Genomic DNA, 50,596 nt, shown 5'->3' with positions numbered 1-50,596 from the left:
GACGGCGGTGTTTGGCACCTCGATGTCGGCTCATCACATCCTGGGGCTGAAGCCGGTCCCAAGGGTATGGCTGTTCGCCATTTAAAGTGGTACGCGAGCTGGGTTTAGAACGTCGTGAGACAGTTCGGTCCCTATCTGCCGTGGACGTTTGAGATTTGAGAGGGGCTGCTCCTAGTACGAGAGGACCGGAGTGGACGAACCTCTGGTGTTCCGGTTGTCACGCCAGTGGCATTGCCGGGTAGCTATGTTCGGAAGAGATAACCGCTGAAAGCATCTAAGCGGGAAACTTGCCTCAAGATGAGATCTCACTGGAGCCTTGAGCTCCCTGAAGGGCCGTCGAAGACTACGACGTTGATAGGTTGGGTGTGTAAGCGCTGTGAGGCGTTGAGCTAACCAATACTAATTGCCCGTGAGGCTTGACCATATAACACCCAAGCAATCTGCGCGGAAGCCGGATTGTGGTGGTGAAGACGAATGAACCGAAGATTCGTGAACCCACAAAGATCACATACCCGATTTGCCGAAGCGTCGAAAGACGAGTTGGCACACAGAATTTCTTGACGACCATAGAGCATTGGAACCACCTGATCCCATCCCGAACTCAGTAGTGAAACGATGCATCGCCGATGGTAGTGTGGAGCTTCTCCATGTGAGAGTAGGTCATCGTCAAGATTAAATTCCGAAACCCCTATCTGCGTACGCAGGTAGGGGTTTTGTCTTTGTGGTCTTGAAACACCACGTCCAATATCTCCTGCGCGCTGCTGTCTCTGAAACTGCCGTTGGTGATTCTCTGATTTCTATGCAAGCTCTTTGGGCATGGCTATCATGCCTGCCTCATTGTGTATCGAGATTGCCATGCTGAAGCTGTTAACACTCCTCAAGGATGGTCGTTTTCATTCTGGTGAGGCCTTGGGTGCCGCGCTGGGAGTGAGTCGCAGCGCTGTCTGGAAACAGTTGCAATCCCTTGAGTCGGAACTGGGCCTGGCCGTGTACAAGGTCCGTGGTCGTGGTTATCGCTTGGCTGCACCGTTGTTGTTGCTGGATGCCGGAGAAATTTCGCGCAGATCTGCCCAGGCATATTGGCCTGTGCAGGTTTACGGCGAGATCGACTCCACGAATGCCGAGGCGCTACGTCTGGTTGCCGAAGGGCGTCCAGCACCTTTTCTCGTGCTTGCCGAGCGGCAGAGTGCGGGGCGCGGGCGCCGTGGTCGAGCCTGGTCTAGTCCCTTTGCCCAGAATCTTTATTACAGCCTGGTTTTACGGGTCGACGGCGGTATGCGTCAGCTTGAAGGCTTGAGCCTGGTTGTCGGCTTGGCGGTAAGGCGGGCGCTCCAGGAGATGGGGGTGCGCGCTGGGCTCAAGTGGCCTAACGACGTTTTAGTCGAGAATCGCAAGATTGCCGGGATTCTTCTGGAGCTGGTAGGGGATCCTGCGGACGTTTGTCACGTTGTCCTGGGCGTTGGCATCAACGTGAATATGCAGCACGCCGAAATAGACCAGGCGTGGACCTCCCTTTGTCTCGAGCTTGGGCGCGAAATAAACCGTAATGCGCTCGCTGCGTCACTTGGTGATAGCCTGCAGGACTATCTTGCAAGGCACCGTGCCGAGGGCTTTGGCGCTTTGCAGGCTGAATGGGAATCCGCGCATCTTTGGCAGGGGCGAGCTGTATCGCTGGTTGCGGGCTCCAGCAGTATCAATGGTGTAGTGCTTGGCATTGATCACCAGGGCGCTTTGCGGCTCAGTGTTGATGGTATTGAGAAGAGCTTCAGCGGTGGTGAGCTCAGTTTGAGGTTGCGAGATGATTCTTGAGCTCGATTGCGGGAACAGTTTTATCAAATGGCGAGTCATTCGTGACGCAGGCGCCGCGGTTTTGGCGGGCGGGGTCGTCGACTCGACCCCGGCGCTTCTGGAGGCAGTAGTGGCGACCGGCCTTCTGCCTGATCGAGCTCGATTGGTGAGCGTTCGTAGCGAGGAGGAGACAGCGTTACTGGTTGATGCACTCTCCGCGAGATTCGCGATCGATGCCGAAAAGGCGGTTCCCGCCCAGGAGCTGGCTGGGGTTCGCAATGGCTATGACGAGTATGCTCGCTTGGGGCTGGACCGTTGGCTGGCCGTGGTCGGTGGATACCACATCGCGAAGAAGGCGTGCGTCGTGATTGATCTGGGGACTGCGGTCACCTCTGATTTCGTCACGGCGACAGGAGAGCATCTTGGCGGTTTTATCTGTCCTGGTATGCCGTTGATGCGGAATCAGCTCAGAACTCATACCCGTCGGATCCGCTATGACGACGCCTCCGCAGAGCAGGCGCTCGCCAGTCTGAAGCCTGGTTGTTCGACTGTTGAGGCGGTGGAGCGAGGGTGCATGCTGATGTTGCAAGGATTTGTGCTGACGCAGCTTGAGCAGGCAAGGCGGCTATGGGGGGAGGAGTTCGCGTTTTTCATCACCGGTGGTGATGCCTCCCTGGTGCAGCCAGTAGTGCCGGCGGCTCGCGTGATCCCTGACTTGGTTTTCGTCGGGCTGGCCATCGCTTGCCCCCTGGATTGAGGTGCCTATGCGCTGGTTGTTTCTGTTGCTGCTGGTCCTGAACATTTTTTACTACGTCTGGCATCAGCAAGAGGCGCCATTGAGGGTGAAAGAGGTTCAGTCGCTCTCTCTCTACAAGGGGAGTCAGCAAGGCATTCAGTTGCTGAGCGAAGCTTCACAGGGTAAGGGTGAGAACGAGTGCCTTTATCTGGGTGGGTTAGCGACGCCGGAGCTTTTGGAGGCGCTGCGTCAGCGCCTGATCAGTCTGGATGTTTCGTCGAGGAAGGTGGTTGGCAAAGTGGTGGATAACCCGGGTTGGTGGCTGCAAATCAGGCCTGAAAGCCGGCATTTGCTAGACCAAACCCTCCTGGCTTCTCTTTCCAATGATTTCAATGACTTAAAAAGTAAAATAATGCGGTGCGAGGGTATTGCAACCGTCGAATAGTTTGCATAGAATGGCGCCCGCTTCACAGGGATAACCACTAAGTGGCTGAACTGCGAAGTAGCTGTCAAATAGCTAAGCTCAAGATTTTAAAGAGAAAAAGCTTGACAGTAGATAGGCAAAGAGACAAAATGCCGACCACGCTTAGGAGGGGTTCCCGAGCGGCCAAAGGGATCAGACTGTAAATCTGACGTCTACGACTTCGAAGGTTCGAATCCTTCCCCCTCCACCAGTTTAGCGAGAGCTGCAAGCTCCGCGGGTATAGTTTAGTGGTAGAACCTCAGCCTTCCAAGCTGATGATGCGGGTTCGATTCCCGCTACCCGCTCCAGGTTTGCTGTTTTTGCAAGGTGTTTCGCTCTTGTAGCTCAGTTGGTAGAGCACACCCTTGGTAAGGGTGAGGTCAGCGGTTCAAATCCGCTCAAGAGCTCCATATAACAAGGCAGATATGAAAATATCTGCCTTTGTTTTAATGGTTGGTGTCGCAGCTTAATTCTTCTGTTGAGGATGGTATCGATGGCTAAGGAAAAGTTTGAGCGTAACAAGCCGCATGTCAACGTTGGTACCATTGGTCACGTTGACCACGGTAAAACCACTCTGACTGCAGCTCTGACTCGCGTCTGCTCCGAAGTTTTCGGTTCGGCTCGTGTTGACTTCGACAAGATCGACTCGGCTCCAGAAGAGAAGGCTCGTGGTATCACCATCAACACCGCTCACGTAGAGTACGACTCGAACGTCCGTCACTACGCGCACGTTGACTGCCCAGGCCACGCCGACTACGTCAAGAACATGATCACCGGTGCTGCCCAGATGGACGGCGCGATCCTGGTTTGCTCGGCCGCCGATGGTCCGATGCCGCAAACCCGTGAGCACATCCTGCTGTCCCGTCAGGTAGGCGTACCGTACATCGTTGTCTTCCTGAACAAGGCTGACATGGTTGACGACGCAGAGCTGCTGGAGCTCGTCGAGATGGAAGTTCGCGACCTGCTGAGCACCTACGACTTCCCAGGTGACGACACTCCGATCATCGTTGGTTCGGCTCTGATGGCCCTGAACGGCGAAGACGACAACGAGCTGGGTACTTCGGCTGTGAAGAAGCTGGTTGAAACTCTGGACAGCTACATCCCAGAGCCAGAGCGTGCTATCGACAAGCCGTTCCTGATGCCGATCGAAGACGTGTTCTCGATCTCTGGCCGCGGTACCGTAGTTACCGGTCGTGTTGAGCGTGGCATCGTCCGCATCCAGGAAGAAGTCGAGATCGTTGGTCTGCGTGACACCACCAAGACCACCTGCACCGGCGTTGAAATGTTCCGCAAGCTGCTGGACGAAGGTCGTGCTGGCGAGAACTGCGGCGTTCTGCTGCGTGGCACCAAGCGTGACGACGTTGAGCGTGGTCAGGTTCTGGCCAAGCCAGGTTCGGTCAAGCCGCACACCAAGTTCACCGCAGAAGTTTACGTTCTGAGCAAGGAAGAAGGCGGTCGTCACACTCCGTTCTTCAAAGGCTACCGTCCACAGTTCTACTTCCGTACTACTGACGTGACTGGTAACTGCGAACTGCCGGAAGGCGTAGAAATGGTAATGCCAGGCGATAACATTCAGATGACTGTTACCCTGATCAAGACCATCGCGATGGAAGATGGTCTGCGCTTCGCTATCCGTGAGGGCGGTCGTACCGTCGGCGCCGGCGTCGTAGCCAAAATCATCGAATAAGTAGTTGATTTAACTCTATCAGGCCGGTATAGTGGCCGGCCTGATTAAGCTTTTAGGTCAGTAGCTCAATTGGCAGAGCGACGGTCTCCAAAACCGTAGGTTGGGGGTTCGATTCCCTCCTGACCTGCCAGATTCACCTCGTGTGTCTGGCTTTCTTTTCACAGGATCCCTCCGTATGACTTCCAAGTCCGAAGCCCAAGAATCTCGTTTTGATTTGCTCAAGTGGCTTGCTGTTGTTGCTTTGGTGGTCGTTGGTGTTGTTGGTAATCAATATTACTCCGCCTCTCCGATCCTGTATCGCGTAATCGCCTTGCTCGTCCTGGCTGCTGTCGCTGCTTTTGTTGCGTTGCAGACAGTGAAGGGGAAGTCGTTTTTTGCGCTCGCTAAGGAAGCTCGCACCGAGATTCGTAAGGTCGTATGGCCAACCCGCCAGGAGACTACCCAAACCACGCTGATCGTTGTGGCTGTGGTGCTGGTCATGGCGCTGCTGTTGTGGGGGCTCGACTCTCTGCTCGGCTGGTTGATTTCCTTGATTGTCGGCTAAGGGTGTCCTGTGGCTAAGCGTTGGTACGTTGTGCATGCCTACTCGGGTTACGAGAAGCATGTGATGCGCTCTCTCATAGAGCGCGTAAAGCTGGCAGGTATGGAAGACGGCTTCGGCGAGATTCTGGTTCCCACTGAGGAAGTGGTTGAGATGCGCAACGGCCAGAAGCGCAAAAGCGAGCGTAAGTTCTTCCCTGGTTACGTGCTGGTTCAGATGGAAATGAACGAAGGGACTTGGCACTTGGTCAAGGACACCCCTCGTGTCATGGGCTTCATCGGTGGCACGGCTGACAAGCCTGCTCCTATCACTGATAAAGAAGCTGAAGCAATTCTGCGGCGCGTTGCTGATGGTAGCGACAAACCGAAACCGAAGACTCTGTTTGAGCCAGGTGAAGTGGTTCGGGTCATCGATGGTCCGTTTGCTGATTTCAATGGCACGGTCGAAGAGGTTAACTACGAGAAGAGCCGCCTGCAGGTTGCGGTGCTCATTTTCGGTCGCTCTACTCCGGTAGAGCTTGAGTTCAGTCAGGTCGAAAAGGTCTAGCTGAGCGATGCATCCCACACCCCGCAGCCGCGAGCTGCGGGGTTTTTTCGTCACTGGGATAAAACGTAAGTAACCCGGGGAGCCTTTTGGCGCTCGTACCCGATATTGGAGTAGCTCATGGCTAAGAAGATTCAGGCTTACATCAAGCTGCAAGTTAAGGCCGGCCAGGCCAACCCAAGTCCGCCCGTTGGTCCAGCACTGGGTCAGCACGGCGTGAACATCATGGAGTTCTGCAAGGCCTTCAACGCCCGTACTCAGGGTCAAGAGCCAGGTCTGCCGACGCCTGTGATCATCACTGTTTACAGTGACCGCAGCTTCACTTTCGAAACCAAAAGCACCCCTGCTTCGGTTCTGCTGAAAAAGGCCGCTGGCCTGACCAGCGGTTCCGCGCGTCCGAACACCGTTAAAGTCGGTACTGTGACCCGTGCTCAGCTGGAAGAGATCGCCAAGACCAAGTCTGCCGATCTGACCGCTGCTGACCTGGATGCAGCCGTGCGTACCATCGCCGGTTCTGCTCGCAGCATGGGCCTCAACGTGGAGGGTGTGTAATGGCTAAGCTGACCAAGCGCCAAAAGGCTATCGCTTCTAAAGTAGAAGCGGGCAAAGTCTACAACTTCGAAGACGCAGCGGCCCTGTTGGCTGAGCTGTCCGCGGTGAAGTTCACCGAGTCCTTCGACGTTGCTGTCAACCTCGGTGTTGACCCGCGTAAATCCGACCAGGTCGTTCGTAGCGCTACTGTGCTGCCACACGGCACTGGCAAGACCGTGCGCGTAGCCGTCTTCACCCAGGGTCCAGCTGCTGAGGCCGCTCTGGCTGCCGGCGCTGACCGTGTAGGTATGGACGATCTGGCTGCCGAAATGAAAGGCGGCGACCTGAACTATGACGTCGTTATCGCTTCCCCGGACGCGATGCGTGTTGTAGGTCAGCTGGGTCAGGTTCTGGGTCCTCGCGGCCTGATGCCTAACCCGAAAGTGGGTACCGTGACTCCAGACGTCGCCACTGCGGTTAAAAACGCCAAGGCTGGTCAGGTTCGTTATCGCACCGACAAAAACGGCATCATCCATACCTCCGTTGGCAAAGTCGGCTTTGAAGCCGTCAAGCTGAAGGAAAACGTTGAAGCCCTGATCGCTGATCTGAAGCGTATCAAGCCAGCTTCCTCGAAAGGTATCTACGTCAAGCGCGTTACCCTGAGCACCACCATGGGCCCAGGTCTGGTCATCGATCAGAGCTCGCTGAACGCTTAAGAGCGAAGGGGTGAGTGATCGCCCCGTCGTTGAAAAATTGGGGTCCCTGCCTGGCGGGGGCTGTCCAAGACCGTAGGCGGCGCAAGCCTTAAACCTCAAGCCTACGCAGATGGTGCTCCCGATTCGTTATCGAATCAGACACCAAAACGACATCTGACCTCGGTCGGATGAAACGGTAGAAACCAGGAGTAAACCCGTGGCAATTAAACTCGAAGACAAGAAGGCCATCGTCGCTGAAGTCAACGAGGCTGCCAAAGTCGCTCTGTCCGCTGTTGTGGCTGATGCCCGTGGCGTGACTGTAGGCGCAATGACCGGACTCCGTAAAGAGGCTCGTGAAGCTGGCGTTTACGTACGTGTCGTACGTAACACCCTGCTCAAGCGCGCTGTTGCAGACACTGAGTTCAGTGTCCTCAACGACGCCTTCACCGGCCCGACCCTGATTGCATTCTCGAACGAGCACCCGGGCGCTGCTGCCCGTCTGTTCAAAGAGTTCGCCAAGGGTCAGGACAAGTTCGAGATCAAGGCAGCTGCGTTTGACGGCAAGTTCATTGCAGCGAACCAGATCGACGTGTTGGCTACCCTGCCGACCCGCGACGAGGCTATCGCGAAGCTGATGAGCGTTATCCAAGGCGCCACCAGCAAGCTGGCTCGCACCCTGGCAGCCATTCGCGACCAGAAAGAAGCTTCCGCAGCCTAAGGCGCGAAAACCTCTTTCCACTCATATGTTTAATTTGATGGCTGCGTAGGCTGTCACCCCAATACAGGATTTAAGTCATGTCTCTGACTAACGAGCAAATCATCGAAGCAATCGGCCAGAAAACCGTTCTGGAAATTGTTGAGCTGATCAAAGCGATGGAAGAAACCTTCGGCGTTACCGCTGCTGTTGCCGCTGCTGGCCCAGCTGCTGCCGCTGCCGTCGTTGAAGAACAAACCGAGTTCAACGTTGTTCTGGCCGAAGCTGGCGAGAAGAAAGTCAACGTGATCAAGGCTGTTCGTGAGCTGACCGGTCTGGGCCTGAAAGAAGCCAAAGAGAAAGTCGATGGCGCTCCTCAGGTTATCGCTGAAGGCGTTTCGAAAGAAGCCGCTGAAGACGCGAAGAAGAAGCTGGAAGAAGCAGGCGCTAAAGTCGAGATCAAGTAATTTCGACCTTGCGACTCCAGCCCGAGCGTTAAGCAAACGGCTGATGGCTGGTGGCTCTTGCCACCGGCCTTTTTCCGTTATTGGCAGTCGATCAGGTCGATGTCGATAACGAGCTGCAACCACCGCAGAGAGGTGGCGCAAACCATGGGGTTTGCACGATTTTCTGGCTGCTCCCGCCGGGAGGAGCCAAACAAGCAGGTGACCAAGCTGGGGAACGCTGATGGCTTACTCATACACTGAGAAAAAACGTATCCGCAAGGACTTTAGCAAGTTGCCGGACGTCATGGATGTGCCTTATCTCCTGGCCATCCAGCTGGATTCGTATCGCGAATTCTTGCAAGCGGGAGCGACCAAGGATCAGTTCCGCGACGTGGGCCTGCATGCGGCCTTCAAGTCGGTTTTCCCGATCATCAGCTACTCCGGCAATGCTGCCCTGGAGTACGTTGGCTATCGTCTGGGCGAGCCGGCATTTGATGTCAAAGAGTGCGTACTGCGTGGCGTGACCTACGCCGTCCCGCTGCGGGTGAAAGTGCGCCTGATCATTTTCGACAAAGAATCGTCGAACAAAGCGATCAAGGACATCAAAGAGCAAGAAGTCTACATGGGTGAAATCCCCCTGATGACTGAAAACGGTACCTTCGTTATCAACGGTACCGAGCGTGTTATCGTTTCCCAGCTGCACCGTTCGCCAGGCGTGTTCTTCGACCACGACCGCGGCAAGACTCACAGCTCCGGCAAACTGCTGTACTCCGCTCGTATCATTCCTTACCGCGGCTCCTGGCTGGACTTCGAGTTCGACCCGAAAGACTGCGTATTCGTCCGTATCGACCGCCGCCGCAAGCTGCCGGCTTCGGTTCTGCTGCGTGCGCTGGGCTACAGCACCGAAGAAGTGCTCGACGCCTTCTACACCACCAACGTATTCCATGTGTCCGGCGAGAAGCTGAGCCTGGAGCTGGTGCCTCAGCGCCTGCGTGGTGAAGTTGCGGTCATGGACATCCAGGACGAGACCGGCAAGGTTATCGTCGAGCAGGGCCGTCGTATTACCGCCCGCCACATCAACCAGATCGAGAAAGCTGGCGTCAAGCAACTGGACGTTCCGCTCGAATACGTACTGGGTCGCACCACTGCCAAGGCGATCGTGCACCCGGCTACCGGCGAAATTCTGGCTGAGTGCAACACCGAGTTGACCACCGAGCTGCTGATCAAGATCGCCAAGGCTCAGGTCGTTCGCATCGAGACGCTGTACACCAACGACATCGACTGCGGTCCGTTCATCTCGGACACCCTGAAGATCGACTCCACCAGCAACCAACTGGAAGCGCTGGTCGAGATCTATCGCATGATGCGTCCAGGCGAGCCGCCAACCAAGGACGCCGCCGAGACCCTGTTCAACAACCTGTTCTTCAGTGCCGAGCGCTACGACCTGTCCGCAGTGGGCCGCATGAAGTTCAACCGCCGTATCGGTCGTACCGAGATCGAAGGTTCGGGTGTGCTGAGCAAGGAAGACATCGTCGAAGTCCTGAAGACTCTCGTCGACATCCGTAACGGCAAAGGCATCGTCGACGACATCGACCACCTGGGTAACCGTCGTGTCCGCTGCGTAGGCGAGATGGCCGAGAACCAGTTCCGCGTGGGCCTCGTCCGCGTCGAGCGTGCGGTCAAAGAACGTCTGTCGATGGCTGAAAGCGAAGGCCTGATGCCTCAGGACCTGATCAACGCCAAGCCAGTGGCTGCTGCGGTCAAGGAGTTCTTCGGTTCCAGCCAGCTTTCGCAGTTCATGGACCAGAACAACCCGCTCTCCGAGATTACTCACAAGCGCCGTGTATCTGCACTCGGCCCGGGTGGTCTGACCCGTGAGCGCGCCGGCTTCGAAGTCCGTGACGTACACCCGACCCATTACGGTCGCGTGTGCCCGATCGAGACCCCTGAAGGTCCGAACATCGGTCTGATCAACTCCCTGGCGGCCTATGCCCGCACCAACCAGTACGGTTTCCTGGAAAGCCCGTATCGCGTGGTGAAAGAGGGTGTTGTCACCGACGATATCGTGTTCCTGTCGGCGATCGAAGAAGCGGATCACGTCATTGCACAGGCTTCGGCCGCAATGAACGAGAAGAAGCAACTGATCGACGAGCTGGTAGCTGTTCGTCACCTGAACGAATTCACCGTCAAGGCACCTGAAGATGTGACCCTGATGGACGTCTCGCCGAAGCAGGTAGTTTCGGTTGCAGCGTCGCTGATTCCGTTCCTCGAGCACGACGACGCCAACCGTGCGTTGATGGGTTCGAACATGCAGCGTCAGGCTGTACCGACCCTGCGCGCCGACAAGCCGCTGGTAGGTACCGGCATGGAGCGCAACGTTGCCCGTGACTCCGGCGTCTGTGTCGTTGCTCGTCGCGGTGGCGTAATCGACTCCGTCGATGCCAGCCGTATCGTTGTTCGCGTTGCCGATGACGAAGTTGAAACCGGTGAAGCCGGTGTCGACATCTACAACCTGACCAAATACACCCGCTCGAACCAGAACACCTGCATCAACCAGCGTCCGCTGGTGAACAAGGGTGATGTGGTCCAGCGTGGCGATATCATGGCCGACGGTCCGTCCACCGACATGGGTGAACTGGCTCTGGGTCAGAACATGCGTATCGCGTTCATGGCGTGGAACGGCTTCAACTTCGAAGACTCCATCTGCCTGTCCGAGCGTGTGGTTCAGGAAGACCGTTTCACCACGATCCACATCCAGGAACTGACCTGTGTGGCTCGTGACACCAAGCTTGGCCCAGAAGAAATCACCGCGGACATCCCGAACGTGGGTGAGGCAGCGCTGAACAAGCTGGACGAGGCTGGTATCGTCTACGTGGGTGCCGAAGTTGGCGCCGGCGACATCCTGGTCGGCAAGGTCACGCCAAAAGGCGAGACCCAACTGACTCCGGAAGAGAAACTGCTGCGTGCGATCTTCGGTGAGAAGGCCAGCGACGTTAAGGACACCTCCCTGCGTGTGCCAACCGGCACCAAGGGTACTGTCATCGACGTACAGGTCTTCACCCGTGATGGCGTCGAGCGCGACAGCCGTGCGCTGTCCATCGAGAAGATGCAGCTGGACGAAATCCGCAAGGATCTGAACGAAGAGTTCCGCATCGTTGAAGGCGCAACCTTCGAGCGTCTGCGTTCTGCCCTGAACGGCCAGGTAGTCGATGGTGGTGCGGGCCTGAAGAAAGGCACCGTGATCACCAACGAAGTGCTGGACGGTCTGGAGCACGGCCAGTGGTTCAAACTGCGTATGGCCGAAGACGCGCTGAACGAACAGCTCGAGAAGGCTCAGGCCTACATCGTTGATCGTCGCCGTCTGCTGGACGACAAGTTCGAAGACAAGAAGCGCAAGCTGCAGCAAGGTGATGACCTGGCGCCAGGCGTTCTGAAGATCGTCAAGGTTTACCTGGCAATCCGCCGTCGCATCCAGCCGGGTGACAAGATGGCCGGTCGTCACGGTAACAAAGGTGTGGTCTCGGTGATCATGCCGGTCGAAGACATGCCGCACGATGCCAACGGTACTCCGGTCGACGTGGTTCTCAACCCGTTGGGCGTACCTTCGCGTATGAACGTCGGTCAGATCCTTGAAACCCACCTGGGCCTGGCGGCCAAGGGGTTGGGCGAGAAGATCAACCGCATGCTCGAAGAGCAGCGCAAGGCCGCGGAACTGCGTGGCTTCCTGACCGAGATCTACAACGAGATCGGTGGCCGTCAGGAGAACCTGGAAGAATTCACCGACCAGGAAATCCTTGAGCTGGCCGGCAACCTGAAGAAGGGCGTGCCTATGGCAACTCCAGTCTTCGACGGTGCCAAGGAGCGTGAAATCAAGGCCATGCTGAAACTGGCAGACATGCCGGAAAGCGGCCAGATGGTGCTGTTCGACGGTCGTACCGGTAACAAGTTCGAGCGTCCAGTGACCGTAGGTTACATGTACATGCTCAAGCTGAACCACTTGGTGGACGACAAGATGCACGCGCGTTCCACTGGTTCTTACAGCCTGGTTACCCAGCAGCCGCTGGGTGGTAAGGCGCAGTTCGGTGGTCAGCGTTTCGGGGAGATGGAAGTGTGGGCGCTGGAAGCATACGGCGCGGCATACACTCTGCAAGAAATGCTCACAGTGAAGTCGGACGATGTGAACGGTCGGACCAAGATGTACAAAAACATCGTGGACGGCGATCACCGTATGGAGCCGGGCATGCCCGAGTCCTTCAACGTGTTGATCAAAGAGATCCGTTCGCTCGGTATCGATATCGATCTGGAAACCGAATAACACGTGACGCGAATCGGGAGCGGCGCTGAAAAGCCCGCTCCCTGCTCCGCCAGGAGGAAAGGCCTTGAAAGACCTACTGAATTTGCTGAAAAACCAGGGTCAAGTCGAAGAGTTCGACGCCATCCGTATTGGACTGGCCTCGCCTGAGATGATCCGTTCGTGGTCGTTCGGTGAAGTAAAAAAGCCGGAAACCATCAACTACCGTACGTTCAAGCCTGAGCGTGACGGTCTGTTCTGCGCCAAGATCTTTGGCCCAGTCAAAGACTACGAGTGCCTGTGCGGCAAGTACAAGCGCCTGAAGCACCGTGGCGTCATCTGCGAGAAGTGCGGCGTCGAAGTCGCGCTGGCCAAGGTCCGTCGTGAGCGCATGGCTCACATCGAACTGGCTTCGCCTGTTGCCCACATCTGGTTCCTGAAGTCCCTGCCGTCCCGTATTGGCCTGCTGATGGACATGACCCTGCGCGATATCGAGCGCGTGCTCTACTTCGAGAGCTACGTTGTCATCGACCCGGGCATGACCACGCTGGAAAAGGGTCAGCTGCTGAACGACGAGCAGTATTTCGAAGCGCTGGAAGAGTTCGGTGACGACTTCGACGCCCGCATGGGTGCAGAAGCTGTCCGCGAACTGCTGCACGCTATCGACCTGGAGCACGAGATCGGTCGCCTGCGTGAAGAAATTCCGCAGACCAACTCGGAAACCAAGATCAAGAAGCTGTCCAAGCGTCTGAAGCTGATGGAAGCGTTCCAGGGCTCGGGCAACCTGCCTGAGTGGATGGTCCTGACCGTTCTGCCGGTTCTGCCGCCAGATCTGCGTCCTCTGGTTCCGCTGGATGGCGGTCGCTTCGCGACGTCCGACCTGAACGACCTGTATCGTCGGGTGATCAACCGTAACAACCGTCTGAAGCGCCTGCTCGACCTGTCCGCTCCGGACATTATCGTGCGCAACGAAAAGCGTATGCTGCAGGAGGCGGTCGACGCCCTGCTGGACAACGGTCGTCGCGGTCGCGCCATCACCGGTTCCAACAAGCGTCCTCTGAAATCCCTGGCTGACATGATCAAGGGTAAACAAGGTCGTTTCCGTCAGAACCTGCTCGGTAAGCGTGTTGACTACTCCGGCCGTTCGGTAATTACCGTAGGTCCGACCCTGCGCCTGCACCAGTGCGGTCTTCCGAAGAAGATGGCCCTGGAACTGTTCAAGCCGTTCATTTTCGGCAAGCTGGAGATGCGTGGTCTGGCGACCACCATCAAGGCAGCCAAGAAGATGGTCGAGCGCGAGCTGCCAGAGGTTTGGGACGTTCTCGCCGAAGTGATTCGCGAACACCCCGTGCTGCTCAACCGTGCACCGACCCTTCACCGTCTGGGTATCCAGGCCTTTGAACCGGTACTGATCGAAGGTAAGGCTATTCAGCTGCACCCATTGGTCTGTGCTGCGTACAACGCCGACTTCGACGGTGACCAAATGGCCGTGCACGTGCCGCTGACGCTGGAAGCCCAGCTGGAAGCGCGCGCGCTGATGATGTCGACCAACAACATCCTGTCGCCTGCCAACGGTGAGCCAATCATCGTTCCGTCGCAGGACGTGGTACTGGGTCTGTACTACATGACCCGTGAAGCCATCAACGCCAAGGGCGAAGGTCGCGTGTTCGCGGACCTGCAGGAGGTCGACCGCGTATTCCGCGCCGGCGAAGCTGCGCTGCACGCCAAGATCAAGGTTCGTATCAACGAAACCGTGAAGGATCGTGATGGTGGCGTCACCAAGAACACCCGTATCGTCGACACCACTGTCGGCCGTGCGCTGCTGTTCCAGGTGGTTCCGGCCGGCCTGTCGTACGACGTGGTCAACCAGCCGATGAAGAAAAAGGCGATCTCCAAGCTGATCAACCAGTGCTACCGCGTGGTTGGTCTGAAAGAGACCGTGATCTTCGCTGACCAGCTGATGTACACCGGTTTTGCCTACTCGACCATTTCCGGCGTCTCGATCGGTGTGAACGACTTCGTCATTCCGGACGAGAAGGCCCGCATCATCGGTACCGCTACCGATGAAGTGAAGGAGATCGAGAGCCAGTACGCCTCCGGCCTGGTTACCCAGGGCGAGAAGTACAACAAGGTCATCGACTTGTGGTCGAAGGCGAACGACGAAGTATCCAAGGCAATGATGGCCAACCTCTCGAAAGAGAAAGTCATCGACCGCCATGGTGACGAAGTCGAGCAAGAGTCCTTCAACTCGATGTACATGATGGCCGACTCCGGCGCCCGGGGTTCCGCGGCCCAGATTCGTCAGTTGGCCGGTATGCGTGGTCTGATGGCCAAGCCGGACGGCTCGATCATCGAGACACCGATCACCGCGAACTTCCGTGAAGGTCTGAGCGTACTCCAGTACTTCATCTCGACTCACGGTGCTCGTAAGGGTCTGGCGGATACCGCGTTGAAAACCGCGAACTCCGGTTACCTCACCCGTCGTCTGGTGGACGTTGCCCAGGATCTGGTCGTTACCGAGATCGATTGCGGCACCGAGCAGGGTCTGCTGATGACGCCGCACATCGAAGGCGGCGACGTGGTCGAGCCTCTGGGTGAGCGTGTCCTGGGTCGAGTCATCGCTCGCGACGTGTTCAAGCCTGGTACTGACGACGTGATCGTCCCGGCCGGTACTCTGGTAGACGAGAAGTGGGTCGAGTTCATCGAGCTGAACAGCATCGACGAAGTGATCGTGCGTTCGCCTATCAGCTGTGAAACCCGCTATGGCATTTGCGCCAAGTGCTACGGTCGTGATCTCGCCCGCGGTCATCAGGTGAACATTGGTGAAGCGGTTGGTGTTATCGCTGCCCAGTCCATCGGTGAACCGGGTACCCAGCTGACCATGCGTACGTTCCACATCGGTGGTGCTGCAAGCCGGACCTCGGCTGCCGACAGCGTCCAGGTGAAGAACGGCGGTATGGTCCGTCTGCACAACCTGAAGCAGGTCGAGCGCGCCGATGGCAACCTGGTAGCCGTATCGCGTTCCGGTGAGCTGGCCATTGCCGACGAATTCGGCCGTGAGCGTGAGCGTTACAAGCTGCCTTACGGTGCGGTGATTTCGGTCAAGGAAGGTGAGAAGGTCGACGCTGGCGCTATCGTTGCCAAGTGGGACCCGCACACCCACCCGATCGTTACCGAAATGAAAGGTACCGTGACCTTCGTGGGCATGGAAGAAGGCATCACCATCAAGCGTCAGACTGACGAACTGACCGGTCTGACCAACATCGAGGTTCTCGATGTCAAGGATCGTCCGGCTGCAGGCAAGGAAATTCGTCCTGCAATCAAGATGGTTGACGCCAATGGCAAGGACTTGCTGCTGCCAGGTACCGACGTACCGGCTCAGTACTTCCTGCCGGCCAACGCACTGGTTGGTGTGGCTGACGGTGCACAGATCGGTGTGGGTGACGTTATCGCGCGTATTCCGCAAGAAACGTCCAAGACCCGTGACATCACCGGTGGTCTGCCGCGTGTTGCCGACCTCTTCGAGGCTCGTCGTCCGAAAGAGGCGTCGATTCTGGCCGAAGTCAGCGGCACCATTGCATTCGGCAAAGAGACCAAGGGCAAGCGTCGCCTGGTCATCACTCCGAACGACGGCACCGATCCGTACGAAGAGCTGATTCCGAAGTGGCGTCACCTGAACGTCTTCGAAGGCGAGCAAGTGAACCGCGGCGAGGTCATCTCCGACGGTCCTAGCGATCCGCACGACATCCTGCGTCTGCTGGGTGTGAGCGCGCTCGCCAAGTACATCGTCAACGAGATTCAGGACGTATACCGTCTGCAGGGCGTGAAGATCAACGACAAGCACATCGAGACCATCCTGCGTCAGATGCTGCGTAAAGTTGAGATCACCGAGTCCGGCGACTCCAGCTTCATCAAGGGCGACCAGATGGAGTTGACCCAGGTGCTGGTGGAAAACGAGCGTCTGGCCGGCGAAGACAAGTTCGTGTCGAAGTTCTCGCGCGTGCTGCTGGGTATCACCAAGGCCTCGCTGTCCACCGAATCGTTCATCTCGGCGGCCTCCTTCCAGGAGACCACTCGCGTTCTGACCGAGGCGGCGGTAACCGGCAAGCGCGACTACCTGCGCGGTCTGAAGGAAAACGTGGTCGTGGGTCGTCTGATCCCGGCCGGTACTGGTCTGGCATACCACAGCGAGCGCAAGCGTCGCCGTGATGCAGACAAGCCGCTGCGTGTGAGTGCCAGTGAGGTGGAAGCCGCACTGACCGAAGCGCTGAACTCCAGCGGTAACTGAAAGCAGGGCAGGGCCCCGGCAGGCTTTTACCAGCCATCGACGACATAAATTGTTGCCGATGGCTGGTGAGGGCGAGCCGGGGCCTCGTCTTGACTGAGTACAAGATCCTCTTTAGACTCTTGTACCCCTAAATTTGGTAGGGCTCCGTCCTGCCAATTTTTGCTTTTCTTGCAAGACAATAGCGTCGCAAGACAACAGTGGAGCTAGTAGATGGCAACTATCAACCAGCTGGTACGTCAGCCGCGTAAGCGTATCGTCGAGAAATCCGACGTTCCTGCGCTGCAGAACTGCCCGCAACGTCGTGGCGTGTGCACCCGCGTGTACACCACTACGCCGAAAAAACCTAACTCGGCACTGCGTAAAGTATGCCGTGTGCGTCTGACCAACGGTTTCGAGGTTTCCTCGTACATCGGTGGTGAAGGCCACAACCTGCAAGAGCACAGCGTCGTACTGATTCGCGGCGGCCGTGTAAAAGACTTGCCAGGTGTTCGTTACCACACCGTTCGCGGCTCTCTGGATACCTCCGGCGTCAAAGGCCGTAACCAGGGTCGTTCGAAGTACGGTACCAAGCGTCCGAAGTAATCGGTCGTTTGCAGCAGTTCATTCATTTTATTGAGTCGATAAGAGTAAGGTCGGGCGAAAACTCTTCGAGTTGGGTGTCCCGGGCTAACCTGAAGACCGTTTGAGGGCTTATCAATGCCAAGACGTCGTGTAGCAGCCAAGCGTGAGATCCTGGACGATCCGAAATACGGAAGCCAGATCCTCGCCAAGTTCATGAACCACGTGATGGAAAGCGGCAAGAAAGCAGTAGCCGAGCGTATCGTTTACGGTGCTCTGGATACTGTTAAAGCACGCAAGAACAGCGATCCCCTGGAGATCTTCGAGAAAGCTCTCGACGCCATCGCTCCGCTGGTCGAAGTCAAGTCCCGCCGTGTCGGCGGTGCTACCTACCAGGTTCCTGTTGAAGTTCGTCCATCCCGTCGTAACGCGCTGGCAATGCGCTGGCTGGTAGACTTCGCCCGCAAGCGCGGCGAGAAGTCCATGGCGCTGCGCCTGGCTGGCGAGCTGCTGGATGCCGCTGAAGGCAAAGGTGCTGCAGTCAAGAAGCGTGAAGACGTGCACCGTATGGCCGAGGCCAACAAGGCTTTCTCGCACTATCGCTTCTAATTCAGGCATCAATCTTTTTGCGAGGGCTTTATGGCTCGTACTACAGCAATTAACCGCTACCGTAACATCGGTATCTGTGCCCACGTTGACGCGGGCAAGACTACCACTACTGAGCGGATCCTGTTCTACACAGGTCTGAGCCACAAGATGGGCGAGGTGCACGACGGCGCCGCGACTACCGACTGGATGGTGCAGGAGCAGGAGCGGGGTATCACCATTACCTCCGCTGCCGTGACTACCTTCTGGAAAGGTTCCCGTGGTCAGTACGACAACTACCGCGTAAACGTCATCGATACCCCTGGCCACGTTGACTTCACCATTGAAGTAGAGCGTTCGCTGCGTGTTCTCGACGGCGCTGTCGTTGTCTTCTGCGGTACTTCCGGTGTCGAGCCTCAGTCCGAAACCGTATGGCGTCAGGCCAACAAGTACGGCGTTCCACGTGTTGTCTACGTGAACAAGATGGACCGTGCTGGTGCAGACTTCCTGCGCGTCGTAGGTCAGATCAAGAACCGTCTGGGTCACACCCCGGTTCCTGTTCAGCTGGCCATCGGCTCGGAAGAGAACTTCCAGGGTCAGGTCGACCTGATCAAGATGAAAGCCATCTACTGGAACGAAGACGACAAAGGCACCACCTACCGCGAGGAAGAGATTCCTGCGGAACTGGTCGAGCTGGCCAATGAGTGGCGCAACAACATGGTCGAGGCGGCAGCCGAGGCCAACGAAGAGCTGATGAACAAGTACCTGGAAGAAGGTGACCTGTCCGTCGAAGACATCAAGGCTGGTCTGCGCGCCCGTACCCTGGCGAGCGAGATCGTTCCTGCTGTCTGCGGTTCTTCGTTCAAGAACAAGGGTGTTCCGCTGGTTCTCGATGCTGTTATCGATTTCCTGCCTGCGCCTACCGAAATTCCTGCGATCAAGGGCGTTCACCCTGACAGCACCGACGACAATGAAATTGTCGACGAGCGTCATGCTGACGACAACGAGCCGTTCTCGGCTCTGGCGTTCAAGATCGCTACCGACCCGTTCGTTGGTACTCTGACCTTCGTCCGCGTTTACTCGGGCTTCCTGAGTTCCGGTGACTCCGTCATCAACTCGGTCAAAGGCAAGAAAGAGCGCGTTGGTCGTATGGTGCAGATGCACGCCAACCAGCGTGAAGAGATCAAGGAAGTACGTGCGGGCGACATCGCTGCTCTGATCGGCATGAAAGACGTCACCACTGGTGACACTCTCTGCGACGCCGACAAGCCGATCATCCTCGAGCGTATGGACTTCCCTGAGCCGGTAATTTCGGTTGCTGTCGAGCCGAAAACCAAGGCTGACCAGGAGAAGATGGGTATCGCTCTGGGCAAGCTGGCCCAGGAAGACCCGTCGTTCCGCGTCAAGACCGACGAAGAAACCGGCCAGACCATCATCTCCGGTATGGGTGAGCTGCACCTGGACATCCTCGTTGACCGCATGAAGCGCGAATTCAACGTCGAGGCCAACATCGGCAAGCCGCAGGTTTCCTACCGCGAAACCACTACCAAGGACAACGTCGAGATCGAAGGCAAGTTCGTTCGTCAGTCCGGTGGTCGTGGTCAGTTCGGTCACTGCTGGATTCGTTTCTCGACTCCGGACGTGGACGACAAGGGCAACATCACTGAAGGTCTGGTGTTCACCAACGAAGTTGTTGGTGGTGTGGTTCCTAAGGAATACATCCCGGCTATCCAGAAGGGTATCGAAGAGCAGATGAAGAACGGCGTCGTTGCCGGCTATCCGCTGATCGGCCTGAAGGCTACCGTGTTCGATGGTTCCTACCACGACGTCGACTCCAACGAGATGGCGTTCAAGATCGCTGCCTCCATGGCGACCAAGCAACTGGCCCAGAAGGGCGGTGGTAAAGTGCTTGAGCCGATCATGAAGGTAGAAGTGGTGACCCCTGAGGACTACATGGGTGACGTGATGGGTGACCTGAACCGTCGTCGTGGTCTGATCCAGGGTATGGAAGACTCGGTCTCCGGCAAGGTTATCCGTGCTGAAGTTCCGCTCGGAGAGATGTTCGGTTATGCGACCGACGTTCGTTCCATGTCTCAGGGTCGCGCGAGCTACTCCATGGAATTCTCCAAATACGCCGAAGCTCCGTCGAACATCGTCGAAGCACTCGTTAAAAAACAAGGCTAATCCAGCCCTTTAGGCAAGAGGTTCACTGTCGTGGCTAAAGAAAAATTCGAACGTAACAAACCGCACGTCAACGTTGGCACCATCGGTCACGTTGACCACGGTAAAACCACTCTGACCGCAGCTCTGACTCGCGTCTGCTCCGAAGTTTTCGGTTCGGCTCGTGTTGACTTCGACAAGATCGACTCGGCTCCAGAAGAGAAGGCTCGTGGTATCACCATCAACACCGCTCACGTAGAGTACGACTCGAACGTCCGTCACTACGCGCACGTTGACTGCCCAGGCCACGCCGACTACGTCAAGAACATGATCACCGGTGCTGCCCAGATGGACGGCGCGATCCTGGTTTGCTCGGCCGCCGATGGTCCGATGCCACAAACCCGTGAGCACATCCTGCTGTCCCGTCAGGTAGGCGTACCGTACATCGTTGTCTTCCTGAACAAGGCTGACATGGTTGACGACGCAGAGCTGCTGGAACTGGTCGAGATGGAAGTTCGCGACCTGCTGAGCACCTACGACTTCCCAGGTGACGACACTCCGATCATCGTTGGTTCGGCTCTGATGGCCCTGAACGGCGAAGACGACAACGAGCTGGGTACTTCGGCTGTCAAGAAGCTGGTTGAAACTCTGGACAGCTACATCCCAGAGCCAGAGCGTGCTATCGACAAGCCGTTCCTGATGCCAATCGAAGACGTGTTCTCGATCTCCGGCCGCGGTACCGTAGTTACCGGTCGTGTTGAGCGTGGCATCGTCCGCATCCAGGAAGAAGTCGAGATCGTTGGTCTGCGTGACACCACCAAGACCACCTGCACCGGCGTTGAAATGTTCCGCAAGCTGCTGGACGAAGGCCGTGCTGGCGAGAACTGCGGCGTTCTGCTGCGTGGCACCAAGCGTGACGACGTTGAGCGTGGTCAGGTTCTGGCCAAGCCAGGTTCGGTCAAGCCGCACACCAAGTTCACCGCAGAAGTTTACGTTCTGAGCAAGGAAGAAGGCGGTCGTCACACTCCGTTCTTCAAAGGCTACCGTCCACAGTTCTACTTCCGTACTACTGACGTGACTGGTAACTGCGAACTGCCGGAAGGCGTAGAAATGGTAATGCCAGGCGATAACATTCAGATGACTGTTACCCTGATCAAGACCATCGCGATGGAAGATGGTCTGCGCTTCGCCATCCGTGAAGGCGGTCGTACCGTCGGCGCCGGCGTCGTAGCCAAAATCATCGAGTAATCTCGATAGGTTGAAAAAGCCCCCGCTCAGCGGGGGCTTTTTTATTGGGTTGACACCCAATAGGGGCGTCTATAGAATCACGCCTCCTTTTAACGGGCGTAGTGCGCCCGGTGGGAATAGCAGCCTGGAGTCTGAAATCCAATGCAAAATCAGCAAATCCGTATCAGGTTGAAGGCATTCGACCATCGCCTGATCGACCAATCTACCCAGGAAATCGTGGAAACCGCGAAACGTACTGGTGCTCAGGTGCGTGGTCCTATTCCACTGCCTACCCGTAAAGAGCGGTTCACCGTTCTGGTCTCCCCGCACGTCAACAAAGACGCGCGTGACCAGTACGAGATCCGTACTCATAAGCGCGTACTGGACATCGTCCAGCCAACGGATAAAACCGTTGATGCACTTATGAAGCTTGATCTTGCGGCAGGTGTGGAAGTGCAGATCAGCCTCGGCTAAGACTCGGGTCTTGGTCGTGTAACGCTCTGAAATGGGCGGCCATAGCGGGTGAAAGCCCCGTACACTCATGAGGTTTTAAACATGACTATTGGTGTAATCGGTCGTAAGTGCGGTATGACCCGCATTTTCACCGAAGAAGGTGTCTCCATTCCGGTCACGGTCATTGAGATCGAGCCGAATCGTGTCACCCAGTTCAAATCTGAAGAAACCGATGGCTATCGTGCAGTGCAAGTCACTGTCGGTGAGCGTCGCGCTTCGCGTGTGACCGCTGCTCAGGCGGGTCATTTCGCCAAGGCGAACGTTGCCGCTGGTCGTGGCGTCTGGGAATTCCGCCTTGAAGAAGGCGAGTACCAGGCTGGCGACTTGATCAATGCTGAACTCTTCGCTGCAGGCCAACTGGTAGACGTTACCGGTCAGTCCAAAGGTAAAGGCTTTGCCGGTACCATCAAGCGCTGGAACTTCCGCGGTCAAGACAACACCCACGGTAACTCCGTTTCCCACCGCGTCCCGGGCTCTATCGGCCAGTGCCAGACTCCTGGTCGTGTTTTCAAGGGCAAGAAAATGTCCGGTCACATGGGCGCCGAGCGCGTGACCGTTCAGTCCCTGGAAGTAGTGCGCGTCGACGCTGAACGCAACCTTCTGCTGGTCAAGGGTGCCGTTCCTGGCGCTACTGGCGGCGATGTTGTTGTGCGTCCGGCTGTCAAGGCTCGCGGGTAAGGGGAAACTGACATGCAACTAAATGTAAATGACGCTCAGGCGATCGAAGTTTCCGAACTGACCTTCGGTGGCGAATTCAACGAGACGCTGGTTCACCAGGCAGTCGTGGCCTACATGGCTGGCGGTCGTCAAGGCACCAAGCAGCAAAAGACCCGTTCCGACGTAGCAGGTGGCGGTAAGCGCCCATGGCGTCAGAAGGGTACTGGTCGCGCTCGTGCCGGTACCACTCGTGGTCCGATCTGGCGTGGCGGTGGCGTGACTTTCGCAGCACGTCCTCAAGACCACTCGCAGAAGCTCAACAAGAAGATGTATCGCGCAGCAATGCGTTCGATCCTCTCCGAGCTGGTGCGCACCGACCGTCTGGTCGTGGTTCAGGACTTCGCTGTTGAAGCCCCGAAAACCAAAGATCTGCTGGGCAAGCTGAACGGCATGGGTCTGAACGATGTACTGATCGTTTCCGACGCTGTTGATCAGAACCTGTACCTGGCTGCTCGCAACCTGCCACACGTCGACGTACGTGACGTGCAAGGTTCCGATCCGGTCAGTCTGATCGCATACGAAAAAGTGTTGATCACTGTTTCGGCCGTGAAGAAATTCGAGGAGCTGCTGGGATGAACCAGGAACGCGTATTTAAAGTTCTACTTGGCCCGCACGTTTCCGAGAAGGCCACGGTTCTGGCTGACAAGAAAGGCCAGTTCGTTTTCAAGGTTGCGACCGACGCAACCAAGCTGGAAATCAAGAAGGCCGTCGAAAGCCTGTTCAGCGTGAAAGTGGAAAGCGTAACTACCCTGAATGTTCTGGGTAAGACCAAGCGCACCGCTCGCGGCCTGGGCAAGCGTAATGACTGGAAGAAGGCGATCATCTCCCTTCAGCCAGGCCAAGATCTCGATTTCAGCAGCAGTGCTGAGTAAGGAAGGGGTGCATCATGGCAATCGTTAAATGCAAACCGACTTCCCCTGGCCGCCGTTTTGTGGTCAAGGTGGTCAACCAGGAGCTGCATAAAGGCGCTCCTCACGCACCGCTGATCGAGAAGAAATCGAAGTCTGGTGGTCGTAACAACAATGGTCGTATCACTACCCGTCACGTGGGTGGTGGTCACAAGCAGCATTACCGTCTGGTTGACTTCCGTCGCAATGACAAGGACGGCATCGCCGCCACTGTCGAGCGCATCGAATACGACCCGAACCGTACTGCTCACATTGCCCTGCTGTGCTACGCAGACGGCGAGCGTCGCTACATCATCGCCCCTAAAGGCGTGAGCGCTGGTGACCAGCTGATCGCAGGTGCTCTGGCTCCAATCAAGCCAGGCAACTCCCTGCAGCTGCGCAACATCCCAGTGGGTAGCACCGTTCACGGCATCGAGCTGAAGCCAGGTAAAGGTGCACAAATCGCTCGTTCCGCTGGTGCCTCGGCTCAGCTGATCGCTCGCGAAGGTGTCTACGTGACCCTGCGTCTGCGCTCTGGTGAAATGCGTAAAGTGCTGGCTGAGTGCCGTGCGACCCTGGGCGAAGTCTCGAACACCGAGCACAGCCTGCGTTCGCTGGGTAAAGCTGGTGCCAAGCGCTGGCGTGGCGTTCGCCCAACCGTTCGTGGTGTTGCCATGAACCCGGTTGACCACCCGCATGGTGGTGGTGAAGGTCGTACCTCCGGTGGTCGTCATCCGGTATCGCCATGGGGCTTCCCGACCAAGGGTGCGAAGACTCGTGGTAATAAGCGTACCGACAACATGATCGTCCGTCGTCGCAAGTAAATAGAGGGATACGACAGTGCCACGTTCTCTGAAAAAAGGTCCTTTTATTGATCTTCACCTACTGAAGAAGATCGAAGTGGCGGCGGAAAAGAACGATCGCAAACCAGTTAAGACCTGGTCGCGTCGTTCCATGATCCTGCCACAAATGGTCGGTCTGACCATCGCGGTTCACAACGGTCGTCAACACGTCCCAGTTCTGGTGAACGAAGACATGGTCGGCCATAAACTGGGCGAGTTCGCCGGTACCCGCACCTACCGCGGGCACGTGGCTGACAAGAAAGCCAAGCGTTAAGGGGTAAGGAAATGGAAGTAGCCGCTAAGTTGTCGGGCGCTCGCATCTCCGCCCAGAAAGCCCGCTTGGTCGCCGACCAGATCCGCGGGAAGAAGGTGGGTGAAGCGCTCAACCTGTTGGCTTTCAGCAGCAAGAAAGCTGCTGAAATCATGAAGAAAGTCCTCGAGTCGGCCGTAGCCAACGCCGAGCATAACGAAGGCGCAGACGTTGATGACCTGAAGGTCTCCACCGTTTTCGTCAACGAAGGGCGTTCGCTGAAGCGCATCATGCCGCGTGCCAAAGGCCGCGCTGATCGCATCGTCAAGCGGTCTTGCCATATCACTGTCAAGGTTGCGGACAAGTAACGGAGTCGATCAGATGGGTCAGAAAGTACATCCCACTGGCATTCGCCTGGGAATCGTCAAGGAGCACACCTCCGTCTGGTATGCAGACGGCGCTACTTACGCAGATTACCTGTTGAAGGATCTGAAAACGCGTGAGTACCTCCAAGACAAACTAAAAAGCGCGTCCGTTAGCCGTATCGATATCCATCGTCCGGCTCAAACTGCACGCATCACCATCCACACCGCTCGTCCAGGTATCGTTATCGGGAAGAAAGGTGAAGATGTTGAGAAACTGCGTCAGGACCTGACCAAGCAAATGGGTGTGCCTGTGCACATCAATATCGAAGAGATCCGCAAGCCGGAACTCGACGGTATGCTGGTTGCTCAGAGCGTAGCTCAGCAGCTGGAGCGTCGCGTAATGTTCCGTCGTGCCATGAAGCGCGCCGTACAGAACGCCATGCGCATTGGTGCCAAAGGCATCAAGATCCAGGTGAGCGGTCGTCTCGGCGGTGCTGAGATCGCACGTACTGAATGGTATCGCGAAGGTCGTGTGCCACTGCACACCCTGCGTGCCGATATCGACTATGCCACCTACGAAGCTCACACCACTTACGGTGTGATCGGTGTCAAGGTTTGGATCTTCAAAGGCGAAGTTATCGGTGGTCGCCAAGAAGAACTGAAACCACAAGCACCAGCGCCTCGTAAAAAAGCTGCTAAGTAAGGGGTACGCCAAATGTTGCAACCTAAGCGTACAAAATTCCGCAAGCAGATGACTGGCCACAACCGTGGTCTGGCGCTGCGCGGTAGCAAGGTCAGCTTCGGCGAGTTCGCCCTGAAAGCTGTTGCCCGCGGTCGTCTCACCGCCCGCCAGATCGAGTCGGCACGTCGTGCTCTGACCCGTCACGTAAAACGTGGCGGCAAGATCTGGATCCGCGTATTCCCGGACAAGCCGGTTACCAAGAAGCCTCTCGAAGTTCGGATGGGTAAAGGTAAGGGTTCCGTTGAGTACTGGGTTGCCCAGATCCAGCCAGGCAAAGTCCTGTACGAGATCGAGGGTGTTTCTGAAGAGTTGGCGCGTGAGGCTTTCGCCCTGGCTGCTGCAAAGCTGCCTCTCGCCACCTCCTTTGTTAAGCGGACGGTGATGTGATGAAAGCGAATGAACTTCGTGAAAAATCAGCACAGCAACTGAACGAGCAACTGCTCGGCTTGCTGCGCGACCAGTTCAATCTGCGTATGCAGAAAGCAACTGGCCAGTTGGGGCAGTCGCACCTGCTCTCGCAAGTTAAGCGTGACATCGCTCGCGTGAAAACTGTGCTCAACCAGCAGGCAGGTAAGTGATCATGGCTGAAGCTGAAAAAACCGTCCGTACGCTGACTGGCCGTGTCGTCAGCGACAAGATGGACAAGACCATCACCGTACTGATCGAGCGTCGCGTAAAGCACCCGATCTACGGTAAATACGTTAAGCGTTCGACTAAGCTGCACGCTCACGACGAAAACAACCAGTGCCATATCGGCGACAAGGTTTCCATCCGTGAAACCCGTCCGCTGGCCAAGACCAAGTCCTGGGCACTGGTTGAAGTTCTCGAACGCGCTGTTGAAGTCTAAGGGCTAAGGGTCGGAGATATTTTATGATTCAGACTCAATCCATGCTCGATGTGGCCGATAACAGCGGCGCTCGTCGCGTCATGTGCATCAAGGTTCTCGGCGGTTCGCACCGCCGTTACGCCGCTATCGGTGACATCATCAAGGTAACCGTCAAGGAAGCAATTCCGCGCGGTAAAGTGAAGAAGGGCCAAGTGATGACTGCTGTTGTAGTCCGCACTCGCCACGGTGTCCGTCGCGCTGACGGCTCCATCATTCGCTTTGATGGCAACGCTGCTGTTCTGCTGAACAACAAGCAAGAGCCGATCGGCACCCGTATCTTTGGGCCAGTGACCCGTGAGCTTCGTTCCGAGAAGTTCATGAAGATCGTCTCGCTCGCCCCAGAAGTGCTGTAAGGAGATCCGACATGCAAAAGATTCGTCGTGACGACGAGATCATCGTGATCGCCGGCAAAGACAAAGGTAAGCGCGGTAAGGTGCTGAAGGTTCTCGCTGACGACCGTCTGGTTGTTGGCGGTGTCAACCTGGTGAAGCGTCATACCAAGCCTAACCCTATGTCGGGCGTACAAGGCGGTATCGTCGAGAAAGAAGCGCCACTGCACGCTTCCAACGTCGCCATTTTCAACGGCGAAACCAACAAGGCTGACCGCGTTGGTTTCAAAGTAGAAGACGGCAAAAAAATTCGTGTCTTCAAGTCGACCCAAAAAGCGGTTGATGCTTGAACACTGCTAGGTAGAAGACCATGGCACGACTGAAAGAGATTTATCGGAAGGAAATCGCTCCCAAGCTTAAGGAAGAACTTAAGCTGGCGAACGTGATGGAAGTTCCGCGCGTTACCAAGATCACCCTGAACATGGGTCTGGGCGAAGCAATCGGCGACAAGAAAGTCATCGAGCACGCTGTTGCCGACCTGGAAAAGATCACCGGTCAAAAAGCCGTTGTGACTTTCGCTCGGAAATCCATCGCGGGCTTCAAAGTCCGTGAAGGCTGGCCGATTGGCGTCAAAGTTACCCTGCGCCGCGATCGTATGTACGAATTCCTGGACCGCCTGCTGGCGATCTCCCTGCCTCGGGTTCGCGACTTCCGCGGCCTGAATGCCAAGTCCTTCGACGGTCGTGGCAACTACAGCATGGGCGTGAAAGAGCAGATCATCTTCCCGGAAATCGACTACGACAAGATCGATGCTCTCCGCGGTCTGGACATTACCCTGACCACCACTGCTCGTACGGATGACGAAGGTCGCGCCCTGCTGCGTGCTTTCAAATTCCCGTTCCGCAACTGATTGGAGTAGGAAAATGGCCAAGAAGAGCATGAAAAACCGCGAGCTGAAGCGTCAGCTCACGGTTGCCAAGTACGCCAAGAAGCGTGCCGAGCTGAAAGCGATCATCGTGAACCTGGAAGTTACTCCAGAAGAGCGTTTCGCAGCTGTTGTAGCTCTGCAGAAGCAGCCTCGTGACGCCAGCGCTTCGCGCCTGCGTAACCGCTGCCGCCTCACCGGTCGTCCACACGGCGTTTACCGCAAGTTCGGCCTCGGCCGTAACAAGCTGCGTGAAGCAGCAATGCGCGGTGACGTTCCAGGTCTGGTCAAGGCCAGCTGGTAAGACGCACTGGCGGAGTCCCGGTGGCGGGGGAGCGATCTTCCGACCACCGGTGACCTTGCATCGAAACAAGCCCCTTTTGGGGCTTGTTTCGTTTCGGGGATGTGTCTAGAATGACCGGCTCACCTGAGCCCGGGTTTTTCCGCGCGCCTTCAGGTGACAGTAGTAGCCGAAAGGCTAATTTTTTTGTGTATCAGGAGCGTCTAGCCCATGAGTATGCAGGACCCGTTAGCGGACATGCTAACTCGCATCCGTAATGCCCAGATGGCTGAAAAGTCCGTCGTAAGCATGCCTTCTTCGACTCTGAAGGTTGCGGTCGCCAAAGTTCTGAAGGACGAAGGTTACATCGCTGGTTACCAGGTAACCACCGATGCCAAGCCATCGCTCTCCATCGAGCTGAAATACTTCGAAGGCCGTCCGGTCATCGAAGAAGTCAAGCGCGTAAGCCGTCCTGGTCTGCGCCAGTACAAGTCCGTCGAAGAGCTGCCGAAAGTACGTGGCGGCCTGGGCGTGTCTATCGTCTCCACCAACAAGGGTGTGATGACTGATCGTGCTGCGCGTGCTGCCGGTGTTGGCGGCGAAGTTCTCTGCACAGTGTTCTAAGGGGGGATAAGCATGTCTCGCGTCGCTAAGAACCCCGTTAAGCTGCCAGCTGGTGTCGAAGTAAAATTCGCCGGTCAGCAGCTTTCGGTGAAGGGTGCCAAGGGCACTCTCGAACTGAACGTTCACTCGTCCGTAGAAGTGGTCGAAGAAGCCGGTGAGCTGCGTTTCGCTGCTCGCAATGGCGACCAGCAAACCCGCGCTATGGCCGGTACTACCCGTGCCCTGGTAAACAACATGGTCCAAGGCGTGAGCCAAGGCTTCGAGCGCAAGCTCCAGCTGGTCGGTGTTGGTTACAAAGCACAAGCCAAAGGCAACGTGCTGAACCTGGCGCTCGGCTTCTCGCATCCAGTGGATTACGAACTGCCAGCCGGTATCACCGCTGAAACGCCTAGCCAGACCGATATCCTGATCAAGGGCATCGACAAGCAGCTGGTAGGTCAGGTGGCCGCTGAAATCCGCGACTTCCGTCCGCCAGAGCCTTACAAAGGCAAGGGTGTGCGTTACGCGGACGAAGTAGTCCGTCGTAAAGAAGCCAAGAAGAAGTAGGGCATAGCAAATGACCGACAAAAAAGTTACTCGTCTGCGTCGCGCTCGCAAAGCACGCCTGAAAATGCACGATCTCGAAGTCGTGCGTCTGTGCGTGTTCCGCTCCTCGCAGCACATCTACGCCCAGGTCATTTCGGCCGACGGCAGCAAGGTCCTGGCCAGCGCCTCGACTTTGGACAAAGAACTGCGTGATGGCGCCACCGGCAACATCGACGCGGCCACTAAGGTTGGCAAGCTGGTAGCCGAGCGTGCGAAAGCCGCCGGTGTATCTCAAGTTGCCTTTGACCGTTCCGGCTTCAAGTACCATGGCCGCGTGAAAGCGCTGGCTGATGCTGCTCGTGAAGGCGGGCTGGAGTTCTAAGTTATGGCAAATAACGATCAAAAGCGCGACGAAGGCTACATCGAGAAGCTGGTTCAGGTTAACCGCGTTGCCAAGACCGTAAAAGGTGGCCGTATCTTCACCTTCACCGCGCTGACCGTGGTAGGTGATGGCAAGGGCCGTGTTGGCTTCGGCCGTGGCAAGTCGCGCGAAGTACCTGCTGCGATCCAGAAAGCCATGGAAGCTGCTCGTCGCAACATGATTCAGGTTGACCTGGACGGCACTACTCTGCAGTACGCCACCAAGTCCGCCCATGGCGCTTCGAAGGTCTACATGCAGCCTGCATCGGAAGGTACCGGTATCATCGCCGGTGGCGCCATGCGTGCCGTCCTGGAAGTTGCTGGTGTTCAGAACGTCCTGGCCAAGTGCTATGGCTCGACCAACCCGGTGAACGTGGTTCACGCCACCTTCAAGGGTCTGAAGGCTATGCAATCTCCTGAGTCCATTGCTGCCAAGCGCGGCAAGAGCGTTGAGGAGATCCTCTGATCATGGCAACCGTTAAAGTAACGCTGATCAAAAGCACCGCCGGCCGTCTGCCTAACCACAAACTGTGCGTTAAGGGTCTGGGTCTGCGTCGCATCGGTCACACTGTAGAAGTCCAGGATACTCCCGAGAATCGCGGGATGATCAACAAGGCTTACTACATGCTGCGCGTCGAGGGTTAATCGATGAAACTCAATGATCTGAGTCCAGCGCCGGGTTCCCGTCGCGAGAAGCATCGTCCGGGTCGTGGTATCGGTAGCGGTTTGGGTAAGACTGGTGGCCGCGGTCACAAAGGTCAGACCTCCCGTTCCGGTGGCACCATTGCTCCTGGCTTTGAAGGCGGTCAACAGCCGCTGCACCGTCGTCTGCCGAAGTTCGGCTTCGTTTCCCTGAAAGCCATGGACCGCGCTGAAGTGCGTCTGTCCGAGCTGGCCAAGGTGGAAGGCGACGTAGTTAGCGTTCAGTCCCTGAAGGACGCCAACGTGATTAACCAGAACGTACAGCGTGTGAAAATCATGCTGTCGGGCGAAGTTACTCGCGCGGTCACCATCAAGGGTATCGCAGCCACCAAAGGTGCGCGTGCGGCTATCGAAGCAGCTGGCGGCAAGTTCGAGGAATAAATGGCTAAGCAAGGTGCTCTCTCTTCGCTCGGCAAAGGCGGGATGTCTGAACTTTGGGCTCGTCTGCGTTTTCTGTTCCTGGCGATCATCGTCTATCGGATCGGTGCGCATATCCCAGTTCCAGGTGTAAACCCGGACCGGCTGGCCGAACTGTTTCGACAGAATGAGGGGACCATTCTTAGCTTGTTCAACATGTTTTCCGGCGGCGCGCTGGAGCGCATGAGCGTATTTGCACTGGGGATCATGCCGTATATCTCGGCATCGATCATCATGCAGCTCATGACCGCTGTCAGCCCGCAGCTGGAGCAGTTGAAGAAGGAAGGTGAAGCTGGCCGTCGCAAGATCAGCCAGTACACCCGCTACCTCACCGTTATCCTGGCGTTGGTCCAGGCCACTGGCATGTCCATTGGTCTGGCTGGTCAGGGCGTGGCGTTTTCTGCTGGTTTCGGCTTCCATTTCGTTGCGGTGTCCACCTTCGTGGCTGGCGCAATGTTCATGATGTGGCTGGGCGAGCAGATCACGGAGCGCGGTGTGGGCAACGGTATCTCGATGCTCATCTTCGCAGGTATCGTTGCCGGTCTTCCGAGAGCAATCGGGCAGTCTTTCGAGTCTGCACGTACAGGCGATATCAACATTTTCGCCCTGGTCGCTATCGGTCTGCTGGCAGTAGCGATTATCGGTTTCGTGGTCTTCATCGAGCGTGGTCAGCGTCGTATTGCTGTTCACTACGCGAAGCGTCAGCAGGGCCGCAAGGTTTTCGCTGCGCAGACGAGCCACTTGCCGCTTAAAGTGAACATGGCTGGTGTTATTCCGGCCATTTTCGCAAGCAGCATTCTGCTGTTTCCGGCTTCGCTGGGTTCCTGGTTCGGTCAGTCCGAGGGTATGGGCTGGTTGCAGGATGTCGCGCAGTCGATCGCTCCTGGTCAGCCGTTGAATATCTTGCTGTTTAGTGCGGGGATCGTGTTCTTCTGCTTCTTCTACACAGCGCTGATGTTCAATCCGAAAGACGTAGCGGAAAACCTGAAGAAGTCCGGTGCCTTTATTCCGGGTATCCGTCCTGGTGAGCAGTCTGCACGCTACATTGATGGCGTTCTGACTCGTCTGACCATGTTCGGTGCTCTTTATATGACGGCCGTCTGCCTGCTTCCCCAGTTCCTGGTGGTCGCAGCAAACGTTCCGTTCTACCTTGGCGGGACCTCGTTGCTGATCGTGGTAGTGGTTGTGATGGACTTCATGTCCCAAGTACAATCGCACCTCGTTTCGCATCAGTACGAATCCCTCATGAAGAAAGCCAATCTGAAAGGTTACGGTGGCAGCGGTCTGCTGCGCTGAAACCCTTAAGGTTCGAGGAGTTGGTGATGAAAGTTCGTGCATCGGTTAAAAAACTGTGCCGCAACTGCAAGATTATTCGCCGCGAAGGTATCGTTCGAGTAATTTGCAGCGCGGAACCGCGTCACAAGCAGCGCCAAGGCTGAGTGTGATCTGTGCTTCAAACCCAGCAGCTAGTGTGCTGCTGGGTTGATTAATTGTTTCTACAGCGATATTATCTCGCGCCCTATTTCTTGGCTTCCGGGGCGTAGGTAGCTGTCAATTGGAGTCCCACTGAATGGCCCGTATTGCAGGCGTTAACATTCCAGATAACAAGCACACTGTTATCTCGCTGACCTACATCTACGGTGTTGGTCGCACCACTGCACAGAAAATCTGTGCAGACACTGGGGTAAACCCAGCCGCAAAGATCAAGGATCTGAGCGACGAGCAAATTGAACAGCTGCGTAGCGAAGTTGCGAAGTTCACCACCGAAGGTGACCTGCGTCGCGACATCAACATGAAAATCAAGCGGTTGATGGACCTGGGCTGCTACCGCGGTCTGCGTCATCGTCGGGGTCTGCCAGTACGCGGTCAGCGTACCAAGACCAATGCCCGTACCCGTAAAGGTCCGCGTAAGCCGATCCGCAAGTAATCGCACCAGCGAATCGACAGGAATTTAGACATGGCAAAACCTGCTGCTCGTCCTCGTAAGAAAATCAAAAAGACAGTGGTTGATGGCATCGCCCACATCCACGCGTCTTTCAACAACACCATCGTGACCATCACCGATCGTCAAGGTAACGCTCTGTCCTGGGCTACCTCCGGCGGTTCGGGTTTCCGTGGTTCCCGCAAATCGACCCCGTTCGCTGCTCAGGTAGCTGCTGAACGTGCTGGTCAAGCTGCGCTGGAATACGGCCTGAAGAACCTCGACGTAAACGTCAAGGGTCCAGGTCCAGGTCGTGAGTCCGCTGTTCGTGCACTGAACGGCTGCGGCTACAAGATCGCCAGCATCACCGACGTGACGCCAATCCCGCATAACGGGTGCCGTCCGCCGAAGAAGCGTCGCGTGTAATCAGGAGACAGATAAATGGCACGTTACATTGGTCCAAAATGCAAACTGTCTCGTCGTGAAGGCACCGATCTGTTCCTGAAGAGCGGCGTTCGCGCTCTGGAATCGAAGTGCAACATCGAAGCAGCCCCAGGTATCCACGGCCAGCGCCGTGGCCGTCAGTCCGACTACGGCACCCAGCTGCGCGAGAAGCAAAAAGTCCGTCGTATCTACGGCGTTCTCGAGCGTCAATTCAGCGGTTACTACAAGCAAGCGGCCTCCAAGAAGGGCGCTACTGGCGAGAACCTGCTGCAACTGCTCGAATGCCGTCTGGATAACGTCGTTTACCGTATGGGCTTCGGTGCTACCCGCGCTGAATCCCGTCAGCTGGTTTCGCACAAAGCGATCAGCATCAACGGCAAGACTGTAAACGTTCCGTCCTACCAAGTTCGTCCGGGTGACGTGGTCGCAGTTCGCGAGAAATCGCTGAACCAGCTGCGCATTGTTCAAGCCCTTGAACTGTGCGCTCAGCGTGGCCGCGTTGAGTGGGTAGAAGTGGACGCTGCCAAGAAGTCGGGCGTTTTCAAGAACGTTCCTGCTCGCAGCGACCTGTCTGCCGACATCAACGAAAACCTGATTGTCGAGCTCTACTCCAAGTAAGGGCTAGAAAATAGGTGCATCCATGCAGATTTCGGTAAATGAGTTCCTGACGCCCCGCCACATCGATGTGCAGGTCGTCAGTCCAACCCGCGCTAAAATCACGCTCGAGCCTCTCGAGCGTGGTTTCGGCCATACCCTGGGCAACGCGCTGCGCCGCATCCTGTTGTCCTCCATGCCTGGCTGTGCAGTAGTCGAGGCCGAGATCGACGGTGTACTCCACGAGTACTCCGCGATCGAAGGTGTACAGGAAGACGTCATTGAAATCCTGTTGAACCTGAAAGGCCTGGCTATCAAACTGCACGGTCGTGACGAAGTTACGCTGACCTTGTCGAAAAAGGGTTCGGGGGTGGTTACCGCTGCCGATATTCAGCTGGATCATGATGTCGAGATCGTTAACCCCGATCACGTAATCGCTAACCTGGCGTCCAATGGCGCCCTGAACATGAAGCTCACCGTAGCTCGTGGTCGTGGTTATGAGCCGGCCGATTCGCGTCAGAGCGATGAAGACGAAAGCCGCAGCATCGGTCGCTTGCAGCTCGACTCTTCGTTCAGCCCGGTTCGCCGTATCGCATACGTGGTGGAAAACGCCCGTGTCGAACAGCGTACCAACCTGGACAAGCTGGTTATTGATCTGGAAACCAACGGTACCCTGGATCCTGAAGAGGCCATCCGTCGTGCTGCAACCATCCTGCAACAGCAGCTGGCTGCATTCGTCGACCTCAAAGGCGACAGCGAGCCCGTGGTAGTCGAGCAGGAAGACGAGATCGATCCGATCCTGCTTCGTCCGGTTGACGATCTGGAATTGACCGTACGTTCGGCCAACTGCCTGAAGGCGGAGAACATCTACTACATCGGCGATCTGATTCAGCGCACCGAAGTAGAGCTGTTGAAAACTCCAAACCTCGGCAAGAAGTCCCTGACTGAAATCAAGGACGTACTGGCTTCCCGTGGTCTGTCCCTCGGCATGCGCCTCGACAACTGGCCGCCTGCAAGTCTTAAGAAAGACGACAAGGCGACTGCCTGATCGTCGTAATCACCGAACGTAGTGTTTGGTAAGGAATGAATCATGCGTCATCGTAAAAGTGGACGTCACCTGAGCCGTACCAGCTCTCACCGCAAGGCCATGTTCCAAAACATGGCGGTGTCGCTGTTCGAGCACGAGCTGATCAAAACTACCCTGCCAAAAGCCAAGGAACTGCGCCGCGTTGCCGAGCCGCTGATCACCCTGGCCAAGGAAGACAGCGTAGCTAACCGTCGCCTGGCTTTCGACCGTACCCGTTCGAAAGAAATCGTCGGCAAGCTGTTCAACGATCTGGGCAAGCGCTACGCCACCCGTCAGGGCGGCTACCTGCGTATCCTGAAGTGCGGTTTCCGCGCTGGCGACAACGCGCCTATGGCGTACGTCGAGCTGGTTGATCGTCCTGTCGGTGGCTCGGTAGAAGCTGCTGAATAAGACGAACAGTCTTGAACAGAAAACCGGGCCTTTGCGCCCGGTTTTTTGTTTTCCGACGTTTGAGATATGCGCCCTTGGCGCTGATTGCGCATAACTCGAAATGATAAGAAGAAACGCCCTCATTTTGTGGGTTTTTCAATGAAAATCACTACTGTTCACCGGCTTTTTTCAACGTTTTTGCGCATTTCTCAGTGACCTCTCATTCATCCTGGTTCAAACTATGGCTTTCACACAGGGAGAAGCGGGACGATGCAAGGTCACCCGGACGTAATCGACTATCTCAACACGTTGCTGACGGGCGAACTGGCGGCACGCGATCAGTACTTCATTCACTCTCGGATGTACGAGGATTGGGGCTTCAGCAAGCTCTACGAGCGTATCAACCACGAGATGGAGGAAGAGGCGCAACACGCCGATGCCCTGATTCGTCGAATCCTGATGCTCGAAGGCACTCCACGCATGCGTCCGGATGATCTGGATGTCGGTACTACGGTGCCGGATATGATCGCCGCTGACCTTCGTCTGGAGTACAAGGTTCGCGCAGCGCTGTGCAAAGGCATCGAGTTGTGCGAGCTGCACAAGGACTACATCAGCCGCGATATCCTCCGTCTGCAACTGGCCGATACCGAGGAAGATCACACCTACTGGCTGGAGAAGCAGCAAGGTCTGATCAAGTCTTTGGGCCTCGAGAACTATCTGCAATCGCAGATGTAATACCAGGCAAAGAAAAGCCCCCGTCCCTGCTCAGGTACGGGGGCTTTCTCATTTCAGCCGTGTGCGATCAGGCGCGGTCTCGCTCCAGCAACGGCTTGAGGTAATGCCCGGTGTGGGATTGCTTCATCTTCGCCAGTTCCTCCGGCGTACCGCAGGCAATGATCTGGCCGCCCTTGGAACCACCCTCCGGGCCGAGATCCACCAGCCAGTCGGCAGTCTTGATCACGTCCAGGTTGTGCTCGATCACCACAACGGTATTGCCGTGATCGCGCAGGCGGTGCAGGACATCCAGCAACTGCTGGATGTCGGCGAAGTGCAGGCCGGTGGTTGGCTCGTCGAGGATGTAGAGCGTCTTGCCGGTATCGCGCTTGGACAATTCGCGCGACAGCTTGACCCGCTGCGCTTCGCCGCCGGACAGGGTGGTCGCCGACTGCCCGAGCTTGATGTAGGACAGGCCGACGTCCATGAGCGTCTGCAGCTTGCGCGCCAGCGCCGGAACGGCATTGAAGAAGTCCCGGGCTTCCTCGATGGTCATTTCAAGGACTTCGTGGATGTTCTTGCCCTTGTATTTGATCTCCAGGGTTTCACGGTTGTAGCGCTTGCTCTTGCAGACATCGCAGGGAACGTAGATGTCTGGCAGGAAGTGCATTTCGACCTTGATAAGTCCATCCCCCTGACAGGCCTCGCAGCGTCCTCCCTTCACGTTGAAGGAGAAGCGACCCGGACCGTAGCCGCGTGAGCGGGACTCCGGAACGCCCGAGAACAGTTCACGAATCGGTGTGAAGAGGCCGGTGTACGTCGCAGGGTTCGAGCGAGGTGTACGACCGATGGGGCTCTGATCGATATCCACGACCTTGTCGAGGTGCTGCAGGCCGTCGCAGCTGTCGTGGGCGGCAGCCTCGACACTGGTGGCGCCATTCAGGGCGGTGGCGGCCAGCGGGAACAGGGTGTTGTTGATCAACGTCGACTTGCCGGAGCCGGATACACCGGTCACACAGGTGAGCAGGCCAATCGGGATTTCAAGGTCGACGTTCTGCAGGTTGTTGCCGCGTGCGCCTTTGAGCTTGATGGACAGCTTCTTGTTGCGTGGCGTGCGCTTGGCTGGCACGGCGATCTTCTTGCGACCGGACAGGTACATGCCCGTCAGCGATTCGGGGTGGGCCATGACTTCAGCCGGTGAGCCTTCTGCGACAATCTGCCCGCCGTGTACGCCGGCGCCCGGGCCAATGTCCACCACATAGTCGGCAAGGCGGATAGCGTCCTCGTCGTGCTCCACGACAATCACCGTGTTGCCGATGTCCCGCAGATGATTGAGTGTTGCCAGCAGGCGATCGTTGTCGCGTTGGTGCAGGCCAATGGAGGGCTCGTCGAGGATGTACATCACGCCGACCAGGCCGGCACCGATCTGACTGGCCAGGCGGATACGCTGGGCTTCGCCACCGGACAGCGTATCGGCACTGCGATCGAGGGTCAGGTAATCGAGGCCGACGTTCACCAGGAACTGAAGACGCTCACAGATTTCCTTGAGGATCTTGTCAGCGATTTCCCCACGGCGTCCGGTCAGCTTCAGGCCGCCAAAATAGTCGCTGGCGTCGCCGATGGGCAGGCCAGTCACTGCCGGTAGCGTTTTCTCCCCGACCCAGACGTGCCGGGCTTCACGACGCAGGCGCGTGCCACGGCAATCCGGGCAGGGTTGGGTGCTGAGGAATTTGGCCAGTTCTTCGCGAACCGTCGCAGACTCGGTTTCACGATAGCGGCGCTCCAGGTTCGGGACGATGCCTTCGAACGGGTGGGAGCGCTTGACGATATCACCGCGGTCGTTGAGGTACTTGAAGTCGACGTTCTGCTTGCCGCTGCCGTAGAGAATGATCTTTTGCTGGTCGGCCGGCAATTCGCTGAACGGGCTCTCCAGGCTGAAGCCGAAATGTGCGGCCAGCGAGCCGAGCATCTGGAAGTAATAGACGTTGCGCCGGTCCCAGCCGCGGATAGCTCCCTCGGCCAGCGTCAGTTCGCCATTGACCAGACGCTTGGCGTCGAAGAACTGCTTGACCCCCAGGCCGTCGCAGGTCGGGCATGCACCGGCAGGATTGTTGAAGGAAAACAGCTTGGGTTCCAGCTCGCTGATGGCGTGGCCGCAGATCGGGCAAGCGAAGCGTGCCGAGAAGATCATTTCCTCGCCAGCCTCGTCGTCCATCGGCGCAACCAGCGCGATACCATCCGCCAGATTCAGGGCGGTCTCGAAGGACTCGGCCAGACGCTGTTGAAGGTCTTCGCGAACCTTGAAGCGGTCCACTACCACATCAATGCTGTGCTTCTTCTGTTTGTCGAGCTTGGGTAGTTCGTCCAGCTCGAACAGCTTGCCGTTGATTCGCGCGCGCACGAAGCCCTGGGCCCGCAGTTCTTCGAATACTGCCAGGTGTTCGCCCTTGCGCTCGCGGATTACCGGTGCCAGGAGCATCAGCTTGCTGCCTTCGGGCTGGGCCAGGACGAGATCGACCATCTGGCTGACGGTCTGTGCTTCCAGCGGGATATCGTGATCAGGGCAGCGCGGCGTGCCAACGCGGGCGTAGAGCAGGCGCAGGTAATCGTAGATCTCGGTGATGGTGCCCACGGTCGAGCGCGGGTTGTGGGAGGTGGACTTCTGCTCGATGGAGATTGCCGGCGACAGACCCTCGATGGTGTCGACATCGGGTTTTTCCATCATCGACAGGAACTGCCGGGCATAGGCCGACAGCGACTCCACGTAGCGCCGCTGCCCTTCGGCATAAAGGGTGTCGAAGGCCAGTGACGACTTGCCGGAACCGGACAGGCCGGTGATGACGATGAGCTTGTCCCGCGGGAGAGTCAGGTCGATGTTCTTCAGGTTGTGGGTACGTGCCCCACGAATCAGGATCTTGTCCACTTGGGCCTCGCTCGGCGGGCATAAACGCAGCAGTATACGGTTCGCCAGCAGTGCGCGGCAAAGCGTCGCGTAGATGCTGTTACACGATGGGACTGGTAGAATCGCCGCCGGTTCACACGAGGTTTATCCATGCACGATCCCCACAGCGAACGCATGAGTGGCAGCGAAACCCGCGCCGCAGGCGGCCTGGCCCTGGTGTTCGCTTTCCGTATGCTGGGCATGTTCATGGTCCTGCCGGTACTGGCTACCTATGGCATGGACCTGGCCGGCGCGACCCCGGCGCTGATTGGCCTGGCCATTGGTGCCTACGGTCTGACCCAGGCGGTGTTGCAGATTCCGTTCGGTGTCATTTCCGATCGCATCGGCCGTCGCCCAGTGATCTATCTGGGGCTGGTGATCTTTGCGCTGGGGAGTGTGCTGGCGGCCCAGGCCGATTCGATCTGGGGGGTGATTGCCGGACGTATCCTGCAGGGAGCAGGGGCGATTTCCGCTGCAGTGATGGCGTTGCTGTCGGACCTGACTCGAGAACAGCACCGCACCAAGGCCATGGCGATGATCGGCATGAGCATTGGCCTGTCGTTCGCCGTCGCGATGGTGGTGGGGCCATTGTTGACCCGCACGTTCGGTCTCTCTGGTCTGTTCCTGGCGACAGCGGCAATGGCGTTGGTGGGCATCGCGCTGATCGCGTTTGTCGTACCGGCTTCCAACGGCCCGCTGCAGCACCGTGAGTCCGGTGTGGCCAGGCAGGCGCTTGGGCCGACGCTGCGACATCCCGATCTGCTGCGCCTGGACGTGGGCATTTTCGTCCTGCACGCGATCCTCATGGCCAGCTTCGTCGCCTTGCCGCTGGCGTTCGTCGAGCGCGGAGGGCTGCCCAAGGAAGAGCACTGGTGGGTTTACCTGACGGCACTGCTGATTTCATTCTTCGCAATGATTCCGTTCATTATCTATGGTGAGAAAAAGCGCAAGATGAAACGCGTCCTGCTGGGCGCGGTCAGTGTCTTGCTGCTGACGGAGCTGTTCTTCTGGGAGCTGGGGAACAGCCTGTCGGCACTGGTGATCGGAACCGTGATCTTCTTCACCGCCTTCAACCTGCTGGAAGCGTCGTTGCCGTCGTTGATCAGCAAAGTGTCGCCAGCCGGCGGCAAAGGGACGGCGATGGGGGTCTATTCCACCAGCCAGTTCCTGGGGGCGGCGCTGGGCGGAATCCTGGGTGGCTGGATGTTCCAGCATGGTGGCCTGGCCACGGTGTTCCTCGGCTGCGCGGGTTTGTGCGCGCTCTGGCTCGCCGTAGCTGTTACCATGCGCGAACCACCTTATGTAACGAGCCTGCGCATGCCGTTGTCGCCCGAGGCGCTGCGCGAAGCGGGCTTGACCGAGCGCCTGAAGGCCGTGCCGGGTGTGACCGACGCAGTGGTGGTGGCAGATGAAGCCGCCATCTATATCAAACTGGATACACAAATTTTGGATCGCTCGACCCTGGAACGCCTGGTGAACCCGGCATCCGCGGCGTGCGAAGCCTAGGAGAACGTTATGGCCCGTGGGGTTAACAAAGTCATTTTGGTCGGCACCTGTGGCCAGGATCCTGAAGTACGCTACCTGCCGAACGGTAACGCAGTCACCAACCTGAGCCTGGCCACCAGCGAGCAGTGGACCGACAAGCAGACCGGCCAGAAGGTCGAGCGCACCGAGTGGCACCGCGTCTCGATGTTCGGCAAGGTCGCCGAGATCGCCGGTGAGTACCTGCGCAAGGGTTCCCAGGTGTACATCGAAGGCAAGCTGCAGACCCGTGAGTGGGAAAAAGACGGCATCAAGCGTTACACCACCGAAATCATCGTCGACATGCAGGGCACCATGCAGCTGCTCGGCGGCCGTCCACAGAACCAGGATGGCGGTGCCCCGCGTGACAACTACAACCAGGCGCCTCAGGCTCCACGCCAGCAGGCTCAGCGCCCGCAACAGGCTCCACAGCGCCCGGCGCCTCAGCAGCCAGCGCCGCAGCCGGCTCCGGACTTCGACAGCTTTGATGACGATATTCCGTTCTAAAATACACCCAAGATATTTTTGTAAAAAATAATCCAAGGCCCTGATTTTCAGGGCTTTTTTTTTGACATGATTTTTTGTCTGAAATCTGAGCTAGGGTCTATTCGCTACCGAGAGATTTTGTAAAGTTTAAGGAGGGTGCATGGCTGAGCTGTGTGTTCGCTCGTTTGTGATGCAGTCAGGGGAGCGCTACTGCCTGATCCTCGATCGCGAGACAGGTGTGCCGCTGTACGCTCCGAACCTTTTCCTGACGACCCAGATACGAAACGCCAGTCTTTCCTTCGCCAGCATGATGAGCTGTGCGGGTCACTTGGTTGTGTTGCTTCGATTCCTGGCGACTCATGACATCGACCTGGCACTGCGCATTCATACCCAGCAGTTCTTGTCTGGCTTCGAGATGGACGCCTTTCGTGATTACTGCGCTTTAACCTCAGTTTGTGACCCGGCATACCCTTCGGAGCAGAAGCGCGCGTCGTGGCATTGTCGGGCAGCTGTCACGACGAAAACGCAGCACGGCCGACTCACCGCAGCCGCTCGATACATCGACTGGTTAGGCCACCAACAGATCAATCACCTGCGTTCGGACTTCAGCCAGCTGAAAGCCTGCACAAATGGGCTCCGCAGCCGGCGACCAAAGCAAAAAGGAAGGAATAACGGCTTGGTTGATCGCGCCGTTGATAAAGACTGCATCGCTCTGCTTCTCAACATGCTCACGCCCAACTCGCAACTCAATCCGTTCAAACCGCTTGTCCAGGATCGGAACCTACTCATTATCGCTATCGAGTTGGAGCTTGGCATACGAGGCGGCGAGCTCCTGAATATCAGGGTAGAAGATCTTGATTTTGCAAAGAATACCCTGCGGATCATTCGACGCGCAGATCAGAAAGACGACCCACGGTCACGCCAACCGTTGGTGAAGACGCAAGATCGTGAACTACCGGTATCTGAAAAGCTTATGGGTGAGATTCATCGTTATATCGTTAAAGAAAGACGGAATATACCGAATGTTTCGAAATGTCCCTATCTGTTTGTAACCGCTCAGAGCGGGCCTACGGTTGGTAAGCCTTTGTCGAAGTCAGCATACAATAAAATGTGGCATACGATTCAGAGGCTCCACCCTGAACTAAAAGAATTATCTGGGCATCGACTCCGACATACGTGGAATAATAATTTCTCGGCGCTGATGGATCAGCAAGATCCCCCCGTTCCGGAAGCCAAGCAAGATCAAATGCGATCATACTTACAGGGTTGGAAGCCTGGCTCCGGAACGGCTGCGACCTATAATCGACGATCTATTGTCAAGCGCGCGCAAGAAGCCAGTTTGGAACTTCAGCGTAAGGCGTTTAAGGTGGTGGAAGATGATTAATGATTCGTTCGATAGGTTGGAGTCATCTGCTCGCAATAGGATTTCTTTCAGGGGGTATGCGTTTTCATTGGATGATTGTATATGGAGGCTTGATAAGGATATAGAGTTGAATTTGCTCTTTGTAAAGCGGAGGCTCGATAATTAGAAGTATTCATCTTTCATTAAGGTTTTGAGCTTCTTTGCTGAAACTTGTTCCTCTAGTCATACCGCTAATATACTTGATCGCTATCGGTTGCTGTTGGATTTTGCTAGCGAATCCCCTTTGGATGTAAGGACGATAATAAGATATAGAAGTACTCTCGGTGAGAGTCGCGAATGGTATCTCGCGGTAGTAAGGGTCCTATTTAAGAAGTGGGAGGCACTTGGCTTGCCGGGACTTGAGCGAGACGTAGTTTCATTGCTCACGTCGTGGCGGTTGAAGGTGAATAGAAGAGGGGATGCCATCAAAAGATCAGATCCGAACCAAGGCGCGCTTTCGGATATTGAGTTGCAATCGGTTTTGGAAAAATCAGCACAGGCCTATGAGCAAGGTCGCTTAGACGTGACAGGCTTGTGCGTGATTCAGCTATTAGCTTCGTCAGGCCGGCGGGGGATCCAACTGGCTGCACTCAAGGTCAAGGATGTGAAGTGCCGGCAGCAGCCTGATGGGTTATGTACGTATCATGTCAACTATCCACGAGCAAAGCAGAGACATACTGGGTTTAGGGCTGAATTTCGCGAGATAGCAATAATCAAGGATGTCTGGGATGCTTTACAAGTTCAGATAAAGCATGTGCTTGCTGTTGTGTCTTCTTGTGTGGGCGCTGAGCTCCCAGAGGCAGTTGGCGCAGAGTTACCTTTGTTTGTACATGGGAGTGCGCTGGCGGGAATTAAAGGGATTGATGCTCTAGTGGTGGCGAATACTTCAGATAGGCTTCATGCCCCTTCCAATAAAATGGAAGTGATTCTCGCAGAGGCCATCGCGATTTGTCAGGTGTATTCCGAAAGAACCGGGAAGTTAATCAAGCTAACACCGAGACGCTTTCGCTACACATTGGGAACACGCGCGGCACGAGAGGGGTGCGGGATTCATGTGATTGCCGAACTGCTCGATCACTCTGACACACAGGCAGCTCACGTCTACACCGAGAACGTGCCTGAATATGCAGCCAGGATTGATGAGGCCGTGAGTCAACACCTCACCCATTACGCCCAAGCGTTTGCCGGTGTGCTGGTCGATAGTAAGGCGTTTGCTGTGAGAGGGGAGGATCCAACGAGTGACATCCGTGACTTCTCAGGGAAGGGCACCGGGACTTGTGGCCACTATGGATTTTGTGGGGCCAGTGTGCCCGTGCCCTGCTACACATGCGTCCATTTTCAGCCTTGGTTGGAAGGACCTCACCAAGATGTCTATCAGAGGCTGCTAGAGGAGAGAGCGCGTATTTTCTCTGTGACACAGGATGCGGCTGTTACCGCTGTATTGGATCGCAGCATTCTTGCAGTGGCGCAGGTGATCCAGGCGTGTCTCAAGCGAAAGACTAAGTGAGTACCGGAGAACTTGAATATGGGCGAGTTATTTTTTATCCCTTCTCGTGATCGATTGGACGCGAAAGATAATGCTCAATTGTTTGTCCGGACTTGTAAAGAGCACTACAGTGGCACCAGCGATGAGTGGGCCAGTTCTACCTGGCCTAAAGCATACTTCGTTAAGCTTGGATCTAACGGCAGAAGTCTTGAGGATGCTTCGCTGGTGTTAGATGTCGAGTATATTGATTTTGCAAAAGCATATTTATGGTTTCAGCTTGCAAACAATCCAAGGCAGTATGTGGCCGGGATCGTAATGGCGCTCAGGGCTTTGGAGAAAGCACTTTTACAGGTTGTCGGTAAAGGCGATATTACGCAGTGTAATTCGAGTGTCTTAGATGAGGCTGCCGTGATTATTAGGAGCTATTATAGTGAAGGGACCGCCTACGTAGTTGGTAACGCACTTAAACGTTTGGCTGGGTTCATTACGCAGAAGGGGCTAACTCAGTTTCATGTGTCTGACTGGAAGAGTCCGATAAAGTCTCCTGAGGTTTCGAATATTCGTATTGGAGAGGCAGCGAAACGTAAAAGAGCGGAAAAGTTACCGAATATGGAGGAGTTGCACGCGTTGGCGGAAATTTTTGCTTCAGACCCCGACGCGCCTAGGGACATCTTTACGTCCGCATTCTGTGCGCTGTTGATGTGTGCTCCAGTACGTGCGTCCGAAATTTTAGCTCTTCCCGTGGATGCCGAAATTGAACAGAAAGATAAAGACGGGGTAGTGCATTATGGGTGGCGCTTCTACTCGGTGAAGGGCTATGAGGGAAATATAAAGTGGATCCCGAAAACTATGGAGGGCATTGCTAAAACCGCTTTTGCCCGCATTCGTACGTTGACTGAGCCAGGCCGTGCACTAGCACGGTGGTTAGAGGAACATCCAGATAAATTCTACCCACATGAGCTTTTGCCACAAGTGGCTGAGGATGAGGTGCTTACCAACGTGCAAGCGGCCAGGGCACTTGGATTTGATGTGTCACACAATGACGATGCTGTCCCCCGTTTGTTTGCCCGAAAACTTTCAGTGAGAAAAAATATTTTTACTCTTCGGGGTCTATGGAAACATGCCCTTTCACGGCAGCCAGAAGATATGATCTGGTATGATAAAGATAAAGGAGTCAAGTGGAGCAATGCTTTATTTTGTCTGCTCAGAAATCAGCTTAATATCGGTAAGGTTACAATACCAATAGAGCTCCATAAAACATCGGTTAGTTTGATTCTGTGTGATTTGGGGTACAAGGGTGCAGATAGTCCTTATCGGACGTTATTCTCACGATATGGCTATAAGAGAAGTGATGGCAGTGAGATGAAGTTCCTGACGCACCAGGCCAGACATTTTTTGAACACTATTGCTCATCGAGGTGGTCTTCCAGAGGACGAAATCGCACGTTGGTCAGGCCGGAAAGAACTAAAAAGTAATCGAGTCTATAATCACCTGAGCGGCGAAGAGATCACTGCTGACTTTGAACGGATCGCTCAGAGAGCAGTTCAAGGCTCTGAGTCGTTGCCTTCTGTCATCAACCAACCCGTTACCTATGCGGACTTCGAGAGCAGCCGATCCTCAGCGGTGCACGCAACCGAGTATGGGTTCTGTGTGCACGACTTCGTAATCAGCCCATGCATGAAGTACCGCGACTGCATCAACTGCACTGAGCATGTTTGTATCAAAGGAGATGAGGAGCGCTTAAAGCGGATACGCTTACGTCTTGAGCAGATGGAATCGGTTTTAGCCCTAGCGTTGGAGGAGGCCGAGGAGGGCGCTTTGATGGCCGACAGATGGATTGCCCACCATCGCATGACGATTGCGCACCTTAAGGAACTGATAGGTCTGCTAACCAGTGAAAATTTACCTGACCAAGCGGTTGTGAGAATATCCGGCTCTGACTTTTCTCATATGAGCCGCGCCCTTGCTGTCCAGAAATCTCTTCCCGAAGCCTAGACATGGCTAAGCATTTGACTGCAGCGGACGTTGAAGCGATCGTGAATTTCATCTACGGCGCTGGGGAGGAGTTTGTAAACTGGAAGGGGATTTGCGAAGGCGTGGAGCCGTTGGTAGGCAAATGCCCTACTCGGCAATCGCTAAGCGGCAATATCAAGATCGTAAATGCGTACAAGGCTCGAAAGGCAGGAATACGTCAGGCCCCTCCGCCCCCCAAGCCAGCCAGTTTAGCCATTGCTGCTGAGCGCATCCGGCGCCTGGAAACAGAGAATCTTGATCTCCGGCGTCAGAATGCGCTTTTGCTGGAGCAGTTCGCAGTGATGCAATACAACGCTTACAAACATGGTCTCAAAGAGCAGCAGCTAACCGCAGCGTTGCCTCGAATTGATAGAGAACGCACCGACGACCATTGAGCGCTGATAGCTCGTTAGCAGTTGGTGGTGATCCTCCGTCATTGGTCCTCGCCAAGGGCAGCTCTCCCGGTGTTTAGATATCTTTGAAAACGTTGGTGAGATGTTCTAGAAGTCGCCTGCGATGGCTGCATGCCTTTGCATCTGAAGCAAACTCAGTTAACTGTCAAAATGCCCAGGGCCAACGTCCCAGGCATCTTGTGTGCTAAACGTCCGATCAGAACACGTACTGAAGCCGCGTCACGACAGCGGATCCGCTGTCGTCGCCTGCAGAGTTTTCCGCATTGTCAGTGCTAGCCCCGATGTAATTGGCGCTGACTTTGAGTGCTTCATTCACGTACCAGTTTACTCCCAGCGTATGACTCTTCGCCTTTCGCTCGTTGGAGTCGGCTGGCGTGGCTACCAAGTTCGAGTCTTCAACCTTGATGTTGTCATAGCGATAGAAGACCTCCCAGGCACCCAGCTCTTTGTCCTTGGGCTTGATGGTGTCGAACTTGGCCCCGTCCAGCTTGTAGATCCGAGGTTCGCCGGTCAGCGTATACGCCATCTGGGCGTAGTACCCGGAGGCCTCAATGTCGTTGCTGGCTTGGTTGGCTTTCAGGGTGCGGCGCAGGTATTCAGTCTGCACGGAGAATGGGCCGGTTGCCCAAGCTCCTTCAACGCCCCACACGGAGTCCCCTTTCCACAAGCCTTCCTGCGCGGTAGCACCACCGAATAGCATGCGGTTGCCGTTATCGCCGGCATCTCCACCACCATTGGTGTCCACGCCGCGGACGCCGAGGCGAGATCGGATGCGAGTATCTACTGCGCTATCCTGCAGGTCTCGGTAGGCATACTGAGCGCCGACGTGCAGCACGTTGCCGTCGGTGTTCAGAGGGGCGAAAACGCCGCGCAGGTTGTAACGCTTGACGCTATCGCCGTCGGTGTCGTTGTTGTTCTCGCTGAATACACTGCCGGAGAAGTAGGCCATGTCAGCGACCTTGCTCGTGGCCTGGATACCCATGCCCGCGTTGTCATTGATCCAGTCGGCTACGTCGTAGGACAGGTTGCGCTCCATGCCGGTGACCCACTTGGAACTGGTCGCCTTCTCAAGGCCGAAGTCGGTATAGAAGCGACCGAATTTCAGTTGCACAGCGTTGAATCCGGTGTAGGCCAGGCTGGCTTCGTCAAAGTAACCGATCGAGTCGTTACCTGTGTTGCGCGACAGGTCGTAGCTGACCTGGTACTTCCAGTCACGGTAGAGCGTGCCACCGAACTCGATGTATGCGCGGCGGAAGTAAGCAGCATCTGCGGTGTCGCCATTCTTGGTGAATACGCCGTCAAACCGACCGTAGTCGGCCTGTACGCGCCCGCCGAGCTTGAAACTGAATTCCTTGTCTACGGTGGAAAGCTCAAGACCGCCCTTGGTTTTAAGAACGATGTCAGCGCCATCGCTGGTGACTGTCCCGGAGAATGCTTGAGAAGAGAATGTGCCAATGATCGCGGCGGCGAAAACCTTCTTCCGCATGTTCGAAGAACGGATCTTCATTGCTTGCCTCTCGTTTAAGTGCTTGGCTGTCGGTGAACTTATTTTGTTCTTTCGACAAATATGGATCTTTCGTTGAATTACGGATCAGCCTTGTAAGCTGCCGCCACAAGATGCCCTTTGTTTAAGCGCTTTGACTAGCACGAGAGAGAAAATGACAAAACAGTTTCAGTAATGTTAAGTGGTTGAGTCTGGGTTTAATAACGAAGCCAGTCCTGCTTGTCCAAGAAACTTTTCCGGATTAGTTTTGCGATCTTGGTTATTTCGGGGTCGTGTATTAGTTCAATTTTTATAGCTATATATATGCTCGACTCTTCCAGTCCCTGAAGGAAACCAGGAAGCGCCATGATGTTTTTCTCTATGTTTCGACTGTAGTCAGGCAGTACACCTACGCAAGCGCCGCCCACAACCAATGCTCTAGCCAACGCATAGCTCTCGACCTTCGTCGAGCCGCCCTGGTGGTTTTGTGTCAATGAGTTCAAGGCTGATGTCTGCGCGGGCGCGACGCTCTTTGGCGGTAGCACGAGCATGTAGTTTCCGAGGTCAGCGTCATCCTCAGGCAGCAATGAGGCTCTCGCATAACGGCTAGAGATGAATAGTGAATAACCAACGGTACCGAGTTTCTCGATGACGTACCGGTCGGGCTCATTCATGGCAGGGCCACCGGTCCCTGACAGGAAGACGGCAATGTCCACCGCCCCTTCACTGATCTGGTGGAGGACATCATCTGACAGGATTTCGAGCCGCGTTTCGGCGTGTTCCCTGATGAACGTGATCAGCTCACGACAGACAATGTCACTCAATACCGGCTCAGCAACAGCAATCCTGAACTGCGAGGTTTGCCTCTCTGAGGAACCATTCAATCTGTCGTGCCGAAAGGCAGAAACGATATGATCGCAGAGGCGCTGACCCGCTCGGGTCAGGACCAGTTTGTTCTGCTTGTAAACGAAAACCGGAGCCCCTAATCGCACCTCAAGATTTTCCAAGCGCTTTCTCAACCCAACAACAGCTACGTTGAGGCTGCGAGCGGCTTGCTTGAAGTTCGCACAGCGTGACGTGACAAATAGTTCGTTTGCTAGCGCAAGATCAATAGTGATCAGTCCTGAGCTTTCAGTTTTGTAATGAATGATGCCGTTTTCAACGTGTTCGCTATCGTTGGCCATTGTTCCCCCAGTGCTATGGGGAATCTAACCTACGTCACGTAGAGAAGGGGGCTTCTTTTCATAATTGTAATTAATGCGCAATGATCGAGTAAGGAAGTTTATGTATTGCTTTCAGAAATGTAATGAAGGCCCATTTACTCCGGCAACTGCTTCTTGCCGGAGCAGATATCCTGCTATCGCACTCTTAAGCAGGACATCATCCGTGCGCAGTGTTAGTTCGACAGCCAAGACTCGACAACATCGGCACCATACTCGGACTTCCACAGCTTTAACCGGGCGTGGTTTCCGCCTTTGGTTTCAATGATCTCCCCGTTATGAGGGTTTTTGTAGACTTTGAGCGCGCGAGGTTTACGTACGGCTTTAGACGACACTACCGCGTCCGATGCGGTAGTACGTTTCTCTGCCTGCGGGTCTAGCAGATTGATAACGTCGCGAAGGCTGAAGCCATAGGCCGCGAGCAGAGCGCGTAATTTTTCCTCGAATTCGATCTCTTTTTTCAGTTCGGCGCTGCCCTTCAAGGCCTCCAGTTCAGCCAGCTGATCTGCGAGTTGCTGTTCGAGTTTTCGAAATTCTGCCAAGCGTGACATGAACGTATTCCTTTCTGGTACGGGCGATTGAAGAGACTCGAAATCGTAAATGATCCAGACGGATAAGTCAGAAAATATCCGCTCTCTAATTGAATGGACTCACAGGCTTTAAGCCCAGCGTTGCGTGGTCATTTACAGCGCCATCCGGACGCCGACAAGCACAGCAAGGTGGCCAGGGTAGAACCAGTATGCCCAGCGAGTCACGGGCATCACGCGAAGGGTGAGCTGCGACCAGAGCAGCGCCATACCCAGAAGCGGGGCAAGGGCTGCGACTATCAGCGCACTCAGTGCTGCGGGCTCCAGGTGCACGGCCTGAGAAAACAGCCCGCCCCTGCTATTGACGGCCACGCATAGCATCACAGGCAGCATTGCAAAGAACTCGGGGCGCTTTACGGCCAGCACGAACGTTGCCGGCAGAAGCACACCGAAGAAGCCGTACATCAGCGAATCGTTGAAAATATACGCCGCAGCGGCAGCCGCGATAGTGAGCAGCAGACTTTGCCAGGTCCTGTGATGGACACCCCACGCCACTAGCAATCCAAGGGACAGGGTGAAGAGCACGTTCAGCTTCCCGGCGGCACCAATGTGCTGGTAGGGCACTTCCGAAATCATGGCAAATATCACCATGAGCGTTAGGTAGCGGCCATTGCTGCGAGTGAACAACGCGCCAACTTCCGTTCGACAGACATTCACGGCGATCGCCAGGCAAAACAGCGGGAACGAGAGGCGTCCCAGAATGAACAGGTTATCCAGTGATGGCCATGCCAGACGCATGTGGTCGAGCACCATCGTGAGCAGGGCGATCCACTTGATGAGGTCCTGTCCGTTGTGTCGTTCAACCCGCGAAGGTGGTGATTCGTACGCGCTCAACTCAGGTTCTCCAGGATGAGAATCGCAAGGACCAGATACCGTCCGCCCTTGGCGAGCGTGACGATCAGGACGAACCGCCAGAGCGGCTCTTTCATCACGCCGGCGATCACGGTTAGCGGGTCTCCAATGATGGGGGCCCAACTGAGCAGCAGCGACCAGTACCCGTAACGTTCATAGGAGGCTTTGGCTTTTTCGAAGGCCGCTTGCTTTACCGGAAACCAGCGCTTTTCGCGATAAGCCTCGATACCTCGTCCCAGCAGCCAGTTCACAACCGATCCGAGTACGTTGCCTGTGGTGGCCACCACCAGCAGGATGGCTGTGGAAAAACGCTCGGATATCAGCAGTCCGCCCAGCACTGCCTCCGATTGCATGGGCAGCAGGGTTGCCGCGCCGAATGCAGCCAGAAACAGGCCGAGGTAACCGC

General features: G+C 56.2%; 57 protein-coding genes, 4 tRNA genes and 2 rRNA genes (2 of these 63 running past the window's edge). 57 read left to right on the top strand and 6 right to left on the bottom strand.

Features of this window, described 5'->3' with window-relative positions:
* The 51 genes from AC05QJ_RS29275 to bfr all read left to right on the top strand — a co-directional run.
* Positions 1–424: ribosomal RNA gene (locus AC05QJ_RS29275) — 23S ribosomal RNA — on the top strand (it extends 2,466 nt beyond the left edge of the window).
* Between the two features lie 132 nt (positions 425–556).
* Positions 557–672: ribosomal RNA gene (gene rrf / locus AC05QJ_RS29270) — 5S ribosomal RNA — on the top strand.
* A 183-nt stretch (positions 673–855) separates the two neighbouring features.
* Complete coding sequence (birA, locus tag AC05QJ_RS29265) at positions 856–1,809, top strand: bifunctional biotin--[acetyl-CoA-carboxylase] ligase/biotin operon repressor BirA (protein ID WP_476744652.1); 954 nt, start codon at positions 856–858, stop codon at positions 1,807–1,809.
* The gene (locus tag AC05QJ_RS29260) at positions 1,799–2,545 is read left to right on the top strand and encodes a pantothenate kinase (protein ID WP_476744651.1); all 747 of its coding nucleotides are present in this window, start codon (positions 1,799–1,801) and stop codon (positions 2,543–2,545) included. Before birA ends, AC05QJ_RS29260 begins: the two co-directional genes overlap by 11 nt.
* Positions 2,546–2,552: 7 nt before the next feature.
* Positions 2,553–2,969 (top strand): hypothetical protein, encoded by a 417-nt coding sequence (locus AC05QJ_RS29255; protein WP_476744650.1) that lies wholly within the window; start codon positions 2,553–2,555, stop codon positions 2,967–2,969.
* Positions 2,970–3,113: 144 nt separating this feature from the next.
* Positions 3,114–3,198: transfer RNA gene (locus AC05QJ_RS29250), tRNA-Tyr, on the top strand.
* A 23-nt stretch (positions 3,199–3,221) separates the two neighbouring features.
* Positions 3,222–3,295 (top strand) — tRNA-Gly (locus AC05QJ_RS29245).
* A gap of 26 nt (positions 3,296–3,321) precedes the next feature.
* Positions 3,322–3,397 (top strand) — tRNA-Thr (locus AC05QJ_RS29240).
* A gap of 83 nt (positions 3,398–3,480) precedes the next feature.
* Positions 3,481–4,674, top strand: a complete 1,194-nt coding sequence (gene tuf, locus AC05QJ_RS29235) for an elongation factor Tu (protein WP_476744641.1) — start codon at positions 3,481–3,483, stop codon at positions 4,672–4,674.
* Positions 4,675–4,728: 54 nt separating this feature from the next.
* A tRNA-Trp gene (locus tag AC05QJ_RS29230) sits at positions 4,729–4,804 on the top strand.
* 45 nt (positions 4,805–4,849) lie between these two features.
* Positions 4,850–5,218, top strand: coding sequence for a preprotein translocase subunit SecE (secE, locus tag AC05QJ_RS29225; RefSeq protein ID WP_476744649.1), 369 nt, complete (start codon positions 4,850–4,852; stop codon positions 5,216–5,218).
* 9 nt (positions 5,219–5,227) lie between these two features.
* Positions 5,228–5,761 (top strand): transcription termination/antitermination protein NusG, encoded by a 534-nt coding sequence (nusG, locus tag AC05QJ_RS29220; protein WP_476744648.1) that lies wholly within the window; start codon positions 5,228–5,230, stop codon positions 5,759–5,761.
* Between the two features lie 117 nt (positions 5,762–5,878).
* The gene (rplK, locus tag AC05QJ_RS29215; RefSeq protein ID WP_009397375.1) at positions 5,879–6,310 is read left to right on the top strand and encodes a 50S ribosomal protein L11; all 432 of its coding nucleotides are present in this window, start codon (positions 5,879–5,881) and stop codon (positions 6,308–6,310) included.
* Positions 6,310–7,005, top strand: a complete 696-nt coding sequence (rplA, locus tag AC05QJ_RS29210; protein ID WP_476744647.1) for a 50S ribosomal protein L1 — start codon at positions 6,310–6,312, stop codon at positions 7,003–7,005. Before rplK ends, rplA begins: the two co-directional genes overlap by 1 nt.
* A gap of 196 nt (positions 7,006–7,201) precedes the next feature.
* Positions 7,202–7,702 (top strand): 50S ribosomal protein L10, encoded by a 501-nt coding sequence (gene rplJ, locus AC05QJ_RS29205; RefSeq protein WP_476744646.1) that lies wholly within the window; start codon positions 7,202–7,204, stop codon positions 7,700–7,702.
* Between the two features lie 77 nt (positions 7,703–7,779).
* Positions 7,780–8,145 carry a 50S ribosomal protein L7/L12 gene (gene rplL, locus AC05QJ_RS29200; protein WP_476744645.1) on the top strand — a complete coding sequence of 122 codons (366 nt, stop codon included), beginning with the start codon at positions 7,780–7,782 and terminating at the stop codon, positions 8,143–8,145.
* A gap of 220 nt (positions 8,146–8,365) precedes the next feature.
* Positions 8,366–12,439 carry a DNA-directed RNA polymerase subunit beta gene (gene rpoB, locus AC05QJ_RS29195; protein ID WP_476744644.1) on the top strand — a complete coding sequence of 1,358 codons (4,074 nt, stop codon included), beginning with the start codon at positions 8,366–8,368 and terminating at the stop codon, positions 12,437–12,439.
* A 64-nt stretch (positions 12,440–12,503) separates the two neighbouring features.
* A complete protein-coding gene (rpoC, locus tag AC05QJ_RS29190; protein ID WP_476744643.1) occupies positions 12,504–16,703 on the top strand; it encodes a DNA-directed RNA polymerase subunit beta' in 4,200 nt (1,399 codons plus the stop codon).
* A gap of 210 nt (positions 16,704–16,913) precedes the next feature.
* Positions 16,914–17,285 carry a 30S ribosomal protein S12 gene (gene rpsL / locus AC05QJ_RS29185; RefSeq protein ID WP_003186084.1) on the top strand — a complete coding sequence of 124 codons (372 nt, stop codon included), beginning with the start codon at positions 16,914–16,916 and terminating at the stop codon, positions 17,283–17,285.
* A 114-nt stretch (positions 17,286–17,399) separates the two neighbouring features.
* Complete coding sequence (gene rpsG, locus AC05QJ_RS29180) at positions 17,400–17,870, top strand: 30S ribosomal protein S7 (RefSeq protein WP_009397350.1); 471 nt, start codon at positions 17,400–17,402, stop codon at positions 17,868–17,870.
* Between the two features lie 30 nt (positions 17,871–17,900).
* Positions 17,901–20,030, top strand: coding sequence for an elongation factor G (fusA, locus tag AC05QJ_RS29175; RefSeq protein ID WP_476744642.1), 2,130 nt, complete (start codon positions 17,901–17,903; stop codon positions 20,028–20,030).
* 30 nt (positions 20,031–20,060) lie between these two features.
* Complete coding sequence (gene tuf, locus AC05QJ_RS29170; protein ID WP_476744641.1) at positions 20,061–21,254, top strand: elongation factor Tu; 1,194 nt, start codon at positions 20,061–20,063, stop codon at positions 21,252–21,254.
* A gap of 141 nt (positions 21,255–21,395) precedes the next feature.
* Positions 21,396–21,707 (top strand): 30S ribosomal protein S10, encoded by a 312-nt coding sequence (gene rpsJ, locus AC05QJ_RS29165; RefSeq protein ID WP_003186070.1) that lies wholly within the window; start codon positions 21,396–21,398, stop codon positions 21,705–21,707.
* Positions 21,708–21,788: 81 nt separating this feature from the next.
* Entirely contained in the window at positions 21,789–22,424 is a 636-nt protein-coding gene (rplC, locus tag AC05QJ_RS29160; RefSeq protein WP_330073297.1) for a 50S ribosomal protein L3, read from the top strand.
* Positions 22,425–22,436: 12 nt separating this feature from the next.
* Entirely contained in the window at positions 22,437–23,039 is a 603-nt protein-coding gene (gene rplD / locus AC05QJ_RS29155) for a 50S ribosomal protein L4 (protein ID WP_476744640.1), read from the top strand.
* Positions 23,036–23,335 carry a 50S ribosomal protein L23 gene (rplW, locus tag AC05QJ_RS29150; protein ID WP_009397515.1) on the top strand — a complete coding sequence of 100 codons (300 nt, stop codon included), beginning with the start codon at positions 23,036–23,038 and terminating at the stop codon, positions 23,333–23,335. The genes rplD and rplW overlap by 4 nt, the downstream gene beginning before the upstream one ends.
* Before the next feature lie 14 nt (positions 23,336–23,349).
* On the top strand, positions 23,350–24,174 hold the full coding sequence (rplB, locus tag AC05QJ_RS29145; protein WP_009397513.1) for a 50S ribosomal protein L2: 825 nt from the start codon (positions 23,350–23,352) through the stop codon (positions 24,172–24,174).
* 16 nt (positions 24,175–24,190) lie between these two features.
* Complete coding sequence (rpsS, locus tag AC05QJ_RS29140; protein ID WP_002555486.1) at positions 24,191–24,466, top strand: 30S ribosomal protein S19; 276 nt, start codon at positions 24,191–24,193, stop codon at positions 24,464–24,466.
* Positions 24,467–24,477: 11 nt separating this feature from the next.
* Positions 24,478–24,810 carry a 50S ribosomal protein L22 gene (rplV, locus tag AC05QJ_RS29135; protein ID WP_003103908.1) on the top strand — a complete coding sequence of 111 codons (333 nt, stop codon included), beginning with the start codon at positions 24,478–24,480 and terminating at the stop codon, positions 24,808–24,810.
* 13 nt (positions 24,811–24,823) lie between these two features.
* Complete coding sequence (gene rpsC, locus AC05QJ_RS29130; protein ID WP_009397510.1) at positions 24,824–25,510, top strand: 30S ribosomal protein S3; 687 nt, start codon at positions 24,824–24,826, stop codon at positions 25,508–25,510.
* 12 nt (positions 25,511–25,522) lie between these two features.
* Positions 25,523–25,936, top strand: coding sequence for a 50S ribosomal protein L16 (gene rplP / locus AC05QJ_RS29125; RefSeq protein ID WP_009397508.1), 414 nt, complete (start codon positions 25,523–25,525; stop codon positions 25,934–25,936).
* The gene (gene rpmC, locus AC05QJ_RS29120; protein WP_002555481.1) at positions 25,936–26,127 is read left to right on the top strand and encodes a 50S ribosomal protein L29; all 192 of its coding nucleotides are present in this window, start codon (positions 25,936–25,938) and stop codon (positions 26,125–26,127) included. The genes rplP and rpmC overlap by 1 nt, the downstream gene beginning before the upstream one ends.
* A 2-nt stretch (positions 26,128–26,129) precedes the next feature.
* Positions 26,130–26,396: a 30S ribosomal protein S17 gene (rpsQ, locus tag AC05QJ_RS29115; RefSeq protein ID WP_031303185.1), complete on the top strand. Its 267-nt coding sequence runs from the start codon at positions 26,130–26,132 to the stop codon at positions 26,394–26,396.
* A gap of 23 nt (positions 26,397–26,419) precedes the next feature.
* Positions 26,420–26,788, top strand: coding sequence for a 50S ribosomal protein L14 (rplN, locus tag AC05QJ_RS29110; RefSeq protein ID WP_009397502.1), 369 nt, complete (start codon positions 26,420–26,422; stop codon positions 26,786–26,788).
* A gap of 11 nt (positions 26,789–26,799) precedes the next feature.
* Entirely contained in the window at positions 26,800–27,114 is a 315-nt protein-coding gene (gene rplX, locus AC05QJ_RS29105) for a 50S ribosomal protein L24 (RefSeq protein ID WP_333407582.1), read from the top strand.
* Positions 27,115–27,134: 20 nt separating this feature from the next.
* Positions 27,135–27,674, top strand: a complete 540-nt coding sequence (gene rplE, locus AC05QJ_RS29100; RefSeq protein ID WP_009397500.1) for a 50S ribosomal protein L5 — start codon at positions 27,135–27,137, stop codon at positions 27,672–27,674.
* A gap of 13 nt (positions 27,675–27,687) precedes the next feature.
* Positions 27,688–27,993 carry a 30S ribosomal protein S14 gene (gene rpsN / locus AC05QJ_RS29095; RefSeq protein ID WP_476744639.1) on the top strand — a complete coding sequence of 102 codons (306 nt, stop codon included), beginning with the start codon at positions 27,688–27,690 and terminating at the stop codon, positions 27,991–27,993.
* Positions 27,994–28,200: 207 nt separating this feature from the next.
* Positions 28,201–28,593, top strand: a complete 393-nt coding sequence (gene rpsH / locus AC05QJ_RS29090; RefSeq protein WP_476744638.1) for a 30S ribosomal protein S8 — start codon at positions 28,201–28,203, stop codon at positions 28,591–28,593.
* Positions 28,594–28,605: 12 nt separating this feature from the next.
* Positions 28,606–29,139, top strand: coding sequence for a 50S ribosomal protein L6 (gene rplF, locus AC05QJ_RS29085; protein ID WP_042123531.1), 534 nt, complete (start codon positions 28,606–28,608; stop codon positions 29,137–29,139).
* Between the two features lie 10 nt (positions 29,140–29,149).
* Positions 29,150–29,500: a 50S ribosomal protein L18 gene (gene rplR, locus AC05QJ_RS29080; protein WP_042123534.1), complete on the top strand. Its 351-nt coding sequence runs from the start codon at positions 29,150–29,152 to the stop codon at positions 29,498–29,500.
* A gap of 3 nt (positions 29,501–29,503) precedes the next feature.
* On the top strand, positions 29,504–30,004 hold the full coding sequence (gene rpsE / locus AC05QJ_RS29075) for a 30S ribosomal protein S5 (RefSeq protein ID WP_042123536.1): 501 nt from the start codon (positions 29,504–29,506) through the stop codon (positions 30,002–30,004).
* Positions 30,005–30,006: 2 nt separating this feature from the next.
* On the top strand, positions 30,007–30,183 hold the full coding sequence (gene rpmD, locus AC05QJ_RS29070; protein ID WP_009397493.1) for a 50S ribosomal protein L30: 177 nt from the start codon (positions 30,007–30,009) through the stop codon (positions 30,181–30,183).
* A gap of 3 nt (positions 30,184–30,186) precedes the next feature.
* A complete protein-coding gene (gene rplO, locus AC05QJ_RS29065; RefSeq protein ID WP_028695412.1) occupies positions 30,187–30,621 on the top strand; it encodes a 50S ribosomal protein L15 in 435 nt (144 codons plus the stop codon).
* On the top strand, positions 30,622–31,953 hold the full coding sequence (secY, locus tag AC05QJ_RS29060) for a preprotein translocase subunit SecY (RefSeq protein ID WP_476744637.1): 1,332 nt from the start codon (positions 30,622–30,624) through the stop codon (positions 31,951–31,953).
* A 26-nt stretch (positions 31,954–31,979) separates the two neighbouring features.
* Positions 31,980–32,096, top strand: a complete 117-nt coding sequence (gene rpmJ / locus AC05QJ_RS29055) for a 50S ribosomal protein L36 (RefSeq protein ID WP_011531897.1) — start codon at positions 31,980–31,982, stop codon at positions 32,094–32,096.
* Positions 32,097–32,227: 131 nt separating this feature from the next.
* Positions 32,228–32,584 (top strand): 30S ribosomal protein S13, encoded by a 357-nt coding sequence (gene rpsM, locus AC05QJ_RS29050; protein ID WP_095159996.1) that lies wholly within the window; start codon positions 32,228–32,230, stop codon positions 32,582–32,584.
* A 30-nt stretch (positions 32,585–32,614) separates the two neighbouring features.
* A complete protein-coding gene (rpsK, locus tag AC05QJ_RS29045; RefSeq protein WP_007924177.1) occupies positions 32,615–33,004 on the top strand; it encodes a 30S ribosomal protein S11 in 390 nt (129 codons plus the stop codon).
* 15 nt (positions 33,005–33,019) lie between these two features.
* Positions 33,020–33,640, top strand: a complete 621-nt coding sequence (gene rpsD, locus AC05QJ_RS29040; RefSeq protein WP_476744636.1) for a 30S ribosomal protein S4 — start codon at positions 33,020–33,022, stop codon at positions 33,638–33,640.
* A 22-nt stretch (positions 33,641–33,662) separates the two neighbouring features.
* On the top strand, positions 33,663–34,664 hold the full coding sequence (locus AC05QJ_RS29035) for a DNA-directed RNA polymerase subunit alpha (protein WP_003186012.1): 1,002 nt from the start codon (positions 33,663–33,665) through the stop codon (positions 34,662–34,664).
* A gap of 42 nt (positions 34,665–34,706) precedes the next feature.
* On the top strand, positions 34,707–35,093 hold the full coding sequence (gene rplQ, locus AC05QJ_RS29030) for a 50S ribosomal protein L17 (protein WP_002555463.1): 387 nt from the start codon (positions 34,707–34,709) through the stop codon (positions 35,091–35,093).
* A 249-nt stretch (positions 35,094–35,342) separates the two neighbouring features.
* Positions 35,343–35,807 (top strand): bacterioferritin, encoded by a 465-nt coding sequence (gene bfr / locus AC05QJ_RS29025; RefSeq protein ID WP_476744635.1) that lies wholly within the window; start codon positions 35,343–35,345, stop codon positions 35,805–35,807.
* Positions 35,808–35,874: 67 nt separating this feature from the next.
* Here bfr and uvrA read toward each other — a convergent pair whose 3' ends face one another.
* Entirely contained in the window at positions 35,875–38,709 is a 2,835-nt protein-coding gene (uvrA, locus tag AC05QJ_RS29020; RefSeq protein ID WP_476744634.1) for an excinuclease ABC subunit UvrA, read from the bottom strand.
* 129 nt (positions 38,710–38,838) lie between these two features.
* Here uvrA and AC05QJ_RS29015 point away from each other — a divergent pair, with 129 nt between their 5' ends.
* The 6 genes from AC05QJ_RS29015 to AC05QJ_RS28990 all read left to right on the top strand — a co-directional run bounded on the left by AC05QJ_RS29015 (position 38,839) and on the right by AC05QJ_RS28990 (position 46,030).
* Positions 38,839–40,233, top strand: coding sequence for an MFS transporter (locus tag AC05QJ_RS29015; RefSeq protein ID WP_476744633.1), 1,395 nt, complete (start codon positions 38,839–38,841; stop codon positions 40,231–40,233).
* 9 nt (positions 40,234–40,242) lie between these two features.
* Positions 40,243–40,755 carry a single-stranded DNA-binding protein gene (locus AC05QJ_RS29010; protein WP_476744632.1) on the top strand — a complete coding sequence of 171 codons (513 nt, stop codon included), beginning with the start codon at positions 40,243–40,245 and terminating at the stop codon, positions 40,753–40,755.
* Between the two features lie 139 nt (positions 40,756–40,894).
* Positions 40,895–42,118 (top strand): tyrosine-type recombinase/integrase, encoded by a 1,224-nt coding sequence (locus AC05QJ_RS29005; RefSeq protein WP_476744631.1) that lies wholly within the window; start codon positions 40,895–40,897, stop codon positions 42,116–42,118.
* Positions 42,119–42,278: 160 nt separating this feature from the next.
* Entirely contained in the window at positions 42,279–43,643 is a 1,365-nt protein-coding gene (locus AC05QJ_RS29000; protein ID WP_476748031.1) for a site-specific integrase, read from the top strand.
* 18 nt (positions 43,644–43,661) lie between these two features.
* The gene (locus AC05QJ_RS28995) at positions 43,662–45,617 is read left to right on the top strand and encodes a hypothetical protein (protein WP_476744630.1); all 1,956 of its coding nucleotides are present in this window, start codon (positions 43,662–43,664) and stop codon (positions 45,615–45,617) included.
* Positions 45,618–45,619: 2 nt separating this feature from the next.
* Positions 45,620–46,030, top strand: coding sequence for a hypothetical protein (locus AC05QJ_RS28990; RefSeq protein WP_476744629.1), 411 nt, complete (start codon positions 45,620–45,622; stop codon positions 46,028–46,030).
* Between the two features lie 214 nt (positions 46,031–46,244).
* Here AC05QJ_RS28990 and AC05QJ_RS28985 read toward each other — a convergent pair whose 3' ends face one another.
* From AC05QJ_RS28985 to AC05QJ_RS28965, 5 genes are all read right to left on the bottom strand, one after another.
* Positions 46,245–47,534 (bottom strand): OprO/OprP family phosphate-selective porin, encoded by a 1,290-nt coding sequence (locus tag AC05QJ_RS28985; RefSeq protein WP_476748030.1) that lies wholly within the window; start codon positions 47,532–47,534, stop codon positions 46,245–46,247.
* A 215-nt stretch (positions 47,535–47,749) separates the two neighbouring features.
* Positions 47,750–48,715, bottom strand: coding sequence for a LysR substrate-binding domain-containing protein (locus AC05QJ_RS28980; RefSeq protein ID WP_476744628.1), 966 nt, complete (start codon positions 48,713–48,715; stop codon positions 47,750–47,752).
* A 212-nt stretch (positions 48,716–48,927) separates the two neighbouring features.
* On the bottom strand, positions 48,928–49,302 hold the full coding sequence (locus AC05QJ_RS28975; protein WP_476744627.1) for a histone-like nucleoid-structuring protein, MvaT/MvaU family: 375 nt from the start codon (positions 49,300–49,302) through the stop codon (positions 48,928–48,930).
* A 132-nt stretch (positions 49,303–49,434) separates the two neighbouring features.
* Positions 49,435–50,172 carry a TraX family protein gene (locus tag AC05QJ_RS28970; protein WP_476744626.1) on the bottom strand — a complete coding sequence of 246 codons (738 nt, stop codon included), beginning with the start codon at positions 50,170–50,172 and terminating at the stop codon, positions 49,435–49,437.
* Positions 50,169–50,596, bottom strand: partial view of a YqaA family protein gene (locus AC05QJ_RS28965; protein WP_476744625.1) — the 3' portion only. It continues 13 nt past the right edge of the window; 428 of the gene's 441 nt are visible here — the last part of the coding sequence; the start codon falls outside the window, past its right edge — the gene reads right to left on this strand; the stop codon is at positions 50,169–50,171. The genes AC05QJ_RS28970 and AC05QJ_RS28965 overlap by 4 nt, the downstream gene beginning before the upstream one ends.

Source organism: Pseudomonas sp. TUM25319 (assembly GCF_056388475.1).
Note: the sequence above shows the minus strand (reverse complement) of the source record. Positions and strands in the feature narration are given on the sequence as shown.

Bases quoted from the DNA above. Each gene is read 5' to 3' on its own strand.
- rplQ (WP_002555463.1), top strand. From the start codon at position 34,707: ATGCGTCATCGTAAAAGTGGACGTCACCTGAGCCGTACCAGCTCTCAC.
- rpsH (WP_476744638.1), top strand. From the start codon at position 28,201: ATGAGTATGCAGGACCCGTTAGCGGACATGCTAACTCGCATCCGTAAT.
- tuf (WP_476744641.1), top strand. From the start codon at position 3,481: ATGGCTAAGGAAAAGTTTGAGCGTAACAAGCCGCATGTCAACGTTGGT.
- AC05QJ_RS28975 (WP_476744627.1), bottom strand. From the start codon at position 49,302: ATGTCACGCTTGGCAGAATTTCGAAAACTCGAACAGCAACTCGCAGAT.
- AC05QJ_RS29015 (WP_476744633.1), top strand. From the start codon at position 38,839: ATGCACGATCCCCACAGCGAACGCATGAGTGGCAGCGAAACCCGCGCC.
- rpsN (WP_476744639.1), top strand. From the start codon at position 27,688: ATGGCCAAGAAGAGCATGAAAAACCGCGAGCTGAAGCGTCAGCTCACG.
- rplO (WP_028695412.1), top strand. From the start codon at position 30,187: ATGAAACTCAATGATCTGAGTCCAGCGCCGGGTTCCCGTCGCGAGAAG.
- rpsM (WP_095159996.1), top strand. From the start codon at position 32,228: ATGGCCCGTATTGCAGGCGTTAACATTCCAGATAACAAGCACACTGTT.
- rplW (WP_009397515.1), top strand. From the start codon at position 23,036: ATGAACCAGGAACGCGTATTTAAAGTTCTACTTGGCCCGCACGTTTCC.
- rpsC (WP_009397510.1), top strand. From the start codon at position 24,824: ATGGGTCAGAAAGTACATCCCACTGGCATTCGCCTGGGAATCGTCAAG.
- rplK (WP_009397375.1), top strand. From the start codon at position 5,879: ATGGCTAAGAAGATTCAGGCTTACATCAAGCTGCAAGTTAAGGCCGGC.
- bfr (WP_476744635.1), top strand. From the start codon at position 35,343: ATGCAAGGTCACCCGGACGTAATCGACTATCTCAACACGTTGCTGACG.
- AC05QJ_RS29010 (WP_476744632.1), top strand. From the start codon at position 40,243: ATGGCCCGTGGGGTTAACAAAGTCATTTTGGTCGGCACCTGTGGCCAG.
- rplA (WP_476744647.1), top strand. From the start codon at position 6,310: ATGGCTAAGCTGACCAAGCGCCAAAAGGCTATCGCTTCTAAAGTAGAA.
- rplC (WP_330073297.1), top strand. From the start codon at position 21,789: ATGACTATTGGTGTAATCGGTCGTAAGTGCGGTATGACCCGCATTTTC.
- rpsD (WP_476744636.1), top strand. From the start codon at position 33,020: ATGGCACGTTACATTGGTCCAAAATGCAAACTGTCTCGTCGTGAAGGC.
- rpsJ (WP_003186070.1), top strand. From the start codon at position 21,396: ATGCAAAATCAGCAAATCCGTATCAGGTTGAAGGCATTCGACCATCGC.
- rplD (WP_476744640.1), top strand. From the start codon at position 22,437: ATGCAACTAAATGTAAATGACGCTCAGGCGATCGAAGTTTCCGAACTG.
- rplX (WP_333407582.1), top strand. From the start codon at position 26,800: ATGCAAAAGATTCGTCGTGACGACGAGATCATCGTGATCGCCGGCAAA.
- AC05QJ_RS28990 (WP_476744629.1), top strand. From the start codon at position 45,620: ATGGCTAAGCATTTGACTGCAGCGGACGTTGAAGCGATCGTGAATTTC.
- rpsG (WP_009397350.1), top strand. From the start codon at position 17,400: ATGCCAAGACGTCGTGTAGCAGCCAAGCGTGAGATCCTGGACGATCCG.
- fusA (WP_476744642.1), top strand. From the start codon at position 17,901: ATGGCTCGTACTACAGCAATTAACCGCTACCGTAACATCGGTATCTGT.
- rpmD (WP_009397493.1), top strand. From the start codon at position 30,007: ATGGCAACCGTTAAAGTAACGCTGATCAAAAGCACCGCCGGCCGTCTG.
- AC05QJ_RS29035 (WP_003186012.1), top strand. From the start codon at position 33,663: ATGCAGATTTCGGTAAATGAGTTCCTGACGCCCCGCCACATCGATGTG.
- rplF (WP_042123531.1), top strand. From the start codon at position 28,606: ATGTCTCGCGTCGCTAAGAACCCCGTTAAGCTGCCAGCTGGTGTCGAA.
- rpsK (WP_007924177.1), top strand. From the start codon at position 32,615: ATGGCAAAACCTGCTGCTCGTCCTCGTAAGAAAATCAAAAAGACAGTG.
- AC05QJ_RS28995 (WP_476744630.1), top strand. From the start codon at position 43,662: ATGGGCGAGTTATTTTTTATCCCTTCTCGTGATCGATTGGACGCGAAA.
- rpsQ (WP_031303185.1), top strand. From the start codon at position 26,130: ATGGCTGAAGCTGAAAAAACCGTCCGTACGCTGACTGGCCGTGTCGTC.
- AC05QJ_RS29005 (WP_476744631.1), top strand. From the start codon at position 40,895: ATGGCTGAGCTGTGTGTTCGCTCGTTTGTGATGCAGTCAGGGGAGCGC.
- secY (WP_476744637.1), top strand. From the start codon at position 30,622: ATGGCTAAGCAAGGTGCTCTCTCTTCGCTCGGCAAAGGCGGGATGTCT.
- AC05QJ_RS29255 (WP_476744650.1), top strand. From the start codon at position 2,553: ATGCGCTGGTTGTTTCTGTTGCTGCTGGTCCTGAACATTTTTTACTAC.
- AC05QJ_RS29260 (WP_476744651.1), top strand. From the start codon at position 1,799: ATGATTCTTGAGCTCGATTGCGGGAACAGTTTTATCAAATGGCGAGTC.
- AC05QJ_RS28980 (WP_476744628.1), bottom strand. From the start codon at position 48,715: ATGGCCAACGATAGCGAACACGTTGAAAACGGCATCATTCATTACAAA.
- rplE (WP_009397500.1), top strand. From the start codon at position 27,135: ATGGCACGACTGAAAGAGATTTATCGGAAGGAAATCGCTCCCAAGCTT.
- rpmJ (WP_011531897.1), top strand. From the start codon at position 31,980: ATGAAAGTTCGTGCATCGGTTAAAAAACTGTGCCGCAACTGCAAGATT.
- rplP (WP_009397508.1), top strand. From the start codon at position 25,523: ATGTTGCAACCTAAGCGTACAAAATTCCGCAAGCAGATGACTGGCCAC.
- rpoB (WP_476744644.1), top strand. From the start codon at position 8,366: ATGGCTTACTCATACACTGAGAAAAAACGTATCCGCAAGGACTTTAGC.
- rpsE (WP_042123536.1), top strand. From the start codon at position 29,504: ATGGCAAATAACGATCAAAAGCGCGACGAAGGCTACATCGAGAAGCTG.
- rplB (WP_009397513.1), top strand. From the start codon at position 23,350: ATGGCAATCGTTAAATGCAAACCGACTTCCCCTGGCCGCCGTTTTGTG.
- rplL (WP_476744645.1), top strand. From the start codon at position 7,780: ATGTCTCTGACTAACGAGCAAATCATCGAAGCAATCGGCCAGAAAACC.
- secE (WP_476744649.1), top strand. From the start codon at position 4,850: ATGACTTCCAAGTCCGAAGCCCAAGAATCTCGTTTTGATTTGCTCAAG.
- rplR (WP_042123534.1), top strand. From the start codon at position 29,150: ATGACCGACAAAAAAGTTACTCGTCTGCGTCGCGCTCGCAAAGCACGC.
- rplV (WP_003103908.1), top strand. From the start codon at position 24,478: ATGGAAGTAGCCGCTAAGTTGTCGGGCGCTCGCATCTCCGCCCAGAAA.
- AC05QJ_RS28985 (WP_476748030.1), bottom strand. From the start codon at position 47,534: ATGCGGAAGAAGGTTTTCGCCGCCGCGATCATTGGCACATTCTCTTCT.
- rpmC (WP_002555481.1), top strand. From the start codon at position 25,936: ATGAAAGCGAATGAACTTCGTGAAAAATCAGCACAGCAACTGAACGAG.
- rpsL (WP_003186084.1), top strand. From the start codon at position 16,914: ATGGCAACTATCAACCAGCTGGTACGTCAGCCGCGTAAGCGTATCGTC.
- birA (WP_476744652.1), top strand. From the start codon at position 856: ATGCTGAAGCTGTTAACACTCCTCAAGGATGGTCGTTTTCATTCTGGT.
- rplN (WP_009397502.1), top strand. From the start codon at position 26,420: ATGATTCAGACTCAATCCATGCTCGATGTGGCCGATAACAGCGGCGCT.